General features: G+C 27.0%; 56 protein-coding genes, 1 other RNA gene and 1 pseudogene. 38 read left to right on the top strand and 20 right to left on the bottom strand.

Annotation, left to right across the window (positions count from 1 at the left end):
* The coding region (locus GBG18_RS06825) for an MFS transporter (RefSeq protein ID WP_152189621.1) at positions 1-893 on the top strand (893 nt) is incomplete at its 5' end.
* On the opposite strand, the gene GBG18_RS06830 is transcribed toward GBG18_RS06825, so the two are convergent.
* The 4 genes from GBG18_RS06830 to GBG18_RS15650 all read right to left on the bottom strand — a co-directional run bounded on the left by GBG18_RS06830 (position 890) and on the right by GBG18_RS15650 (position 3,915).
* On the bottom strand, positions 890-2,152 hold the full coding sequence (locus tag GBG18_RS06830) for a response regulator (protein ID WP_152189623.1): 1,263 nt from the start codon (positions 2,150-2,152) through the stop codon (positions 890-892). The two genes, GBG18_RS06825 and GBG18_RS06830, sit on opposite strands and share 4 nt — an antisense overlap.
* A 26-nt stretch (positions 2,153-2,178) precedes the next feature.
* Positions 2,179-2,919, bottom strand: coding sequence for a YaaA family protein (locus GBG18_RS06835; RefSeq protein WP_152189625.1), 741 nt, complete (start codon positions 2,917-2,919; stop codon positions 2,179-2,181).
* 8 nt (positions 2,920-2,927) lie between these two features.
* Positions 2,928-3,341, bottom strand: coding sequence for a YchJ family protein (locus GBG18_RS06840; protein ID WP_152189627.1), 414 nt, complete (start codon positions 3,339-3,341; stop codon positions 2,928-2,930).
* A gap of 79 nt (positions 3,342-3,420) precedes the next feature.
* On the bottom strand, positions 3,421-3,915 hold the full coding sequence (locus tag GBG18_RS15650) for a ComEA family DNA-binding protein (RefSeq protein ID WP_152189629.1): 495 nt from the start codon (positions 3,913-3,915) through the stop codon (positions 3,421-3,423).
* Between the two features lie 541 nt (positions 3,916-4,456).
* Here GBG18_RS15650 and GBG18_RS06850 point away from each other — a divergent pair.
* Positions 4,457-4,855 carry a hypothetical protein gene (locus GBG18_RS06850; protein WP_152189631.1) on the top strand — a complete coding sequence of 133 codons (399 nt, stop codon included), beginning with the start codon at positions 4,457-4,459 and terminating at the stop codon, positions 4,853-4,855.
* Between the two features lie 9 nt (positions 4,856-4,864).
* Here the strand turns inward: GBG18_RS06850 and GBG18_RS06855 are convergent, their stop codons facing one another.
* Entirely contained in the window at positions 4,865-5,512 is a 648-nt protein-coding gene (locus GBG18_RS06855) for a Crp/Fnr family transcriptional regulator (protein WP_152189633.1), read from the bottom strand.
* 124 nt (positions 5,513-5,636) lie between these two features.
* On the opposite strand from GBG18_RS06855, the gene GBG18_RS06860 reads away from it, so the two are divergent.
* Positions 5,637-5,984, top strand: coding sequence for a nitrous oxide-stimulated promoter family protein (locus GBG18_RS06860; RefSeq protein ID WP_152189635.1), 348 nt, complete (start codon positions 5,637-5,639; stop codon positions 5,982-5,984).
* Between the two features lie 12 nt (positions 5,985-5,996).
* On the opposite strand, the gene ung is transcribed toward GBG18_RS06860, so the two are convergent.
* The gene (gene ung / locus GBG18_RS06865; protein WP_193311089.1) at positions 5,997-6,644 is read right to left on the bottom strand and encodes a uracil-DNA glycosylase; all 648 of its coding nucleotides are present in this window, start codon (positions 6,642-6,644) and stop codon (positions 5,997-5,999) included.
* Between the two features lie 14 nt (positions 6,645-6,658).
* Entirely contained in the window at positions 6,659-8,044 is a 1,386-nt protein-coding gene (locus GBG18_RS06870; protein ID WP_152189638.1) for an aldehyde dehydrogenase family protein, read from the bottom strand.
* Between the two features lie 142 nt (positions 8,045-8,186).
* Here GBG18_RS06870 and GBG18_RS06875 point away from each other — a divergent pair.
* The 3 genes and pseudogenes from GBG18_RS06875 (at position 8,187) to GBG18_RS06885 (ending at position 10,316) form a co-directional block, all read left to right on the top strand.
* A pseudogene (locus tag GBG18_RS06875) lies at positions 8,187-8,779 on the top strand (LemA family protein).
* Between the two features lies 1 nt (position 8,780).
* Positions 8,781-9,398, top strand: a complete 618-nt coding sequence (locus GBG18_RS06880) for a TPM domain-containing protein (protein WP_152189640.1) — start codon at positions 8,781-8,783, stop codon at positions 9,396-9,398.
* A 3-nt stretch (positions 9,399-9,401) separates the two neighbouring features.
* Positions 9,402-10,316 carry a TPM domain-containing protein gene (locus tag GBG18_RS06885; protein ID WP_152189642.1) on the top strand — a complete coding sequence of 305 codons (915 nt, stop codon included), beginning with the start codon at positions 9,402-9,404 and terminating at the stop codon, positions 10,314-10,316.
* A 2-nt stretch (positions 10,317-10,318) separates the two neighbouring features.
* Here GBG18_RS06885 and GBG18_RS06890 read toward each other — a convergent pair whose 3' ends face one another.
* Complete coding sequence (locus GBG18_RS06890) at positions 10,319-10,756, bottom strand: hypothetical protein (RefSeq protein WP_152189644.1); 438 nt, start codon at positions 10,754-10,756, stop codon at positions 10,319-10,321.
* A 101-nt stretch (positions 10,757-10,857) separates the two neighbouring features.
* Here GBG18_RS06890 and GBG18_RS06895 point away from each other — a divergent pair, with 101 nt between their 5' ends.
* Both GBG18_RS06895 and GBG18_RS06900 read left to right on the top strand, forming a co-directional pair.
* Positions 10,858-11,508 carry an HAD family hydrolase gene (locus GBG18_RS06895; protein WP_226896384.1) on the top strand — a complete coding sequence of 217 codons (651 nt, stop codon included), beginning with the start codon at positions 10,858-10,860 and terminating at the stop codon, positions 11,506-11,508.
* 4 nt (positions 11,509-11,512) lie between these two features.
* Complete coding sequence (locus tag GBG18_RS06900; RefSeq protein WP_152189645.1) at positions 11,513-12,667, top strand: multidrug effflux MFS transporter; 1,155 nt, start codon at positions 11,513-11,515, stop codon at positions 12,665-12,667.
* 14 nt (positions 12,668-12,681) lie between these two features.
* On the opposite strand, the gene GBG18_RS06905 is transcribed toward GBG18_RS06900, so the two are convergent.
* Both GBG18_RS06905 and GBG18_RS06910 read right to left on the bottom strand, forming a co-directional pair.
* Complete coding sequence (locus GBG18_RS06905) at positions 12,682-13,488, bottom strand: DUF4405 domain-containing protein (protein WP_152189647.1); 807 nt, start codon at positions 13,486-13,488, stop codon at positions 12,682-12,684.
* Positions 13,489-13,548: 60 nt separating this feature from the next.
* Positions 13,549-13,929: a hypothetical protein gene (locus GBG18_RS06910; protein WP_152189648.1), complete on the bottom strand. Its 381-nt coding sequence runs from the start codon at positions 13,927-13,929 to the stop codon at positions 13,549-13,551.
* A 138-nt stretch (positions 13,930-14,067) separates the two neighbouring features.
* On the opposite strand from GBG18_RS06910, the gene GBG18_RS06915 reads away from it, so the two are divergent.
* Positions 14,068-14,433, top strand: coding sequence for a S24 family peptidase (locus GBG18_RS06915; protein WP_152189650.1), 366 nt, complete (start codon positions 14,068-14,070; stop codon positions 14,431-14,433).
* Here the strand turns inward: GBG18_RS06915 and GBG18_RS06920 are convergent.
* The gene (locus GBG18_RS06920) at positions 14,428-15,108 is read right to left on the bottom strand and encodes a lysophospholipid acyltransferase family protein (RefSeq protein ID WP_152189652.1); all 681 of its coding nucleotides are present in this window, start codon (positions 15,106-15,108) and stop codon (positions 14,428-14,430) included. The genes GBG18_RS06915 and GBG18_RS06920 overlap by 6 nt on opposite strands.
* 134 nt (positions 15,109-15,242) lie before the next feature.
* On the opposite strand from GBG18_RS06920, the gene GBG18_RS06925 reads away from it, so the two are divergent.
* The 5 genes from GBG18_RS06925 (at position 15,243) to GBG18_RS06945 (ending at position 19,753) form a co-directional block, all read left to right on the top strand.
* Positions 15,243-15,446 (top strand): WYL domain-containing protein, encoded by a 204-nt coding sequence (locus tag GBG18_RS06925; protein WP_152189653.1) that lies wholly within the window; start codon positions 15,243-15,245, stop codon positions 15,444-15,446.
* Positions 15,447-15,503: 57 nt separating this feature from the next.
* Positions 15,504-15,893, top strand: coding sequence for a hypothetical protein (locus tag GBG18_RS06930; RefSeq protein ID WP_152189655.1), 390 nt, complete (start codon positions 15,504-15,506; stop codon positions 15,891-15,893).
* Between the two features lie 165 nt (positions 15,894-16,058).
* Positions 16,059-16,925 (top strand): sulfurtransferase, encoded by an 867-nt coding sequence (locus GBG18_RS06935; RefSeq protein WP_152189657.1) that lies wholly within the window; start codon positions 16,059-16,061, stop codon positions 16,923-16,925.
* Positions 16,926-18,917, top strand: a complete 1,992-nt coding sequence (locus GBG18_RS06940; RefSeq protein ID WP_152189659.1) for a bifunctional diguanylate cyclase/phosphodiesterase — start codon at positions 16,926-16,928, stop codon at positions 18,915-18,917. It abuts the gene before it with no gap.
* Between the two features lie 14 nt (positions 18,918-18,931).
* A complete protein-coding gene (locus GBG18_RS06945; RefSeq protein ID WP_152189661.1) occupies positions 18,932-19,753 on the top strand; it encodes a hypothetical protein in 822 nt (273 codons plus the stop codon).
* A gap of 21 nt (positions 19,754-19,774) precedes the next feature.
* Here GBG18_RS06945 and GBG18_RS06950 read toward each other — a convergent pair whose 3' ends face one another.
* The gene (locus tag GBG18_RS06950) at positions 19,775-20,179 is read right to left on the bottom strand and encodes a DUF350 domain-containing protein (RefSeq protein ID WP_152189663.1); all 405 of its coding nucleotides are present in this window, start codon (positions 20,177-20,179) and stop codon (positions 19,775-19,777) included.
* A 165-nt stretch (positions 20,180-20,344) separates the two neighbouring features.
* Here GBG18_RS06950 and GBG18_RS06955 point away from each other — a divergent pair, with 165 nt between their 5' ends.
* The 5 genes from GBG18_RS06955 to GBG18_RS06975 all read left to right on the top strand — a co-directional run bounded on the left by GBG18_RS06955 (position 20,345) and on the right by GBG18_RS06975 (position 25,144).
* A complete protein-coding gene (locus tag GBG18_RS06955) occupies positions 20,345-20,821 on the top strand; it encodes an ArsI/CadI family heavy metal resistance metalloenzyme (RefSeq protein WP_152189664.1) in 477 nt (158 codons plus the stop codon).
* A gap of 64 nt (positions 20,822-20,885) precedes the next feature.
* Positions 20,886-21,254, top strand: a complete 369-nt coding sequence (locus tag GBG18_RS06960; protein ID WP_152189666.1) for a DUF2237 family protein — start codon at positions 20,886-20,888, stop codon at positions 21,252-21,254.
* A 309-nt stretch (positions 21,255-21,563) separates the two neighbouring features.
* On the top strand, positions 21,564-22,688 hold the full coding sequence (locus GBG18_RS06965) for an McrC family protein (protein ID WP_152189668.1): 1,125 nt from the start codon (positions 21,564-21,566) through the stop codon (positions 22,686-22,688).
* Positions 22,685-23,677, top strand: coding sequence for a PDDEXK nuclease domain-containing protein (locus GBG18_RS06970; RefSeq protein ID WP_152189670.1), 993 nt, complete (start codon positions 22,685-22,687; stop codon positions 23,675-23,677). Before GBG18_RS06965 ends, GBG18_RS06970 begins: the two co-directional genes overlap by 4 nt.
* On the top strand, positions 23,678-25,144 hold the full coding sequence (locus GBG18_RS06975; protein ID WP_152189671.1) for an McrB family protein: 1,467 nt from the start codon (positions 23,678-23,680) through the stop codon (positions 25,142-25,144). It begins immediately after the preceding gene.
* 149 nt (positions 25,145-25,293) lie between these two features.
* Here GBG18_RS06975 and GBG18_RS06980 read toward each other — a convergent pair whose 3' ends face one another.
* Together GBG18_RS06980 and GBG18_RS06985 are read right to left on the bottom strand one after the other, a co-directional pair.
* Complete coding sequence (locus GBG18_RS06980; RefSeq protein WP_152189673.1) at positions 25,294-26,526, bottom strand: BaiN/RdsA family NAD(P)/FAD-dependent oxidoreductase; 1,233 nt, start codon at positions 26,524-26,526, stop codon at positions 25,294-25,296.
* A gap of 8 nt (positions 26,527-26,534) precedes the next feature.
* Positions 26,535-26,846 (bottom strand): cupin domain-containing protein, encoded by a 312-nt coding sequence (locus GBG18_RS06985; protein WP_152189675.1) that lies wholly within the window; start codon positions 26,844-26,846, stop codon positions 26,535-26,537.
* A 351-nt stretch (positions 26,847-27,197) separates the two neighbouring features.
* Between GBG18_RS06985 and GBG18_RS06990 the strand changes: the two genes are divergently transcribed.
* From GBG18_RS06990 to GBG18_RS07030, 9 genes are all read left to right on the top strand, one after another.
* The gene (locus tag GBG18_RS06990; RefSeq protein ID WP_152189677.1) at positions 27,198-28,466 is read left to right on the top strand and encodes an O-acetylhomoserine aminocarboxypropyltransferase/cysteine synthase family protein; all 1,269 of its coding nucleotides are present in this window, start codon (positions 27,198-27,200) and stop codon (positions 28,464-28,466) included.
* A 13-nt stretch (positions 28,467-28,479) separates the two neighbouring features.
* Positions 28,480-28,893, top strand: coding sequence for an Rrf2 family transcriptional regulator (locus GBG18_RS06995; RefSeq protein WP_152189679.1), 414 nt, complete (start codon positions 28,480-28,482; stop codon positions 28,891-28,893).
* Positions 28,894-29,019: 126 nt separating this feature from the next.
* Entirely contained in the window at positions 29,020-29,952 is a 933-nt protein-coding gene (gene cysK, locus GBG18_RS07000) for a cysteine synthase A (protein WP_152189681.1), read from the top strand.
* A 46-nt stretch (positions 29,953-29,998) separates the two neighbouring features.
* On the top strand, positions 29,999-30,229 hold the full coding sequence (locus GBG18_RS07005) for a DUF2061 domain-containing protein (protein WP_152189683.1): 231 nt from the start codon (positions 29,999-30,001) through the stop codon (positions 30,227-30,229).
* A 5-nt stretch (positions 30,230-30,234) separates the two neighbouring features.
* Positions 30,235-30,942: a phosphoadenylyl-sulfate reductase gene (locus GBG18_RS07010; protein ID WP_152189684.1), complete on the top strand. Its 708-nt coding sequence runs from the start codon at positions 30,235-30,237 to the stop codon at positions 30,940-30,942.
* A gap of 70 nt (positions 30,943-31,012) precedes the next feature.
* Positions 31,013-31,927, top strand: a complete 915-nt coding sequence (gene cysD / locus GBG18_RS07015; RefSeq protein ID WP_152189686.1) for a sulfate adenylyltransferase subunit CysD — start codon at positions 31,013-31,015, stop codon at positions 31,925-31,927.
* A 1-nt stretch (position 31,928) separates the two neighbouring features.
* Entirely contained in the window at positions 31,929-33,386 is a 1,458-nt protein-coding gene (cysN, locus tag GBG18_RS07020) for a sulfate adenylyltransferase subunit CysN (RefSeq protein WP_152189688.1), read from the top strand.
* A complete protein-coding gene (locus tag GBG18_RS07025; protein WP_152189690.1) occupies positions 33,386-34,480 on the top strand; it encodes a ferredoxin-like domain-containing protein in 1,095 nt (364 codons plus the stop codon). Before cysN ends, GBG18_RS07025 begins: the two co-directional genes overlap by 1 nt.
* Before the next feature lie 9 nt (positions 34,481-34,489).
* Positions 34,490-35,791: an aminotransferase class V-fold PLP-dependent enzyme gene (locus GBG18_RS07030; RefSeq protein WP_152189692.1), complete on the top strand. Its 1,302-nt coding sequence runs from the start codon at positions 34,490-34,492 to the stop codon at positions 35,789-35,791.
* A gap of 317 nt (positions 35,792-36,108) precedes the next feature.
* Here the strand turns inward: GBG18_RS07030 and GBG18_RS07035 are convergent, their stop codons facing one another.
* Together GBG18_RS07035 and typA are read right to left on the bottom strand one after the other, a co-directional pair.
* On the bottom strand, positions 36,109-36,519 hold the full coding sequence (locus GBG18_RS07035; RefSeq protein WP_152189693.1) for a hypothetical protein: 411 nt from the start codon (positions 36,517-36,519) through the stop codon (positions 36,109-36,111).
* A gap of 322 nt (positions 36,520-36,841) precedes the next feature.
* The gene (typA, locus tag GBG18_RS07040; RefSeq protein ID WP_152189695.1) at positions 36,842-38,659 is read right to left on the bottom strand and encodes a translational GTPase TypA; all 1,818 of its coding nucleotides are present in this window, start codon (positions 38,657-38,659) and stop codon (positions 36,842-36,844) included.
* Positions 38,660-38,827: 168 nt separating this feature from the next.
* Between typA and GBG18_RS07045 the strand changes: the two genes are divergently transcribed.
* From GBG18_RS07045 to GBG18_RS07055, 3 genes are all read left to right on the top strand, one after another.
* The gene (locus GBG18_RS07045) at positions 38,828-39,745 is read left to right on the top strand and encodes a glutaminase (protein WP_152189697.1); all 918 of its coding nucleotides are present in this window, start codon (positions 38,828-38,830) and stop codon (positions 39,743-39,745) included.
* A 66-nt stretch (positions 39,746-39,811) separates the two neighbouring features.
* Positions 39,812-40,423 carry a trimeric intracellular cation channel family protein gene (locus GBG18_RS07050; RefSeq protein ID WP_152189699.1) on the top strand — a complete coding sequence of 204 codons (612 nt, stop codon included), beginning with the start codon at positions 39,812-39,814 and terminating at the stop codon, positions 40,421-40,423.
* Positions 40,424-40,501: 78 nt separating this feature from the next.
* A complete protein-coding gene (locus GBG18_RS07055; RefSeq protein ID WP_152189700.1) occupies positions 40,502-40,954 on the top strand; it encodes a hypothetical protein in 453 nt (150 codons plus the stop codon).
* 11 nt (positions 40,955-40,965) lie between these two features.
* On the opposite strand, the gene purN is transcribed toward GBG18_RS07055, so the two are convergent.
* Both purN and ruvC read right to left on the bottom strand, forming a co-directional pair.
* Positions 40,966-41,574, bottom strand: coding sequence for a phosphoribosylglycinamide formyltransferase (gene purN, locus GBG18_RS07060; RefSeq protein WP_226896386.1), 609 nt, complete (start codon positions 41,572-41,574; stop codon positions 40,966-40,968).
* Positions 41,575-41,629: 55 nt separating this feature from the next.
* On the bottom strand, positions 41,630-42,097 hold the full coding sequence (gene ruvC / locus GBG18_RS07065; protein ID WP_152189702.1) for a crossover junction endodeoxyribonuclease RuvC: 468 nt from the start codon (positions 42,095-42,097) through the stop codon (positions 41,630-41,632).
* A gap of 282 nt (positions 42,098-42,379) precedes the next feature.
* On the opposite strand from ruvC, the gene dnaA reads away from it, so the two are divergent.
* From dnaA to GBG18_RS07090, 5 genes are all read left to right on the top strand, one after another.
* On the top strand, positions 42,380-43,696 hold the full coding sequence (gene dnaA, locus GBG18_RS07070; protein ID WP_152189704.1) for a chromosomal replication initiator protein DnaA: 1,317 nt from the start codon (positions 42,380-42,382) through the stop codon (positions 43,694-43,696).
* Between the two features lie 167 nt (positions 43,697-43,863).
* Positions 43,864-44,934, top strand: a complete 1,071-nt coding sequence (gene dnaN, locus GBG18_RS07075) for a DNA polymerase III subunit beta (RefSeq protein ID WP_152189706.1) — start codon at positions 43,864-43,866, stop codon at positions 44,932-44,934.
* A 16-nt stretch (positions 44,935-44,950) separates the two neighbouring features.
* Entirely contained in the window at positions 44,951-47,266 is a 2,316-nt protein-coding gene (gene gyrB, locus GBG18_RS07080) for a DNA topoisomerase (ATP-hydrolyzing) subunit B (RefSeq protein WP_152189708.1), read from the top strand.
* Positions 47,267-47,338: 72 nt separating this feature from the next.
* The gene (locus tag GBG18_RS07085) at positions 47,339-48,217 is read left to right on the top strand and encodes a PhnD/SsuA/transferrin family substrate-binding protein (RefSeq protein ID WP_152189710.1); all 879 of its coding nucleotides are present in this window, start codon (positions 47,339-47,341) and stop codon (positions 48,215-48,217) included.
* Between the two features lie 2 nt (positions 48,218-48,219).
* The gene (locus GBG18_RS07090) at positions 48,220-49,782 is read left to right on the top strand and encodes a HAMP domain-containing sensor histidine kinase (RefSeq protein ID WP_152189712.1); all 1,563 of its coding nucleotides are present in this window, start codon (positions 48,220-48,222) and stop codon (positions 49,780-49,782) included.
* 21 nt (positions 49,783-49,803) lie between these two features.
* Here the strand turns inward: GBG18_RS07090 and GBG18_RS07095 are convergent, their stop codons facing one another.
* The gene (locus tag GBG18_RS07095; RefSeq protein WP_152189714.1) at positions 49,804-50,814 is read right to left on the bottom strand and encodes an NAD(P)-binding domain-containing protein; all 1,011 of its coding nucleotides are present in this window, start codon (positions 50,812-50,814) and stop codon (positions 49,804-49,806) included.
* A gap of 141 nt (positions 50,815-50,955) precedes the next feature.
* Between GBG18_RS07095 and queF the strand changes: the two genes are divergently transcribed.
* Entirely contained in the window at positions 50,956-51,333 is a 378-nt protein-coding gene (gene queF, locus GBG18_RS07100; protein WP_193311090.1) for a preQ(1) synthase, read from the top strand.
* Between the two features lie 9 nt (positions 51,334-51,342).
* Entirely contained in the window at positions 51,343-51,945 is a 603-nt protein-coding gene (locus GBG18_RS07105) for a DNA-binding protein (protein ID WP_152189718.1), read from the top strand.
* Between the two features lie 55 nt (positions 51,946-52,000).
* Here GBG18_RS07105 and ffs read toward each other — a convergent pair.
* An RNA gene (gene ffs, locus GBG18_RS07110) (signal recognition particle sRNA small type) lies at positions 52,001-52,097 on the bottom strand.
* Between the last annotated feature and the right edge of the window lie 91 nt (positions 52,098-52,188).

A 52,188-nucleotide genomic window follows, 5' to 3' on the forward strand; every position in this document is an offset into this window, starting at 1 on the left:
AATTAAATCAAAATGTATTTAAAAATGCCTTGTTTTTATCAGTTTTAACTTCTTCAATGTTTTATATCACTATTGACAATTTTTATGCTTTTATGATTAATAATGCAATACTAGGAGCTTGTTTATCACTAATACTACCTTATTTAGAAGTTACAGCACTTAAAAATCTAGGTAAAGATAAATATGGAAAATCACGTCTTTATGGTTCTATTGGTTTTATGTTAATCTCTTTAATATTAGCAAAGTTTTTAAGTGAGCCAAAAATTGCACTTCATTATTATTTAGCAACAAATGTTTTAACAGTTATTTTTGCATTATTATTACTAAAATATGATGTTCCAAGTAAAAAGAAAGAGGAGCAAAGTGAAACTTTCTCCTTTTTTAAATATTGGCCATTTTGGGTAAGTTTGTTTTTCATGCAAATGAGTTTTGGAGGTTTCTATAACTTTTTTACGATTTATGAAACACAAAATGGTATAAGTTTAGAAATGACATCTTATCTTTGGTCTTTTGGTGTAGTATGTGAAATTTTAATGCTTTATTACCAAGCTCCACTTTTTAAAAACAACCTTTTAAGTATTCTAAAAATATGTGTTAGCATAACTATTTTTAGATGGTTATTATTATATTTATATCCTGATTCATTAAGTATGACTTTCTTTTCTCAAAGTTTACATGCTTTCTCTTTTGGTTTATATCATAGTGCCGTTATTATGTTTTTATATACACTTTATGAAAATAAAAAATTAGCTCAGCAATTTATGTATGGTGTAGCATATGGATTAGGTGGTTTTATAGGTGCTTTAGTTGCAGGTTATGTATATGGAGAATATTTATTTATTTTTAGTGCAATCTTTGCGCTTATTTCTCTTATCTCTTTATTTTTAATTTAATCATCAACTGCTCTTAATTTCTTTTCTAAATCATTAACTATATCAGATAAATCTCTAATTCTTTTTCTTTGACTCTCATCTTTTTCTTTAGAATTTAAAATACTTGATTTTAGTTCATTCATTTCTATATCAAGCTCTTTATTTTTTTGTAATAATTGCTCTTTTTCTTTTTTTAAATCTTGCATATTATCAAGTCTATCTTTTACTTCATTTCTTTTCATTTTCATTTTTTCAAAGTAACTTTCATCAACATTATTCATTTGCATTTCATAATGATTTAATTGTCTTTCTTTAATAATATTCTTATCTTCACACTCTTTTAATGATGTTTGTAGATTTATAATATATTTTTCATACTCTTTTATCTGTTCACTTACTTGTGTCAATTCAGATTCAAGAGTATTATTTTGAGTTCTTAATTCTAATTGTTTTTTCCTACTATCCTGTAAGTTTACAATAACTTTTTTTTTGAATTCCCTTTTTTCATTTTCATCATCAGTAGTTAAAAATCTTATGGCAATATATCCTACTATATCTTTTCCTCTTATATCATATTGAGGGAATATTGTTGCATTTACAAAATAAGGGCTTCCATCTTTTGCTTTATTTTTAACTTTTCCTTGCCATTTATTACCAGATTGAATTGTTTTCCACATATCTTCAAAAGAAGCTTTTGGCATGTCAGGATGCCTAATCACATTATGAGGTTTTCCTAATAGTTCTGACTCTTCATATTGTGCAACTTCACAAAATATTTCATTTACGTAAGTTATATAACCTCTTAAATCTGTCTTAGAAACTATAGCAACTTTATTTAAAGCCTCAAGGTATCTTGTCATTTCTAGTTCTTGCATAGCAACTTTTATATAACTAAACCTATCATGACATCTATTTGCTATTTTTAAAAGTAATTCTTTAGTGGAAATAGATTTAGGTATATATTCTGTAACATCATACTCAATGGCTTCAAGTAAAAGCTCTGTTTGAGTATGAATAGTATTTATCATAAAGGGTAAGTCTTTATCAATGGCTCTAATTTTTTTTAGTAAATCAACACCATTTATCCCCGGTATATTTACATTAGCCAGAACTAAATCAATTGATTCTTTTTTCTTTTCATATAAATAAAAAGCCTCAATACCATCTGTGCATATATAAACTTTTTTTAATACCGACTGTAAAATAGTTATTAATTCTTTTCTTAATTCTTCGTTTGCTTCTACATATAAAACTGTTACTTTTGCTAAAATATTTGCCATAAATATTTCCTTTTAACACTTATGTTTTAAATAATATTATAAACGATTTCTGTTTTTAACTTCTGTTTTTTAATTTCACTTATACTTAAATTATTAACTTCTAGATTCATTAAATCTTCAATTGTTTTAATATTATTTTTTGATGCACTATTTAATATTATACCTCTATATGCCTTAGCCCAATGACTCACAACCTTTCCGTCTTTAATAAACTTCATAGTTGTATATGGTTTACTCAATTTATAAAACTTCTCATAAAAACCTGCACGTAAATCTAAAATGTCATCATCTTTTAAATACTCATCTAAAGCTTTTGTAAAATGTTCTTTATAAAAAACTTCCACAGCAAGCTTATCAAGTTTTTCTCCTTGCTTTAATTTATAATCAGGAAGCCCTATATCTCCAGCTAGTAAAGGACCAAAAAGATTTGAAAAAATTATGACGTTTTTATCTATGTATTCCTTTTCTGACTTTAATAATTCTTCATATTTTACATAATCATATGCAACACCATCATATCTTTGGATGACTTTTTTAGTATTTCTTTTAAAAATATCACTTGAATAATAATCAATAATATCTTGTTTTTTTGTACCTAGTAACTTTGCTATTTCATCATTACTTGCATTATTTATAAAAGATTGATATTTATTAATCATCTCTTCTCTATATTTAAATAGTTCTGGAAAAATAAAACTTTTTTCAGTAAATTTTTCATCATTACCATCTTTATATTTTGCCTCACTTGGTGAAAATAGTATCTTCATTCTTTTCCTTATTCTGTAAAAGTTCCATCAACATAGAACCATTTATTATTAACTTTTAAAAATCTACTATTTTCTGTGAAAGAAGCATCTAAATTACCTTGTTTTAAAGTTGCCCTAAACTTCACAAAACTCTCATCTTTTCCTTCAATTGTCTCAAATATTTCTAGTTTTATAAAATCTGTATAATCACTAAAGTTAGTAATATCTTTCTTCCAGCTTTCAGTACTTAAAGTATAATCTTGATTTTCTTTATGTGTGGTTTTTATTATATAGTTTGCATCATTTAAAATATATGCTGTGAATCTAGACCGCATTAACTGCTCAGCTGTTTTAGGGTTTACTCCATCATGAAATACTTTACAACATTTTTTATATTTTTTTAATGATCCGCAGGGACACTCATTATTTGGAGGGATTTTCAAAGTAAGACTCCTAAAATAGTTTAGGAAATGTTAGCATAAATTGAGTAAAAAACCTAAGTAGACTTATGTCTACAAAGATTTATTTTTTTGCTTTTTCTAATTCTTTTAATTCAGCTTTTTTTGCTTTCTTAGATTTTTTTGCTTTTTTATCAGTTTTCTTTTTTGCTTTAGCTTTTGTTTTTACATCTGTTTTTTTAGCTTTTGCTTTTTTGTTAATCTCTTTCTTTTTAGTTTTTAATTCTTCTTTTGTAATTCCAGATTTTTTAGCTTTAGAAATTTTAGATTTTCTTTTATCTTCTACTTTTGAAATCTTCTTTTTTTCAGCCATTTTTGCTTTTGAAACTGTTTTATTTCCTTTAACATTTGAAATAATACCAGGTCCAAAACCTTTAATATTTTTTAAATCATCAGCACTTTTAATCTTATTTGATTTTCTATACTTGATTATTTGGTCAGCTTTAACTGGTCCAATACCCTTAATACTCATTAGTTCATCTTTAGATGCTGTTTGTAAGTTTACAGCTGCAAACATAAATGAAACACTTAACATTAGCAATACAATAATTTTCTTCATTTTCTTTCCTTGTAAATAATTTAATTTATTATATCTAATTTGTATTAAAATATAATATTTTATCTTATTTTGTAATCATGTAGAAATTGTGAATTATTTAATTTCTTTGTATTTTCCTACTTTTGCTTTTCTTTTAATTTCACGTTCTATTAAATATTGTGAGTAAGCATAATCTTTTGCTTTTATTGACATCTCTTGACTTTGACAACTTGGACAATAAAAAAATACTCTTGAATTATATTTATTTTCATCATATACTAATAAATCTTCGCATTTTGAGCATTTACTATGAAGTGTTTGAACATTTTCTTTATCCCATTGCCAATACCATGAGTTTTGAGTGTTTAATAGGTTATCTTTTGTATAATTATGATAATCTTTTTCTCTAAAAAATATATAACATATATAAAGTGTTAGAAATAGAGAAATTAATAGAGAAATTAATAGAGTATAAATAATAAATGAATCAGAGATTTTAAATCCTAAAGTAATTTCTGAAATTATACTATAGAGTTATAAATATACAATTTAAAGGAAGTAAATGTTAAACCAAATACCACTACAACTAATTTCAAATTTTGCATCTATTATTATAATTGCTGTCTTATTTTACAGATATATGCAATATAAAAAGAATATGGATGTAATCAAAGGTTTAGAAAAACTAAAGATTAGCGATGAATTAAGCCAAGAAGATATACTATTTATCAAAAATAATGAAGATGAGTATAAATTAAAATTAATAAAAACAGAAAGCCTTATTAAATTTGCTAAACCTTTGTTTATTTTAATAGTTGGTCTAATTTTTATTGCATTTCCATTTGCAGAAGCATTAATACATTTAAATGTTGTAGTTGTTGCATTTATATTTATGCAAATAGATAAAATTCATAAAACAAATATTTATGGATTATTATATAAATTAAAGAAAGAAAGCTAAGCTTTCTTCTTAATCATGTATTAGATATTTTAAATTCTCATGATCTAATATTTTTATATAACCCTTTTCATTTTGTATTATTCCATCTTTTTTTAATTTAGAAATTTTTCTTGAAAAAGTCTCAGGAGTGATATTTAAGATTTGAGCAATTTTTACTTGCTTTAAATTTATTAAGATTGATTCATTATCTAATAAGAACTTAGCAATTTTCTCACTACTATTTGAGCTAATATTATATGAAATAAAACTCTCTAATGCTTTGATTTTTTTTGTTAAAGATTTTATAAAGAACATCGCAATTTCTGGTTTCAATAAAAATTCTGACTTAAACTTTTCATAATCAATCAATAAAACTTCTGCATCAGTTTCAAAAGCACAATTTGCTGGAAATTTTGCTTCATCATAGTTAGCAATCTCTGCTATTAATGAGGGTGCCATTAAATTATGAATAATAACTTCATTATCTTTATGATCATGTGTATAAAGTTTTACAACACCTTTAATTAATAAGTGTAAAAACTTTGGATGATCGCCTTTATAAAACAGTATCTCATTTTTGTTATAACGTTTTTTTATTGATATTTCTTTTAATCTTAATAAATCCTCTTTTTTTAAAAAACTAAAAAAATAATAATCTTCTAATCCATTTATTTCCATATTTACTCTCTTTTATTATTGACTAAAATCAATGTTTATATACGTATTTTATGTAAAAATATTAAAAACTAATTTAAATAAGACAATATTTGCCTTAAATATCAAAATAAAGGTATTATTCACTATGACAACAGAAAAATTTGAAATAGAAATCAATACTTTAAAAAGATTTTTTGAAGTATACTGTAATGACAAACATGAAAACCAAATTCAAAAAACTGTAAACCTTGAGTACAAAAATGAAAAGTTTAGTATTGACTTATCACTTTGTCAAGAGTGCCATGAAGCTATAAATTACTCTTTTGAACGTTTAGATCAATGTCCACATGATATAAAACCTAGATGTAGAACTTGTCCATCTCCTTGTTATGAAAAATCAAGATGGAAAAATATTGCAAAAGTAATGAAATATGCTGCAATTAAACTAAGTCTTACAAAAATGAAAAATAAAATTAAGAATATATTTTCTTAATTCTTTATTTTTTCACCATTTAACCTCAGCTTTTCCTAATTGCTTTAGAATATCATTTGTTTTTGAAAAATGCTTACAGCCAAAAAAGCCTCGATAAGAAGATAAGGGACTTGGATGAACACCTTTAATTATGTGATGCTTACTAATATCAATCATCTTCTCTTTTTTTATAGCGCTTGCTCCCCATAATATAAAAACTATATCTTTAGTATTAGAAGAAATAAACTTTATTAAATTATCTGTAAATTTTTCCCATCCTAATTTATGGTGAGATTTTGCCTTTGCTTCTTCTACTGTTAAAATTGCATTTATTAATAATACTCCATCTTTTGCCCATGAGTTTAAATCTCCATCTTCACATATAGACTTTCTATTTAAGTCTGATTCAATCTCTTTTAATATATTTCTCATTGATGGTGGATTTTTTACAGAACTTGGAGTTGAAAAAGCTAAACCTTGAGCTTGTCCTTTTGCATGATATGGGTCTTGTCCTAAAAGTATAACTTTCAAGTTTGATATTGGTGTTAAATCAAAGGCATTGAAAATCTTCTCTTTAGGAGGAAAAACTGTAGTTGTATTATATGCATTATCAATACTTATCATTAAGTTTTTATAATACTCTTTTGATTCTTCTTCTTTAAAAAAGTCTTGCCATGTAATTTCTTCTTTACTCATTATAATACCTTTGATTTTATAACCATTAGTTTTTCTTTACTCATTTCATCCATAGAGTTAATAATTCCTCCTAATCCTAAACCAGACTCTTTAGCTCCACCAAAAGGCATCCAATCAACTCTAAATGCTGTATGGTCATTTATCATAACTGCAGTTGCATTTAAGTTCTTTACAGCCATTAATGCAGTATCCAAATCTTTTGTAAATACAGCAGCTTGAAATGATACATCTAAAGAGTTTGCTCTTTTAATTGCTTCATCTATATGTGAATATGAATAGATACAAACAACAGGAGCAAAGACTTCTAGTTTAGAAACTTTTGATTTATCACTAGGATTTAAAAGAACTGTTGGTTCATAACAAGTATTAGATATTCTTTTCCCACCAGTACATACTTTTGCACCCTCTTTTATAGCTTCATTTACCCACTGTTCAACTCTATTAACTTCATTTTTATTAATTAAAGGTCCTACTTGGGTTTTCTTATCTAATTGATTTCCTACTATTAACTTTGAAGCAGAATCACTAAGTTTATTTGTTACCTCTTCGATTATAGATTCATGAACATATACTCTTTGAACTGAGACACAAACTTGACCTGCATGATAAAAACCACCTTTTGATAACTCAGGAATTAACTCATCAATATTTGCATCAGCTTCTACAATAACAGGTGCAACTCCTCCATGCTCTAAAGCAACTCTTGTACCATTTGCAACTTTAGAGTTTAAATACCAACCAACTTTTCCAGAGCCTATAAATGTTAAAAAATCTATTTTAGAACTTGAAGCTAAAAGTTCCGCATCTTCTTTACTACAAACTACAGTCTGAGCCCAGCCTTTTGGCAAACCAGCTTCTTCTAAAATCTCTATTAGTTTAATTGCTGACATTGGTGTTGCACTCGCTGGTTTTATAATCACGGAGCATCCAACAGCAATTGCAGGTATAACTTGATGAACTGCTAAATTAAAAGGATGATTAAAAGCAGAAATAGCAGCAACTACACCAATTGGTTCTTTAAAGGTATATGCCATTCTATTTGCAGAGCTTAAAGTATGTCCCATAGCTACTTCTTTACCTTCATAAGAACCTAAGTGTTCAATTGCTAACTTAACGCCATTAATAGCTCTTTGAATTTCAACTTTAGAATCTATATATGGTTTTCCACCTTCACTTGCACAAAGAAGCGTAAGTTCTTCTATTTGAGAACTCATAATTTTTACTACATTTTCTAAAATTTCCACTCTTTTGTATTTTGCTATTTGATTATTTTCAAATGTTTCATGAGCTAAATCTATTGCAGTTTTTACTTCTTGTGTTGAATTAAAAGTTACCTTTCCTACAATTTCTTCATTATATGGTGAAGTTACATCAAGTGTACTCATATATTTTCCTTTTATTATAAAACTCATTTTAAATAATATTATATTTCAACACTACTTAATCTACTAAACTTTCCAAATAACTATTTATATTATGTTAAACAAAATTTAACTAATATGGGGACAATTAAACAAAAGGTTAAGCATGAAAAAAATCGCTATTTTACTTATCATTGTAATTGTATTACCACTTGCATATTTGATAATTACAAACTACAACAATGTTCCAAAATTAGATGAAGATGTAAAAGAAAAATGGTCACAAGTACAAAACCAATATAAAAGAAGAGCTGACTTAATTCCTAACTTAGTTTCAACTGTAAAAGCTTATGCAGAACATGAAAAAAGTACTTTTGTAGAAGTTACAGAAGCTAGAAGTAAAGTTTCACAGATTAATGTAAATGCAGATACTTTAAATAATCCTACAATGATGGCACAATTTTCTCAAGCACAAGCAGGACTATCTAGTGCTTTATCAAAACTTATGTTAGTTGTTGAAAAATACCCTGATTTAAAAGCAAATAAAACTTTATGGCTTTACAATCACAACTTGAGGGTACTGAAAATAGAATCACAGTTGCTAGAAAAGATTTTATTACTTCTGTTAAAAACTATAACATTGAGTTAAGAACAATGCCAGGTAAACTTGTGGCTGCTATTGTACATCCAAGTGCAAAAGTAAAAGAAACATTTAAAGCAAGTGCGGCTGAACAAGAAGCTCCAAAAGTATCATTTTAATATGTATTTAAACGATAAGCAAAAGCAAGAGATATCAAAAGAGATAGAAAAACTAGAACTACAAAGCTCAGCTGAACTAGTAGCAGTAGTTACAAAAAGAAGTGCAAGTTATAAGTATATATCTTCACTTCTTTCTATCTCTTTTCTTGCTTTGTTATCTATAATATTTGTATTTTTTACAGAAATTTCTTCTTTTATACTTCTTCAAATACAACTATTTGTTTTTATTTTGTTATATCTACTATTTGAAAAGTTTGATAATATCATTATGCTAATACTTCCAAAAGCTTATAAATACAGTATTGCAAAAGAGTATGCAAATAAGCAGTTTTCAAACCTTGGATTAAATAGAACTAAAACAAATCAAGCTTTAATGTTTTTTGTAAGTTTAGATGAAAAATATGTTGAAATAATTGCTGATGAAACAATTAGTAGTAAAATTTCAAATGAGTATTTTCAAGAGATTGTTGATGCATTTATCCTTGATGTAAAAAACAATCAACTCTCAAAAGGTTACTTAAAAGCTATTCAAGCTTGTAGTGAAAAGTTAATTAAAGAATTTCCTATACAAGTAAATGATGAAAATGAATTAGCTAATGATGTAATTGAGTTAGGCTAAATTATGAAAAAGATACTATTAACTTTTCTTTTATTTTCTAGCTTTTGCTTTGCTGATATTACAGCTTCTTTTCCAAAGCTTACAGGTCAAGTTGTAGATAGAGCAAACCTTTTAACACAAAGTCAAAAAGAGACACTACAATCAACGCTAAAAGCTCATGAAGAAGAAACATCAAATCAAATAGTTCTCGTTACTCTAAACTCTCTTGAAGGTTATGAAATAGCTGAGTATTCATATCAACTAGGAAGATATTGGCAAATAGGTCAAAAAGATAAAAATAATGGCGTTTTATTAGTAATATCTTTAAATGATAAAAAACTACGTATTGAAGTTGGATATGGATTAGAGGGTGCATTAACTGATAAAATATCCCATGAGATTATTGAATATACACTAAAACCTAAATTTAGGCAAAATCAATATTATCAAGGTATTCAAGAAGCTACAAATAACATAATATCAGCCATTAAAGGTGAGTATATTCAAAATAAAAAAGTAGAAAATAATAGTTCTACAAGTGAACTTTTTCCTATTTTTTTCTTTATGATTATATTTGTTTCTATGGTATTTACAAATATTTCAAAAAAGTTACGTCATAAAATACTTTATAAGACAAGTCAATCCTCACTATTTAGTTCATTCTTTAGTTTTTTTATTTATGCATTTAGTACTGAGTTTACATCATCTAATATAGCTATTTCTCTTATAGCTTTTATTACTATTTTTATAATCTCATTTTTGAGTATGAAAAAAGTTGATTTTGATAAAATTAAAAGAGCTTCTAAAAATACATCTTCAACTTATGGTTCAGGATATAGTGGTGGTTTTGGAGGCGGTGGTTTTAGCTCTTCAGGCGGTGGAGGCTTTTCAGGTGGCGGTGGTAGTTTTGGAGGAGGAGGTGCAAGTGGAGGTTGGTAGCATTACTTGCAATCTTTTTTATTAAGTAAAATAAATAAAATATTTTCCTCTTCTTGATTATAATAATCTACTTTTACTTGTCCTTTATTATTTAAAAACATTCTTATTAAGTTTGATTTACACATATTTGAAACTTCACTTCTTTTCATAAACTCATAAAAACTCTGTTTTTCATATAATTTTGAAACTAAATAAGGTTTAAAATCCTTTGCAACTTGTTTATTTTCAGGAATTAAATACTTTTTCATACCATAAATTTTTCCATCAAAAAAAGTCTCTTTTGCAACTGTAATTTCATCTAATCTTCTTGGTAACTGCTTCCCTATCATTTGTGCAAGTACTTCAGCCATTTGTTCTGTACTCAATTTACTAAAGCCCTTTTCAAAATCATTTGCACTTAAAAAACTTGTAACTAGTAATATTGAAAGTAAAATTTTCATATCTTATTCCTTTATCTTTTCTATTATAAAATAAATAATATTAATTATTACCCATTTGACAAGCATTTATGAATATATTAAAATGCGCTCAAAGGATTATTATGAAACAAAAAGCAGTAATATTTGACCTTGATGGAACACTAATAGATTCACTAGAAGATATTGCTGTGTGTATGAATCAAGTTTTAAAAGAGTTAAATCTTCCCTATCATAAAATAGAAGATTACAAATATTTTGTAGGTGGAGGAATTAGCGTTCTTGTTGATAATGCTCTTAATAAAGAAACTTCTCAAGAGATAAAAGATGAAGTAACTGCAAGATTTAAAGTAGTTTATGACCAAAAGCTTCATAAAAAAACCTTGCCTTATGAGGGAATTTATGAACTTTTAGATGAGTTAAAAAAGTTAGATTTTAAAATAGGTATTTTATCAAATAAACCACATGAGTTTACACTAGCTTATACAAAAAATCTATTTTCAAAATATGATATAAAAGAAGTCCATGGACAAAAAGAAGAAGTACCTAAGAAGCCAGACCCAATAGCTGCAATAAATATTGCAAAAAGATTTAAAGTAGCTTGTGAAGATGTTTACTTTGTTGGTGATACGATGGTAGATATGCAAACAGCAAAAAATGCAAAGATGAATGCAATTGGGGTATTATGGGGCTTTAGAGATGAAGAAGAATTATTAAGTAATGGAGCAGATTTTTTAGTAAAACATCCTTTGGATATTTTAAAAATTGTAAATTAAATAGATGAAAAAACCAATAAATCATATTTATCTTATTATTCTATTATCAGTTCTATCTTCGGTTGCACCTATGGGAGTAGATACTTATTTACCTTCAATTCCTGATATTGCAAAATCTTTTGATGTAAGTATTCATAAGATTGAACTTTCTTTATCTATTTTTCTAATTGGTTTTTCAATTGGTCAAGTATTTGGAGGACCACTTTCAGATAAATATGGAAGAAAAATGAGTTCTGTATTTGGTCTTTTAGGTTATGCCTTATTTAGTTTTGCAATTATTTTTAGTTCAAGTATTTATGAATTATGGATATATAGATTTATTGAAGCTTTCTTTGGGGGTATTGTTGTTGTAAATGCAGCAGCTGCAGTAAGAGATAGATTTCATGGAGCAGAAGCTGCTAAAGTTTTCTCTCTTATTGGAATGGTACGAAGTTTAGCGCCTCTTTTAGCACCTGCTATTGGTGCATTTATAATTCATTATTTTACTTGGGAAGCTGTTTTTGTGTTTTTAACAATATATGCTTTAATTGTAGCTTTCTTTGTCTATAAAGATTTAGATGAGAGTTATACATATAATAAGCAAAATATATTAGAATCTTTCAAATTAGTTCTAAGCCATAAAAATGCACTAAAAGCGATGTTAACTTTAGGTTTTAGTTTTGGTGGATTTTTTATAATTATTGCAAAGTCATCTTTTATTTATATAGAACACTTTAAAATTTCTACAGATTATTTTCCATTCTTTTTTGGAATAAATTTTCTTATATTAATCATTATGATTAAAGTAAATGTATATTTACTTAAAAGTTCAAAACCTGAAGACCTTGTAAAAGTTGCTCTTTTAGTACAAGTTTTTGCAGGAGTTTTATTTTTTCTAAATTATGAGAATATTAGTATAGTTTTAATCGTAATATTAATAGCTTCGTATATGAGCATGATGGCTTTTATTTTTGGGAATTGTATGGCTTTAACTTTAGAACATTTTCCAAATAATGCAGGTGTTGCTTCAGGAGTAGTTGGAGTTTTACAATTTGGACTAGGAGCAATTATCTCATCAATAGCACTATCCTTTGATAGTCAAACATTTTTTCCAATTGCTCTTAGTATTTCAATTATCTCTTTTTTAGCATTTCTAATCATGCGTATGTATAGAGAATAAAAGATATAACTTTACTATTTAAAACCCAGTTTTTTTAGTACATCTATAGGACTTAAGTCATTCTCTTCTGATATTTCTTTAAATTTATCATCAGCTTTTGCATCTAAACCTATGGTTTTTAATTTTACGATAAACTCTTCACTCGTCATATTTAATGTACTTGCAATATCTTTAATAGTTTTTTTACCAAGTCCTGTTAGAGGAATAGATTTATCTCCTTCTTTTTGAAGATTTTTTTGTAGTAATTTATATATAAAGTTTGGGCTTAAGGCATTTACTTTTCCAATTGAAGATAAACTTTGTTCCTCTTTGAACTTTATATTATTACTATTTAATATCTCTTTTACTTTTTCTAAATCATAAGATAGTTTTTTTGCAAAACTTTTTAATGAGGACAATTCAGCATGTGAATATGGGGCAGTTCCATAATCTTTTTCCCATGAAGATTTAAAGTCATCTCCAAAATTAAGAAAATTAGAAAAAGGTGTTATTTCAAAAAGTGTTCCTACTATAAAAAGAATAAATAAAATACTTGCAACTAACATATCTTTTGTAAAAAATACAAACTCTTTTGATTTGTTTTTGAGATAACTAATCATTGGTTTAAAATTATAATATACATGTAAAATACCACCAATTATAAAAATAACCATAAAAGTAGAATGTAGTTGTGCATATTGGTCTTTTGATAATCCTAATAATTCCCAGTTTGCCCAATTTGCAATACGTCCATGAGGACTTAGGAAAAGAATTATACCAGTGTAAGTCATAGCTAGCATCGATAAAAGCATCGATAATGAAGTGATTTTTTTGAGACTCATAATAGACTCCTTGTATGTCAAAATTTTAACATACAAGTATTAACGTAATATTAATATTTTTTAAAATTCTAATTCAAAAAATGTCTCACTAATCTTCTCATATTTTGAAACAGAACAAGTGATTTTTGATACATTTTCATAATCTTTAAATTCTGATAAAAATAGCTTTTTTAATTTCTCTACATTTGAAGTTTTAAAAACAAAATATCCTAAAATATCTGTACCTCTTGAACCTGGTTTTTCAATCCCAAAACTATCAAACTTCCAATGTACACCTTTTGAAAAGAAAAACACTTCCTTAATTCTTTGTTTTAATTCTTTTCTAGTATTATCATCAAATGACTTTAAGTGAATGTAAAATGCAACATTTACATTAGCTTCACTTTGAACTAATTTCTTTTGACTAGGTGTTTGTGCTTTTTCTATATTTTCTTGACTCATTATTATCCTTTTTGACTTCGCTTAAATAAATTATTAATATTTTTTAAAAATGAATTTTATCTAAATAATATATAGATATACTTATGTTTACTTTTTAGTAAAAAAATTATCGAAAAACTTAAAAAACAAAGGCAAACTATGTCAACGATAAACTTAGAATATACAGATGTATTTGATGAAAAAAAAGTGAAAAGTTTAGTTTTCTCTAAACATCTAATTAACAGTAGTTTTAAAGAAGAATCTTTATTCGCTTTATTAGTTGATGGGAAATCCATGCAACCTGTTATAAATCATAAAGCAGTAATAGTTGCAGATTTGTCAAATAAAGAGTTAGAAGATGAAAAAATTTATTTACTTTATTATGGAAATAAAATGTGGGTAAAAAAATATAGTTTAAAGAATAAAAACTTTTATTCTATTAATCCTGATTTTTCACATTTAGTATATAAAGAAGATGAAGTTCATATAGTTGCAAAAGTTTTAATTACTTTTACAAACTTATAAATCAAATATTTTTCTATAATTTTCTTCTAATGAAGTTTTATCTTTATAGTCTATTAACTCGCCTATTTCTATATCTATAGTAAGTTCTTTTGTTCTACTATTTATAGCTTCTTTTAAAACTTCATTTGCATTTGTCTTTATATAAACAGGTAAAATAGGAAGTCTATTTTTTAAAGCAATAATTCTAGCTCCCTCTTTAAAACTTGATAATGGAGTATTCTGTTTATTTCTAGTACCTTCAGGGAAAATATAAATAGAGTTTTCATCTTTTACCACTTCTTTAATATCTTTAAAAAATGGCGCCATGTTCTTAGCTTCTCTATCTAGAAGAATTGAGCCTGCGTTTCTTGTAAACATTCCAAAAAAGAAAGAGTTATATAACTCTTTTTTAGCAATCCAAAAACCTCTAATTTTTGTGTCTTTTAATGCAGTTTCTATTATCAAAGGATCAATAATACTTCTATGGTTTGAAATTAATAGATATTTCCCATCTATTGGAAGTTTTTCTTTATTTATTACATTTACATTTAATTTTAATTTTTTTAATAAAGTCTTAGCATACTCTTCTCTAAGAAGCATTTTTTTATTTTTATTTTTCTCATTTTTTAGTAAAAAGCCAAATTTATTTGTAAGATAAGTAGCATAAAAAGCCATTGATATTAGTTTTAAGTTCAAAAAGTTTCCTAATAGTTGTTAAATTGTTTTGAAAACGAATTCTAGCTAAATAATTTACTATTATGTTGAAAGTAGTATTAATCTAAATAGGATATCGCTATAATCAAGAAAATTATTAAGAAGTGATAGATAAAATGAATATTGAATTAAGATTTTTACAAAAAGCAATTGAAGATAAAAACTATATAAACTTTACATATAAACAGAAAAAATATCAAAAAATAGAGCCTTTAAAACTTGAAAAAGTAGATACTTCATATTTTCTTGTCACAAAAGAAGTAAATTTTGAGTTTAATTTAATAAAAAACTTAATTATTTTAAAAAATAAGTTTAATTGATACATTCTATTAATATAAAAAGAATATAATACATTATTATTTTAAAAGGAAATATATATGAAAAAAATCATTTTAGCTTCGGCTTTAGTAATCTCTACAACTTTTGCATTTGATATAAAATCAGCAGTTAGTACAGTTGGTGGTGCAATGGGTATAACAGCTGAGAGCATTGGAAAACAATTAACAGACATTGTAAAAGCAAAAAGCCCAGCAACAGCTGAACAAGCTAAAAGTTTATGTACACAAGCATCTACATACAAATCATTTGTAGGTATTGCAGATGATGGAATGATGGCAAAAGCTATTGATATTTGTGCAGAAAAATCTAGTGAAGGTTTAGAGGGAAAAGTTAACGAAGTAAAAGACCAAGCTACTTCAGAAGCTGCAAAAGCTACTACTTCTAACTCATCTTTAATGGATACTGCTACAAAATTATTAGGTAACTAATCACTTTTTGTCAAACTCTTTTTAGAGTTTGACAAATAAAACTATTCACTTTACAAGATAACAAAATGCAAGTCTAAATCTTACAAAATATACTAATATTCTATTTACAAATTTACTTAATCATGCTAAAGTATCCTTATTACAAAGCAAAAAAAAGGTTTTATCATGAAAAATAATTTTTATTTTATTTTTATTTTTTTAGTAACACAAATTACACTAAATGCACAAGATTTAAGAATAAGTGTTGATGAATTATCAAAAAATATTACAGCTTACAAAATTATTGATGTAAGAAATTATGAAGATTTTTCGATTACTCATATAAAAAACTCTATAAATTTTCCTGTTTCAAAAAGTTATGAAAATAAAAAAGTTGATGGTAAAATTGTTAAACCAAATAAAATGCAAGCACTAGTGCGAGAATTAGGTTTAAATATTGAGGATAATATTGTTATCTATGATGATGGTGTTTTTTATGATGCTTCTAGAATATTTTGGACTTTAGAAGTCTATGGATTTAAAAATGTGAAGTTACTTAATGGAGGTTTTGATACATGGGAAAAGAAAAATTTTCTTGTTTCTTCTGAAACACTTAAAGTTAAACCTAGTAAGTACATAGCTTCAATTAATAACAATAGATTATCTACAAAATTTACAACTCAAATTGCGACAAAGAATCCAAACCAAACTGTTATTGATGCAAGAGGTTATGAATCTTATATAGGAAAAGAATCTGTAGCAAAAAGATTTGGTCACATACCAAATGCTATTCATATTCCAGCTTATTACAATTTAAAAAAAGAAAATAAATTATCAAAATTAAAAGAAGCTACTACATTAAAAGAGTTATACAAAGATGTAAATAAAGATAAGAAAGTTATAATATACTGTAAGATAGGAAGAGTTGCATCTACTAACTATTTTGCATTAAGAGAACTAGGATACAACGTTTCTAATTATGATGCTTCATGGAGAGAATGGGGTAATGATATAAGTTTACCAATTATAAATAGATCTAAAGCACAAAAATAAATGTGGAATGGATTTAGAATAAAAACACAATTAATAGTCTTTATGACTATAATTGTAATTGTTGTGGAAGCTAGTACCTTATTTTTTATATTAAACGTTCAAAAAAAAGAGAATCAACAAAACGCAATTACCCAAACTAACGCAATTACTCAATCTTTAAATAATGACCTTCTAAATTTTATATTAAACCCAAATGCTGATGTTTTATCTGATATAACATTTAGATTATCTGCATTTAAAGAAATAAGAGGAGTTATTCTTTATGATGGAAATAAAAAAGCAATTTTTCAATATGGAGATACAAAAGAATTAACAAAAAAACAATTATCTATTTTTGAAGAAGAGACAATATTTATAGATGAACACCTTTTTGTGAAAAAAGATATAACTGCTGATAATTATACTTTAGGTTTTGAATTGATTGATGTAGACTTATCATCTTTTAAACAAAAAGAAGAACAAATTACATATACAATACTTATAATATTTCCTTTTGCCCTACTTTTTGGATTTTTAATTAGTCTATTTTTAAGTAAAAACTATACAAGACCTTTTATAGAACTATTAGATGCAATGAGAAAAAGTGACCCTACTAACAATAAAATTACTGCAGTTAGTACTAATGCAAATAATGAAATTAAAGAGCTATATGATGGCTTTAATTTGCAAATGAAACAAATAGAAAAGTCATCTAAAGAACTAAAGTTTCAAGCTAATCATGACCAATTAACAAATATTTATAATCGTTTTTTTATGAAAGAAGAACTTCTAAATGCTTTAAAAAATGATAGTCCAAATATTAAAGGATACAACTACTTACTTATAAATCTAGATCAATTTAAACTAGTAAATGATTCAGCAGGATATCAAGCTGGAGATGAACTACTAAAAATGATAGTGACTCATTATCAAGCAATCTTACCAAAAGGTACTCCTTTTGGTAGGATTGATGGAGATACTTTTTCTGTACTTTTAAAAGATTCAAATGAAAAGTTTGGAAAAAAATTTTTAGAAGAAAGTCTAAAAAGACTCCATGATTTTAGATTTTCATATAAAGGTGAAACATTTAGTGTATCGGCTTGTATCTCACTTGTATTTTTTAAACCTTTTGAATTTACTCTAAAAGAGCTTTTAAAAGCAAGTACAACTTCTCTTTATACAGCTAAACAAAAAGGACGAGGTAAATCACAAATCTTTGACCCAAGTGATGAAATTGCAAAAAGAGTGTCCATGGAAATTGATACTGCAAAACTTATAAAAGAAGCGTTAGCAGATGGTCCAGCTAGATTTGAACTTTTTGCACAAGATATAGTTCCACTACAATATGATACAGATAAGATAAGTTATGAAATACTTATACGTATGTGGGATAAAGATAATAACTTCATACCACCTGATAGTTTTCTGCCAACAGCTGAAAGATATCAACTTATGGCAGATATTGATATGCATGTTCTATGGACATATCTTGAGACTGTATCAAAAAATAAAAACCATATAGAAAAGCTACACTCTGCACATATAAATTTAGCAGGTTCAAGTCTAAATAACCCAGACTTTCAAGCAAAAGTAAAAAAAGCTATTGAACATTTTGATTTTCCTTGGGATAAATTAGAATTAGAGATTACGGAGAGTTCAGCAATTGGTAATTTTAATATGGCAAATGAGTTTATAACATGGCTTAAAGAACAAAATATAGGACTTGCATTAGATGATTTTGGAACAGGTATGGCTTCTTTTGAATATCTTAAAAGTTTACCATTTGATGTAGTAAAAATTGATGGAAGTTTTGTAAAAGATATGCATACAGATCCTATAGATAAAGCAGTAATAAAATACATTCAAGAAATTGCACAACTTAAGGGACAAGAAACTGTAGCTGAATATGTTGAGACAAAAGAAGATGTTGAAGAACTAAAAGCTATAGGAGTAACTTATGGACAAGGTTACTTCTTAGGAAAACCACGAGCTTTAAGATCATGGCTTAATTAGAATAGGAAATATATATGACAACAACAAACTTAATGAATACAGCACTAAAACTTGCAAAACTAGAGGCTATGCCTTATGATACAAATATTATAGTTGAAGGTAAAGATATAAAAAAAGTACTTATTGGTATTGATATGGAGACACCTGAATTACTTTTAGCACAACAAATGGGATATGATTGTGTAGTATCACATCATCCAAAAGCAGACTCTTGTATAGTTGATTTTGCAAAAGTAATGGATGTGCAAATAGATAGAATGGTGAAATCAGGTGTTCCTATAAACAAAGCTCAAAAAGCACTAAAAAAGAAACAACAAAGCGTTGATTTAGGAAGTCATGCTTCTAATTATGACCGAGTTAGTTCTGCTGCAAGACTTATGAAAATGCCATATTTAAATATCCATATTCCAGCTGATTTTATAACTGAAGAAATTGTTCAAACAAGACTTGATAAAGCTTTTGAAACTAAACCAAAAACAAAACTAAAAGATATTATTGAAGAGTTAAACTCTTGGGAATATTACAAAGGAAAAGTTGCACAACCTGTTATTAGAGTTGGAAGTCCTAGTGATTATGCAGGAAAAATAGAACTATTAATGGCAGGTGGAACAAATGGTGGCGTTGATGTTTATAAATCATATTTTGAAGCAGGAGTTGGAACAATAATAGCAATGCACGTTCCAGAAGATGTAAAAAAAGCAGTTCAAGAACAAAATATAGGAAATATCATAATTGCACCTCATATGCCAAGTGATAGTATAGGCTTACTTGAAATTACAAATGCTTGGAGAAAAGAAGGTGTTGAAGTTACTTGTATGAGTGGAATAGTTGAGTAATTAATACATAATCAATGAGTTTTAATAACTCATTGATCCTGCGTTTAAAAGTCCAATTGAAATTGATAAAAATGCCATTAATATACCAACAGAAATAACACCATTAGAAACTTTGTCTTTAAAAGAATATTTTCCACCAAGTCTTGTCACAATAAATGCAAAAATTAATTGAATTAAAATAGCAATTAATCCCCAAATAGCAAAATCTAAATAAGATGTAGAGTGTACTAAAGCACTATATAAAGGTATAGATACCCCAATAATAGCTCCACCAAAACCAAGTGATGCTGCTAGATTGTTCTCTTCAAAAATAAGCTTGTAATCATCATAAGGTGTAACAATTGCATATAAATAAAGAAATACAATTACTAATAATAATGCTGTAACAAAAAAGCCAAGAAAACCTGTAAATAATCCTAATTCCATTTTAAAATCCTTTTTTTGAGATTTTAACCAAAAGTTGTTTCAAAGTATATTTTTAATGCAGTAAAAAGAAACTATTAATTTATTTGTTTATTCATAATAAAGATTTTGAAGTTACATATATAAATGGTATTGTAAGATAAATCAAATGATTATAAAGGATAATAAATGACTAATAAAAAAAGATTACATATGCATATAACAGTTGATAATTTAGAAGAAAGTATACATTTTTATAATACACAGTTTGATGCAAAACCAACAAAAATAAAAAAAGATTATGCCCAATGGTTATTAGAAGATATGGCAGTAAACTTTGCAATCTCTACAAAAGGTGAAGAAAAAGGTCTTAATCACTTAGGAGTTCAATATGAAAGCGATGAAGCACTTGCTAGTGCTCAAAAGAGTTTTGAAGATGCTGAAATAAAAGGTAAAGAAGAAGCTGGAGCAATATGCTGTTATAAAGAATCAAATAAATACTGGGTAAATGACCCAAGTGGACTAATCTGGGAAAACTACCACTCAATGAGTGATGTAGAAGTTTATGGAGATAATGAACATAGTGAATGTTGTACTCCAACATTTAATGATGATAAAAAGAAAGCAGCATTTTCTATTGCAAAACCTAGTGAGGGTTGTTGTTAATAAGGTATTACAAAATTTTGATACAATGATTTTTAGATTTTTATCATCACAAATCAAGGAAAAAATGAAAAAGAAGTTAAATGTACTAGGTGGTACGCTAGAACCTTGTAGTGTAAATCCACTAACTGGATTCTATCGAGATGGCTGTTGTTTTTCTGGAAAAGATAATGACGGTGTTCATGCTGTTTGTATTTACGCAACTAAAGAGTTTTTAGAATATTCTAAAAAAGCGGGTAATGATCTTTCAACTCCAGTACCTGAATATAATTTCCCAGGTGTTAAACCAGGAGAAAGTTGGTGTTTAGGTGGATATAGTTTTGTAAAAGCACATCATGAGGGTAAAGCACCTAAGATATTTATACATTCTACACATGAACGTATTTTAGAACTCATTGATTTAGAAACATTAAAATCTTACGCTGTTGATTTATAAGATAAGAAGTAAGAAATTAGTTAATATAATCTTTTACTTCTAGTGTTTTTCTTTCTAATTCATCTAATTCATTAATTCTAAAGTAATTGATTTATCCATAAATCACTGTTTTCTGTTTGAGTATCTTTTGAATAACTTCCCAAAAGCCCTAAATATATAGAGATTATTGCAGTTTGTAGCAGATGGTATTTAACTGTTATCTTTTAGATGAAATAATTAGGTATACTGTCCTCACAATTTTAAATAACCTACTTATATGCTAACTTCTACTATCATTAATAATCACAGAATATTTAAAGAAGTATATAAATGAATTATCTTTATGAAAATCAAAATATCCCAGAGAATTTAGAAATCCATATTAAGGACAATAAATCTTTATACCCTTACTTTGAAATGAATTTTGATGGAATCAAGCCTAAAAATAGATGTGGGTTTTTATCAATTGAAAATAAGAACTATTTTATTATTCCAAAAATATCAAATGAAAATGAAGATAATCTAAATATATTTATCTATATGATTCTAAAAGCTTATGATATAAAAATATCAAATAAAGATCTTGCTAATTTTGACCAAACAAAATTTAAATATATGGAGTTTTTCATTAGGTATTTTTCAGATATTTTATTTAATGAACTTAAAAGAGGTATTCATAAAACCTATATAACAAAACAAGAAAACCTAAAAGTTCTAAAAGGTAAATATTTACTAGAAAAGAACTTCCAAAACTTCTATCATATGAATATCTACTGTGAATTTGATGAGTTTTCAATTGACAATGAATTAAATAGATTTTTTCTTTATGCAATAAAAATATTTAAAAGATATAGTACTTATTCAAACTTACATAAATGTGAAGCTGTATTTGATGAAGTTGAATACTCTCACATAGATATTAATAGATTAAGAATCAAATTTGATAGATTAAATCATAGATTTGAAAAACCTTTTGAAATAGCATTAAAGATACTTAAAAAACTTTCACCACTTGTTAATAATTCTGATACAAAAAGTTTTGCTTTTCTTTTTGATATGAGTGAAGTTTTTGAGAAATTTATAGGAAATATTTATAAAGAAATAGATTCAAATACATCCTTACAATGCGAAAAGAATTATGGAAATTTAAAACTAAAACCAGATATTAAAACTTCAAATCAAATTATTGATACAAAATATAAACTTGTAAAAAACAAAAAAGATTTAAAAACTCATGATAAATATCAAATGTTTACTTATGGAATAAACTTTGGGATTAGAAATACAATGCTTTTATATCCTAAACATTTATTATATGTTAATGAGGATTTAAAACTGGGAATTGATGAAAATTTAGTTAGGTTGAAAATGAAAAGCATTGACTTAAAATGTGATGATATTGGATATGAAAACTATATAAAAGAGGTAAATACTAGGATTAGGGAAATTAAATGAAATTAACAGATAATCAATTTTATAAAGATATAAAAGACTTACTAAACAATGCCAGAAGCAAGGTATATCAAACTATAAATATAACTATGACAAAGACTTATTTTGAAGTAGGTAAAAGAATTGTAGAAGAAGAACAAGGCGGAGAAAAAAGAGCACAATATGGAAAAGCTTTAATACAAAACTTATCTAAAGAGCTTATAAAAGATTTTGGAAAAGGTTTCTCCGAGCAAAATTTAAAAAATATGAGACAATTTTATTTAGTCTATGAAAAAAGACAGACAGCGTCTAGCGAATTTAAATTAAGCTGGTCACACTATATATTTTTAACAAGAATTGAAAATATTGATGAAAGAAACTTTTATGAAATTGAAGCACTTGAAGATGCATGGAGTTTAAGAGAATTAAAAAGACAATTTAATAGTGGACTTTTTGAAAGATTAGCTTTAAGTAAAGACAAGTCAAAAGTAAAAGAGTTATCTTCAAAAGGTCAAGCTATTGAAAAAATTGATGATATGATAAAAGATCCATATATTTTAGAGTTTGTTGGGCTTCCTGAAGTTTCAAGTTATACTGAAAGTGAACTAGAGCAAAAATTAATCGATAAGTTAGAGAATTTTTTATTAGAACTAGGAAAAGGTTTTACTTTTGTATCAAGGCAAAAAAGATTAACAATTGATGAAAAACACTTTAGAGTTGATTTAGTTTTTTACAATAGATTTTTAAAATCTTTTGTAATAATTGATTTAAAAATTGGTGAACTAAAACATCAAGATATAGGTCAAATGATGATGTATGTAAATTATTTTGATAGATATGAAAAAACTGAAGATGAAAATCCAACAGTTGGAATTATTCTTTGCAAAGATAAAAGCAAAACTTTGGTTGAATTAACTTTACCAAAAGACAATAATCAAATCTACGCAAGTAAATATTTAACAGTATTACCAGATAAAGAAGAGTTTAAAAAGTTATTGGAAGAAAGGGAATAGATGGAATATCAATCTAAAACTGAACAATATAAAAAATTCTTAGAAAGTTCAAAAACTCAAAAAGGAAATAACTTTAAAGATAAAACAATTAAAGATCAAATTAAATTTTTATCTGAAGACATACCTAAAAAATTGAACTCCTTTTATAATATAGATACATATCAAAATTTATTTTTAGAAAAGAATCTACTTGTTATAAAAAATTTAAAAAGTCTTTTTTCTAAAAAAGAAGGAATGGATGAACTCTATAAATGGGATCAAGAAGATTTAGGTAAAGGAGGTGCAAGTTCTTCATTATTTCAATATATGAAGTTCTTAGAAGACATTGAAACTAAAAAAAATATTTATAAAGAAAGTGAAAAAATGAATATAAAAAACATAATACTTTACGGAGCACCAGGAGTTGGGAAAACTCATAATTATAAAAAGCTAATTTCTCTAATTGAACAAGGTCAATCACAAAAAGATATTTTTGATTCGATTAAAAAAAATGAATTGTTTAGTAATGAAAATGAAACTTTTAAACAAGTAGAAGAAGAAAAAAGAGTAGAGTTTATTACTTTTCATCAGAGCTTTGGATATGAAGATTTTATTGAAGGCTTCAGACCACAAAAAAATGGAAATATTGAAATAGAAGATGGTATTTTCAAGAATATTGCTTATAAAGCATCTTCAAAAATTATATTAAAAGACAATATTTTAATAAATAGGGTTATTTCAACAGATAGAACAACTTATACGATAAGTGAAATTAGCAATGAGATGATTTATATTAAAAAAGAAAATGATACCAGAATAGTCCCAATTCCTAAAAAACTTATAATTGAATTACTTGAAAATATCAAGAATCAATCTATTTCTGTTGATGACATTAAAAATAGAAATTTAGGAAATTTATCTCTTTCTTTTGATAAATATATGTATGGTTACAACTCAATACTTTATAACATTTGTAAATCAATTATTGATGAAATTCAATATATTGAACAAAAAAACTTCTATCTTGTTATCGATGAAATAAACAGAGGAAATATCTCAAAAATCTTTGGTGAACTAATCACACTTATTGAAGAATCAAAAAGAGATGATTATGAAGTAACTCTTCCTTATTCCAAACAGAAGTTTTCAGTTCCATCAAACCTTTATATAATTGGGACAATGAATACAACAGATAAATCTATTGCTTTAATAGATGTTGCACTTAGAAGAAGATTTACATTTATTAAAATGCAGCCAAATTCAAATTTAGTATTGCCAAGTTTTAAAACTACATTTGAAAAACTAAATAAAAAAATAAAAAATGATTTAGGAGAAGAGTATCAAATAGGTCATAGCTACTTTATGAATATAGATGCATCTGAGCTAGAATTTGTATTAGAATATAAAATTAAACCTCTTTTAGAAGAGTATTATTATGGAGATGAGGAATTAATTGAAGCTCTAAAAATAATAAATTTAGAAAGTTAATTAAGAAACTAGTATTAACTCAGAATAGTAAATTTTTTCAAAGAGATTGCAAGAACAAGTTAAAGGCCAGAGGAAAACTTGTGCCACTGGCACAAGGCAAACTGTGCGCGTATTTCAATTCCGACGATAACGCCGAAATTTAGCAAAAGTTACGATTTTCTCACTAATGATTTTCCAGCTAGATAACCGCTCGCCCAAGCAAACTGCAGATTAAATCCACCCCTATTTCCTACAATATCTAAAACCTCTCCTGCAAAGTATAAGCCTTTGCATTTCTTACTTTCATAAGTTCTATTATCAACCTCATCTGTACGAACTCCACCACCACTTGCTTCCGCATGTCCGAAGCCTTGTGTATCTGTGATTTTTAGCTTCCATTGGTTTAATTGATATGAGATTGCTTTGATTTGTTTTGCATTTACTTGTTCTGCTTTTGTATCTTCTTGTATTTTACATATTTCTAGTAAAACTGGAGCTATTTTATTTGATATCATTCCAGTTAGAATATCTAGTGCTTTTTGTTTTGGTGCTGTTTTAAACAAACTTTGTATTTGGTCGCTCAAATCATTTCTATGTAATTTTGGAAAAAAATTAATAGCTATTTTTACATCTTGATAAAGACTTAGATTATATGCTGCTACTTGTGAGATATCTAGTATTGCAAAACCTGATACTCCATACTTAGTAAACAATACATCTCCAAATATCTCTTGTTCTAATTGTCCATTTATAAAAAGACTTACATTGCACTCTTTTTTAACACCTTGCATTCTACTATGATATGTTACATCTGTATGAAGTCCTACAAGTGATGGATATGTTGGATTGAAGCTGTGTTCAAATTTTGAAGCAAAATCTAATCCTGATTCATTTGCATTTAGTTGTGGTGCTGCTCCTAAACCATTTGAAATAAGTACTTTATCATACTGAGTGTATTCTTTATCTGCAGTTTTAATTGAAAACTTTTCATTCTCTTTATTGATGTCTTTTATCAAAGAGTCTAAATAGACTTTAACGCCTAAAGAATCAAGTGTAAGCTCAAGTAGTCTTGTAACTGATTTAGCTTCATTTGATAATGGATATACTTTATTTGTCTCTTTTATATCAAGTAATAAACCAATTGATTTACAGAACTTCTCAAAAGCTTTAAAATCAAACTCTTTTAAAGCATAAGTTGTAAAATCTGGGTTTTCACCTAAATAGTTTTTGGGAGTTACATGTGAATTAGAGATATTACATCTTCCATTTCCACTAGCTAGTATCTTTTTTCCAATACCTTTGTTTGCATCAAATAAATCAACTTGAATATTTTTGTTTAATCTCTTAGCAGTTATTGCGGCTATTATACCAGCAGCCCCTGCTCCTATTATTGCTATTTTCAATTTATACCTTAGTAGAATACTGCAAGCCATATAGTTGGCTCATCTTTATTTGTGTATTTTACCCTATGTTTTGTAAAAGCTTTTATATTTATATAATCACCCTCTTTAAGTTCTAGGTCTTTATCTTCATACTCTAAAATTGCATTTCCTTTTAAGATAAGTACAAATTCATTCTTTTCTTGTTCATACCAAAAGTTTATGGGTGAGCTTTGTCCATTTGATACTATTTTTTCTATTTTAATCTTGTCATTTTTTAGTAAATCAAAGAATTGTTCTTTATTCTTATCTATTATAATATTTTCAAATACGTTTTTTTTCATCTTTTTTGCCTTTTTAATAGTAAAATTATAGCTATTTTTTTTAATATTTCCTAAATTAATACCATACTAGTTTAATATACTTTAAAAATTTACCTACTTTTTGAAGAAATTTTAAAATTTTTTCTTTTTTAATCATGATTAATTAATTTAATCTTAAATAGCTCAACAACTCCTATTTTATAGAGGATTATGAATAAAAATAAATTTTATTTATTTTAAAATATAATCTTTTTTTATTAAATACAAGTAATTTTATATAGAATATTTTATTAATTGCAATTAAATCACTTGACATTAAAAACAAAACATTCTATACTTTCACCATAAATTAAATAAAAAAAGGAAAATAAAATGCAAAACGAAACAATTGCAGTTCACGGAGGCTATAATAAGAAAGAGGGTTATGGTTCAATGTCTGTGCCAATTGCTCAAACTACTGCATATGCCTTTAGAGATTCAGAACACGCAGCGAATTTATTTGCTTTAAAAGAATTAGGACCAATTTACACAAGATTAAATAATCCTACAACAGATGTATTAGAGCAAAGATTTGCACAACTTGAAGGTGGAGCTGCTGCTTTATGTGTTTCAAGTGGTCAATCTGCAATCTTTTATGCAATCGCAAATGTTGCAAAAGCTGGAGATAACATTTTAATCTCTGATAAATTATATGGTGGAGCGGTTACATTATTAACTCATACTATTAAAAGATTTGGAATTGAAGCTAAGATTTTTAGAAGTGAAGATGCTTCAAACTTAGAAGAACAAATTGATGAAGGCACAAGAGCTATTTTCTTTGAATCATTATCAAACCCACAAATTGCAATTGCAGATGTAGAAAAAATAGTTGAAGTTGGAAAAAGAAATGGTGTTTTAACAATTTGTGATAATACAGTTGCAACAGCAGCTTTATTTAACCCAATTAAATGGGGTGTAGATGTTGTTGTTCACTCAACTTCAAAATATACAAATGGTCAAGGTACTGTTATTGGTGGAATTATTGTTGAAAGAGATGGATTATCTGAATTTTTCAAAGCAAATGAAAATAGATATTCTGATTTTACAACTCCTGATGCTTCATATCATGGTTTAGTTTATACAGATGTTCCACTTCCAAACTTTTGTTTAAGAGCTAGATTATCATTAGCAAGAGATATCGGAGCAGTTCAAACTCCACTTAATTCTTGGTTATTAATTCAAACATTAGAGACTTTAGCATTAAGAGTTGATAAGCATTCTGATAATGCTTTAGAAATTGCAGAATTTTTAGAAGCACATCCAAAAGTAAAAGCTGTAAATTATCCAGGATTAAAAAGTGATAAATACTATGACAAAGCTCAAAAGTACTTCAAAGGTGGAAAAGCATCTGGATTAATTTCTTTTGATGTTGAATCTTTCGAAGAAGCAAAAAAAGTTATTGATAGTGCAAAACTATTCTCAGTAGTTGTAAATATTGGAGATAGTAAATCACTAATTACTCATCCAGCATCTACTACTCACTCACAAATGAGTCCTGAAGAATTAGAAGCATCTGGAATTAACCCTGTAACAGTAAGACTTTCTATTGGTTTAGAAAATACTGAAGATTTAAAAGCTGATTTAAGTCAAGCTTTAAATTAGAGGATATGATAAAATGCCACTAATTTCGACAAAAGGTGTATATGGCTTAACTGCCATGTACGAACTTAGCAAACATGAAGAAGATACTCCTATGCAAATAAAAGAGATCTCTTCAAATGCAAGTATTCCTCAAAACTATCTAGAACAGTTATTGAGTAAACTTAGACGTGCTGAGCTTGTAAAAAGTATTAGAGGTGCAAAAGGTGGATATATTTTGGCAAAAGAGCCAAAAGATATCAAAGTTCTAGATATTCTAATAGCACTTGAGGGTGATATTAGAGTTGTTGATGTTAAAGCAGAGAATCCTATTTTAAATATATTCTTTGATGAGTCAAAAGAGCAAACAAAAAAGATTTTTGATTTGAATCTATCAAATTTAGATGATTATCAAGACAAATACAATGAATTTTTACATTACAGTATATAAGCAAGGCTTTATTCTTAAAGCCCTTTAGTTTTTGCTACTTTTAAGGATTTTTTACAAATCCTGCTAAAAAGTAGATAAATATGAAAAGGTTCCCTTTTAAATGGGAACCATTGGAAAGGAAATAATATGAAATATGCAGAAAATATAACAGAATTAATAGGTAATACACCACTAGTAAAATTACAAGGTGCAAGTAAAGAAAGTGAAGCAACAGTTTTAGGAAAATGTGAATTTATGAATCCATCACATTCAGTAAAAGATAGAATTGGTACAAACATGATTAACTCAGCTTTACAGAAAGGTTTAATTAATACAGAAACAACTGTAATTGAACCAACATCTGGAAATACAGGTATTGCATTAGCTGGTGTTTGTGCAGCTTTAGGAATTAAATTAGTTCTTACTATGCCTTCATCAATGAGTATTGAAAGAAGAAGATTATTAAAAGCATTAGGTGCTGATTTAGTTTTAACTGAACCAGAAAAAGGAATGAAAGGTGCTATTGATAAAGCCGTTGAATTAAGTGAAAAAACAGAAAATTCATTTATTCCTCAACAATTTGGAAATGCAGCTAACCCTGAAATTCACAGACTTACAACTGCTAAAGAAATTTTAGCTGATACAGATGGAAAAGTTGATATTTTTATTGCTGCAATTGGAACAGGTGGAACAATTACAGGAGTTGGTGAAGTATTAAAACAAAACAATCCAAATATTCAAATTATTGCGGTTGAACCTGAAGCAAGTCCAGTATTAAGTGGTGGTAAACCAGGTCCTCATAAAATTCAAGGTATTGGTGCAGGATTTGTTCCAGATATTTTAAATACTGAAGTTTATGATGAAGTTATTCAAGTATCAAATGAAGAGGCAATAGCAAGTTCTAGAGCATTAGCAAAAGAAGAAGGTTTATTAATTGGTATTTCTGCTGGTGCAAATGCACATATTGCAAGACAAGTAGCAGCAAGACCTGAAAACAAAGGTAAAACAATTGTAACTATCCTTTGTGATACAGGTGAAAGATACTTAAGTTCAGGGCTATATGACTATGACGAAGAGTAAAAACTCTTCGTTCTCATATGCCAAATAACATATGAGGAAAGAATAGATGCAAGAAAAAGCTTACAGATCAGTTGTAAAAACCATATCTTGGCGAACGATTGGTACTCTTGATACGATAATAATCTCATACTTTATTACAGGTAATTTAGAAATGGCAGCCGCAATTGGCTCAATTGAATTATTTACGAAGATGGCATTATACTATTTTCATGAAAGAGCATGGAATAAAATTGACCTAGGTAGAGTTAAACCTACGGCAAATGATTATCAAATATAGGTTGTATTATGAGTAAAGAATTAGTAGATAGATTAAATGAAGAATTAGCAGGAAAAACTACAGAAGAAGTTGTAGCATTTTTTTTAAAGAACTATAAATACTCTTCAGCATTAAGTTCAAGTTTAGCAGCAGAAGACCAAGTATTGACAGATATCATTTTAAAAAAAAATAAAGACGCTAAAATTTTCACCTTAGATACAGGAAGACTACATCCTGAAACTTATGACGTAATGGATGCAACAAATTTAAAATATAACATCAAGTTAGATGTATATTTTCCTAATGAAAATGATGTTCAAGAGTTATATAAATCTCAAGGTGTAAATGGACAATATGAAAGTATTGAAAATAGAAAAACTTGTTGTGGTATTAGAAAAATTGAACCTCTTAAACGTGCGTTAAAAGGTCTTGATATTTGGTTTACAGGATTAAGAGCAGCACAAAGTGTAACAAGAACTGATATGAAACTTGTAGAATGGGATGAGGGATTTAAGCTAATAAAAGTTAATCCTTTAATTTTATGGAGTGAAGATGATGTTTGGGATTATATAAAAGAGCATAAAGTTCCATATAACAAACTTCATGATAAAGGCTTTCCAAGTATTGGATGTGCTCCATGTACAAGAGCTGTTAAAGATGGAGAAGATATTAGAGCAGGACGATGGTGGTGGGAAAACCCAGAACATAAAGAGTGTGGTTTACACAAAAAATAAATATAGAATATATAAACGATGAAATCAAACTTTTAATTTGAATTAGTCAAAATTAATGGAGAATAATAATATGGAAATAAGCCCTGAGAGATTAACACATTTAAAACAGCTTGAAGCTGAATCTATGCACATTATGAAAGAAGTAGTAGCAGAGTTCCAAAACCCAGGGATGCTTTACTCAGTAGGAAAAGATTCCTCTGTAATGCTTCATATTTTACAAAAAGCATTTTATCCAGCACCTCCGCCGTTGCCTTTAATGCATGTGGATACAACATGGAAATTCAAAGAGATGATTGAATTTAGAGATAGACGTGCTAAAGAAGTAGGAATGGAACTTATTGTTTACTCAAATCCTAAAGGGCTTGAAATGGATATCTCTCCATTTACTCATGGATCTGCATTACATACAGATGTAATGAAAACTGAAGGTTTAAAGAATGCTTTAAATATTCAAAAGTTTGATGCAGTATTTGGAGGAGCAAGAAGAGATGAAGAAAAATCTCGTGCTAAAGAGAGAATTTACTCTTTTAGAGATAAAAACCATAGATGGGATCCAAAATCTCAAAGACCAGAGCTTTGGAATATATATAATGGAAGACATACTAAAGGTGAATCAATTAGAGTATTCCCTATTTCAAACTGGACAGAGCTAGATATCTGGCAATATATCTATTTAGAAAATATTGATATTCCAGATTTATACTTCTCAAAAGAGAGAGAAGTAGTTGAATATATGGGTACAAAAATCATGGTAGATGATGATAGAGTTCCTGAAGAATTGCGAGCTACTTCTAAAAAAGAGATGGTAAGATTTAGAACACTTGGATGTTATCCTTTAACTGGTGCAGTAGAATCAGAAGCTACAACACTACCAGAAATTATTCAAGAGATGCTTGTTTGTACAACAAGTGAGAGACAAGGTAGATTAATCGATAGTGATGGTGACGCATCAATGGAAAAAAAGAAACAAGAAGGGTATTTTTAAGATGGCACATCAATCAGATTTAATTAAAGATAATATAGAAGCATATTTAAAAGAGCATGAGAATAAAGAAATATTAAGATTTATTACTTGTGGTAGTGTAGATGATGGTAAGTCAACTTTAATTGGAAGACTATTATATGATTCAAAAATGATCTTTGAAGATCAATTAGCAGCAATTGAAAAAGATTCTAAAAAAAGTGGAACTACTGGTGAAAAAATTGATTTAGCACTTTTAGTTGATGGTTTAGCATCTGAGAGAGAACAAGGTATTACAATTGATGTTGCTTATAGATTTTTCTCAACTGATAAAAGAAAGTTCATCATAGCAGATACTCCAGGTCATGAACAATATACAAGAAATATGGCAACAGGTGCAAGTACAGCAGATGTAGCTATTATTTTAATAGATGCAAGACAAGGTATTTTAACTCAAACTAAAAGACACTCTTATATTGCATCTTTATTAGGTATTAAAAACCTAATTGTTGCTATTAATAAAATGGACTTAGTTGATTTTAGCCAAGAAGTTTTTGAAGATATTAAAAAAGATTACAAACAAATTGTTCCTAATCTTCCTCATAATGAAGATTTAAATATTGACTTTATTCCTCTTTCTGCATTAGATGGAGATAATATTTTAACTATTTCACCTAAATGTTCATGGTATAAGGGACTTCCTTTAATGGAACTACTAGATACTATTGATATTCATAAAAAAGAGTCTAAATCATTTAGATTACCTGTTCAATATGTTGTACGTCCTCACTTAAACTTTAGAGGTTTTTCAGGAACAATTGCAAGTGGTTCAGTTGAAGTTGGTGATGAAATCACAGTATTACCATCAAGAAAAACATCAAAAGTTAAATCAATAGTATCAAATGAAATTAAAGATTTAAGACCAATTGGAAAAGATGAAGAAGTAGAAACTATTCCTAAAGCATTTGCTCCAATGGCAACAACTATTACACTTGAAGATGAAATTGATATATCACGTGGGGATATGATTGTAAAATCTACAGATATTCCTAAAGTATCAAATCATTTATCATGTTATGTAGTATGGATGGATGAAACACCATTAACTTTAAACCAAAACTATATAATTAAAAGAGCAACATCTGTTTTAAATGGAGCATTTAATAATATTGAGTTTAAAAAGAACATTAATACATTTGAAGAAATTGATTCAAGTGAATTAGCTTTAAATGATATAGCAAAATGTACTTTATCTTTAGATAGAGAAATTGCAGTTGATCCTTATCATGAGAACAGATATACAGGAAGTTTTATTATCATTGATAAGTATACTAACTCTACAGTTGGTGCTGGGATGATTGTAAATTCAATTGAAGGTTTTGCACACTTAGAAGAAGAAAAGAAAGTTTATACTCAAGCAGAAATTGAGTTAAATGCTTATATTAGAAGTAACTATCCAGAATGGAATTGTAAGGCTATATAATGTCAAATAATTTAACTTTAAATATAGAACAAATAAAAAAAGAAAAAGATGGATTAGATGTCTTAAGTGACATCTACATCTATGCAGTTTTAGGTGAGAAAGTCTCAGCTAAAGATTTAATTAGATTTCAATGGTATGGAATTTACCAACAAGAAGATAATGAAAACTATTTTAAAATTGTAATACCTTTACAACTTGGGGAATTAAACGTTGAGCAACTTAAAACTTTAGCTTTAATATCAAAAGAGTATGCAAAAAATTCTCTAGATATTAATCATGGGCAAAAGATTGAATTTAAATGGCTTAAGATGCATAATTTACCACATATCTTTAACCTTTTACATAATGTAAATTTAAGTACTATTTTTGAATCTGGACATACTGTAAGAAGTATTATTACATGTCCTATTAATACTGTTGATTGTAAACAATTAATAGATGTAAGTTCAATTGCTAGTAAAATAAATGATACATTTATTGGAAATAAAAAATTCTCTAATTTACCAAATAAACTACAAATGGCAATTAGTGGATGTAAAGAGGGATGTAATCTTGATGAAACTCCTGATATTACTTTCAATGCTAATTCATATAAAAATAATAAAGTTTTATTCTCTGTAAAAGTTATTGATGAGCATATAGGATATATTACATCATCTCAAATTCTTCAAACAACAAGAGCAATAGCAAATATTTATAAAGATTATGGAAATAGAACAGACCTTAGTAAAAGTACTTTTTCATCTTTAATTAAAACTTGGGGTGTTACAGAATTTACTAATATTTTAGAATCATCAATTAATTTTAATCTAAAAGCAATTGTTTTAGAAGAAGATGATATCACTACAAAAGGTGAGCATTTTGGAATAAACAAAAGTGTTGTTGAGGGTGAAAGCTATGTAGGTTGTAAGGTACCATCACTAAATCTTAAAGCTTCAGATTTTAAAGATTTAGCAAAGATTTTAGAAAAACATGAAGCTTCAAAAATAAAATTGACAAATAAAGGTCATATCATTGTTTTAGATACGCCAACAACTAATGCCGAAAGATTAGCAAATGATTTAAAAAAAGTAAATTTTAATCCTTTTATATAAAGAAAGATAATGAATAACAAAGTTTTCAAACCATTTTTAAACAGTAATACAAATACTCTTGATTTCATAAGATACAATACTATTGGAAAAAATAAAAAAGAGTATTTTGATTACACTGCAACTGGACTTGCTTTTAGGCAAATAGAGAATAGAATACATGATGTATTAGAAACTTATGCAAATACTCATTCAAAAGAGTCATCAAATGCAGATACTACAAGTAGCTATTATGAAATGGCTAGAACAAATCTTGCAAAAAGTTTAGAATTAGATGATGAGTTTGCAATACTTCCAAATGGTTGTGGAACAACAGCAGCTATTAAACACTTTCAAGAATTACTTGGTCTTTATATTCCACCAGCAACTAAAAAAAGATATGATATTCAAGTTGATAAATCAAAACTTCCCTTAGTTATAGTTGGACCTTATGAGCATCACTCAAATGAAGTATCTTTTAGAGAAGCATTATGTGAAATCCAAAGAATAAACCTTTGTAAAACTGGCTTAATTGATTTAGACCATTTAAAAGAGGTTTTAGAAAAAAATAAACATAGAGAAATTATCGCATCTTTTTGTGTAGCGTCAAATGTAACAGGAATTATTACTAAATATAAAGAGATATCAAAAATATTAAGATCTTATAATGCTATAATTTGTTTTGATGCTGCAGCTTCATCTCCATATATGAATATTCCATGTGAACTTTATGATGCAATGTTTATGTCTCCTCATAAGTTATTAGGAGGTCCTGGTTCTTGTGGACTTTTAGTAATTAGAAAATCCTTAATAGATGTTAATATCTCTCCAACATTTGCAGGTGGTGGGACAGTTGAATATGTAAATAAAAATAGACAAGTATATCAAAGTGATATTCAAGTAAGAGAAGACGCTGGAACTCCAGGTATTTTACAACTAATTCGTGCAAGTTTAGCATATCAACTAAGAAATGAAATAGGCTTTGATTTTATAAAGACAAGAAAAGAGAAATTAAAGAAAATATTTTTAGATGAACTTTCGAAAATTCCATCATGTGAAATTTATGGAAATCAAGAAGAGGACAATATAGGAATTGTATCTTTTAATATTCTAAATTTAGACCCTTATGAACTATGTTCAAAGCTATCAGAACAAAAAGGCTTTCAAACTAGAGCAGGATGCTCATGTGCAGGACCTTATGGTCATGATTTATTAGGTATGGAAGATTTAGATATTGATGAAAATCCAGGTTGGATAAGAGTTTCTATACATTTTTCTCAAACTACTGAAGAGATTTTAGACTTAGTTAATTCAATTAAGAAAATTGTTAACTAATCTTAACTTTTTGTTTAAGATTCATTAATCATCTAAGTATATAATTTCTTTATGAATTTCATAACAATTTATCAGTTTTTTATTCATATTTCAAATAATTTTTTTTAAAAAGACTGATAATAAATTTGATTTCAAACTAGAGAGTAAAAAATATCTTAGCATTATTATATACAAGTTTTGTGGTCTCCTCCTATACCCCTTAGCTAGATATAAGCCCAATCTTCCCAAATTGAGCTTACTTTCTCCTTTCCTTACTATTTGAGATAATTTTTCATATATTTATAATTACTATTTTTTATAAATTATCTCTTTTGGTTTTAATTAAATACATCTTTACAAGCAGAATATTGATTAAATTTATCATCCCAACGTCTTACATCATTAGCTCTTCTCCACCTATCATGATAAAACTCCATTAAACAAATACCAGAATCAACTTCAACCATAAATAAATCATACTCTTTTACATCATTATAAGGCGGATAAGTTTTGCTTTGTCCCCAAGTTAAACCACCATTTCTTTTTGCATAAGTTCTCCAAAACTCCTCTAAAGATAAAAGTTTTTTATCTTGATTATCCCAAGCTCTTTGAATATTTTCTTTTACAACAACTTCACCATGATAATAACCTGTTGTAATATCCTTTAAATTTGATACATTTTTTGTAGCACATGCTGTGAAAAAAATAGCTCCAATTACAATAAATATCCCTATTAAAAATGATTTCATTATTCACTCCATTTAAAAATTTCATTATTGTATTTTATTTTCGTAAAGTCTTTGTTAACTAATAATTGCAAAGCTTCCAAAAATAGTAATAATATAAAAACCTATTAATATTAAGTAATCTTTTTTATTTTTATTATTCATTATTCTCTCCTTTTAATAGGAGAAAATAAATTCTCCTATTAATTTTTTATTTTTAATATATTTTTAATAATCCTAGATACCTTCATATCGGACATATAAACCCTTTTGTCTAAAAATTTTGTAAAAAAAAAGGGAAGAGCTAAAAAGCCCTTCCCTTTAAAGAAATAGATAAATCTAATTTCTAATCAGCAAATTTCACTTTTTTAGCAGTTCTTTTTCTAACATTTGGATCAAGATCTCTTTTTCTAACTCTAACCGAAATTGGAGTTACTTCAACAAGCTCATCTTCTTCAATCCACTCTAGTGCATTTTCTAAAGACATAACTCTTGGTGGAACTAATTTAATAGCTTCATCAGCTCCAGAAGATCTAACGTTTGATTGTTGTTTAGCTTTAATTGGATTGATATCTAAATCATTCCCTTTAGCATGTTGACCAACTACCATTCCATTATAAACCTTATCTTGAGGCTTAATGTACATAATTCCTCTATCTTGTAAGTTAAAGATAGAATACCCAACAGCTTCACCATTTTCCATAGAAACTAATGCTCCATATTTTCTAGATTCAACTGTTCCAGAATGTGGTCTGAATTCTAAGAATGAGTGGTTCATAACACCCTCACCTTTAGTTTCAGTTAAGAACTCAGTTCTAATACCGATTAATCCACGTGCTGGAATTTCAAACTCTAATCTTGTATAACCAGAACCCATTGGAACCATGTTAGTCATATTAGCTTTTCTTTTTCCTAATTTTTCAATAATTGCACCTGAGAACTCATCTGGTGTATCAATTACTAAATGCTCAAATGGCTCCATTTTAACACCGTCAATTTCTCTAACGATTACTTCAGGTCTTCCAATTGAAAATTCAAAACCTTCTCTTCTCATGTTTTCAGCAAGGATACAAATTTGTAACTCACCTCTTCCATTAACTTTAAATTTACCCTCACCAATTTGCTCATAGTTCATAGCAATATTAGTATTCATTTCAGCATTTAATCTTTCATCAATTTTATTTGATGTTACATATTTACCTTCAGTTCCAGCTAATGGAGAATCATTTACTGCAAATGTTACAGATAATGTAGGCTCTTCAATATGCATAGGATCTAATGGCATTGGATTTGCAGGGTCACATAATGAATCCCCAACATCAATTGTTTCAAAACCAGCAACAGCAACAATATCACCAGTACCAGCAGTTTTGATATCAAATCTATCAACACCTTTGAATCCAATAAGTTTAGTAACTCTACCTTTGATTTTTTCACCATCAGCTTTAACTAAAGTTACAGTTTCACCCATAGAAATAGTACCGTTGAAAATTCTAGCAATACCAATTTTTCCAATGAAGTTATCATAATCAAGTGTAAATACTTGTAATTGAAGACCATTTTCATCGCTACCTTTTGGTTTTGGAACTTCATTTAAAATAGTAGTGAATAATGGAATTAAATTCTCATTTGGCTCAGCTAAATCAAGTTTTGCGTAACCATCTCTTGCAGCTGCATAAACAACTGGGAATTCTAATTGTTCTTCACTTGCACCCATTTGGTCAAATAGGTCAAATACTTCATCAACAACTCTATCTGGATCTCCACCTGGCTTATCAATCTTGTTAATAACAACAATTGGTCTATGACCTAATTGTAAAGCTTTCTTAACAACAAACTTAGTTTGAGGCATAACACCTTCTTGAGCATCTACTAATAAAAGTACACAGTCAACCATTTTAAGAACACGTTCAACTTCTCCACCAAAATCAGCATGGCCTGGAGTGTCAATAATGTTAATTCTTACACCTTCATAATCAATAGCAGTATTCTTAGAAAGAATTGTAATTCCTCTCTCTTTTTCAATATCATTACTATCCATAACTCTATCTTCTACTTCTTGGTGAGCAGTAAAAGTCCCTGATTGTTTTAATAATTCATCTACTAATGTAGTTTTACCGTGGTCAACGTGTGCGATAACCGCAATATTTCTAATATCTCTCATTGGATCTCTTTTTATTAGTTTACGAAAAAATTCATACAAGAAAAATTTTTTCTATTAATTTCGCGGATTATACTAAAAGTTTGCTTAATTTAAGCTACGTTTTTAATTGTAATTTATATTAATATCAATATTAAGTATTTATTAGGTTAAAAAGTATTAAGCTTTCGCATGAATTATCAAAATATTATTAATGAAATAGAAGATGAAATACAAGTATATTTTAAAGAAGGTAAGGTAGCTGATTATATACCAGCACTTGCACATATTAACCCAAATCAATTTGCTATGAGTATAAAACTGCTTGATGGTACAACATATAATGTAGGGAATACTCAAACAAAATTTTCAATTCAAAGTATTTCAAAAGTTTTTACTTTTACTCTAGCTTTACAACTTTATGGAAAAAGCTTATATAAAAGAGTTGGGCATGAACCCTCTGGTGATCCTTTTAACTCTCTTGTACAACTTGAATATGAAAATGGAATTCCTAGAAACCCATTTATAAATGCTGGTGCCATTGTTACAACCGATACATTATTATCAAAATATCAAGATAAAAGTTTTGATTACATATTAGATTTTATAAGAACAACTGCAAATGACTTTACAATAAATTATAATAAAGAAGTTTATAGTTCAGAATTAGAACATGGTTTTTTAAATATGGCTTTAATAAATATGATGAAAAGCTATAAAAATATAAACAACGATTTAGAAAAAGTAATTCAAACATATTTTAAACAATGTTCAATTGAAATGAATACAGAACAACTTTGTCATTCTATGCTTTTTTTAGCTAATCATGGTGTAAATCCTATTAATAACAAAATTTTAATAAATGAAGCAAAAGCAAAAAGAATTAACTCTTTAATGCTTACATGTGGACATTATGATGCTTCGGGAGATTTTGCATATAAAGTAGGACTACCTGGAAAAAGTGGAGTTGGTGGTGGAATTGTTGCCATTGTTCCTGGAAAAATGTCAATTTGCGTTTATTCTCCAAAATTAAATAAACAAGGTAACTCTTTAATAGGAACAAAAGCCCTAGAGTTATTTACAACTAAAACTGGCTTATCAATTTTTTAACAAATTTTGATAGCTTTTTTAGTATACTTTACACACTAATAACTAAAATTAAAAACAAGGTAAAGAATGACTGCATTAGAAATTGCTGACTTTATAGGAATAATCTGTTTTGCTCTAAGTGGATTTTTAATTGCTGTTCATTATAAACTTGATATTTTAGGAGTTTTTATCTCTGCATTTTTAACAGCTCTTGGTGGTGGAATGACTAGAGATGTATTAGCTTCTAAAACACCTTATGTTTTTACAGATACAATGCCTGTAATTCTTGTAATTGCTACAGTTCTTATATCACTTATATTTAAACTTCATAAAATTGATGATATTGAGGGTAAAACTGCTTTTATAATATCTGATGCAGTTGGACTTGTATCTTTTGCAATTACAGGTGCTCTTGTAGCCATTGAAAATGAGTTTAACTTTTTAGGTGTATTAATTTTAGCCTTTATAACAGCTGTTGGTGGTGGTACAATTAGAGATATACTTATAAATAGAGTTCCATCTATTTTAGTTTCAGAGTTTTATGCAACAGTTGCAATTATAGTTGGACTTGTAACTTATGCTTTACATATTTTTGATTTACAAAGTCTTCCAGCTTTAATTGGTGTCTTTGTCTTTGGTGTAAGTTTACGTTTACTAGCATATTATGAAGGCTGGCATCTTCCTACTTTATCTAAGTAATAAATTTTATTCTTGGATTAACTTTTCATTTATCTTTTATGGGTACAATTCTGCAATTTTAAAAAATCAGGAGAAAAAATGAAAAAAATATTATTTTCAGTTTTATTATTTGTTGCAACATTCGCAAACGCTTTAAGTATTGGTGATACTACACCAACATTTGAAATCAAAGATCAATTTGAGAAAATGCATAAGATTTCTGCAGACACTAAAACTATTTTAGTTGCAGAAAGTAGAAGTACTAGTGTTATTGTAAGAGAGTACCTTTTAACTAAAGATACTAACTTTTTAGAAACTAACAAAACTCAATATATAGCAGACATTTCTGGTATGCCAAGTTTAATTTCAAAATTCATTGCTTTACCAAAAATGAAAAAATACCCATTTCCAATTCTTTTAGTAAATGAAGAACAAGCTAAATCATTTTCTACAAAAGATGATGAAATTACTGTTTATACAATTGTTGAAGGTAAAGTTTCAGATGTTAAATACATCAAAACTACTGAAGAATTAGACGCAGTATTTAAATAAAACTTACTAGCTTAGGCTAGTAGTTTTTTAAACGCTTCTATAATTGCAACAGATTCTAAATCTTTAATTCTATTCTCTAAAGTATCCACAGTTTCATCACTTGAAAGTTCAAGCTCTTTTTTCAAAATAATTTTTCCATCATCATATTTTTCATTTACAAAATGAATAGTAACACCTGATTTCTTTTCTTTATTTTTAATAATTGCTTCATGTACAAATCTTCCATACATTCCTTTTCCACCATACTTAGATGGTAATAATGCAGGATGAGTATTTATAATCTTTTCTTCAAAAGAAGATATAAGTTTCGAGCCTATTATTTTCATATAGCCTGAACAAAATATATAGTCACAATTAAACTCTTTAAAAAGTTTAGCTATTTTTTCATCAATATTTTCATCTGGATATCTTTTACTATTTATTATAAAGTTTGGTATTTGCATTTGTTCAGCAGTTTCCAAAGCCTTTGCATTTGAATTGTTTGATACTAAAACAACTACTTGTGCATCAAGTATAAGCTCATCACAAGCTTTTTTTATAATTTGAAAGCCACTTCCATTATATGAAGCTAAAATACCTATTCTTTTAACTCTATCCAAGATTCCACTTTGCTTCATCATCTATTTTCCTATTCTTATATAAATCGAATTATAACTAAATTACCTATAATAAAAGTTATTTAATTCTTTGACAATGTGTAATTGCAATCGCAATTGCATCTGTAATATCTAAGGGTTTAATCTCTTTTTTAATCCCTAGTAATTTTTTTACCATAAAAGCTACTTGTGTTTTATCTGCTTTTCCATTTCCTGTAACTGCTCTTTTTACTTGTAGGGGAGTATATTCTGCAAAATTTCCAAACTCTTGCAGAATTTTAAGAGATATTGCACCTCTAAATTGTGCTAATTTTATAACTGTTTTTGGATTAAATGCATAAAACATATCTTCAATTGAAACTTCATCAATAACATGATTTTTAAAAATCATATCAAAACCCTCAGTCATTTCCATAATCTGCTCTTGCAAGATTTTTGTTTTTATTTTAATTAAACCAGCTTCTAAAAGCTTGATATTACTACCATTTTTCTCAATTATTGCGTACCCACAGTTTCTTGTACCTGGGTCAATTCCTAATATTTTCACCTATATGCTCTTTTTGTTTATTTTTTTATTCACATAATTTTAAGCCCTTATAATGGTATTATTTACATAAATTTTCACTTAATGAACACAAGTTATTCACGAGTTATTCACTATGTGTAGAACATTTATATAAGAGATAAAAAGCTAAAGTTTGTAAAATTTACAATCAAGATAAAATTTGTCTTTTTTAAACAATAAAAATCACTTTTTTCCTAATTTAATAAATTTTATTAAAAATTGGATATAATAATTACTATTTATAAATTAAAGAGTTAATACTAAATGACAAACAAAGAGTTTTTATCAATCATTCAAAAAGAAGCTAGTTCTGCAGATTACAACAGATACTTAAAGCAACTTGTATATAAAAAAATATCATCTGACGATAATATTGCAATTTTTGAAGTTACTAATAAATATATTGCTTCATGGATTAAAAGTAAATATACAAATGTAATTCAACATTGTTTTGAAATATATGATGGAACAAAACCTACAATTGAGATAAAAATTGCAGGTGAAAAAAAGTCAAAAAAAGAGATTATAAAAGAACGAATTGAGAATAAAACAGCTGAAAGTACGATATTAAATCCATCTTATACTTTTGATTCATTTATTGTAGGTTCTTCAAACCAAATGGCCTATAATGCCTCATTAGCAGTATCAAATAAACCTGGTATTCAATACAATCCATTATTTATTTATGGTGGTACAGGTTTAGGAAAAACTCACTTACTACAAGCAGTTGGAAATGCTGCAATTGAAAAAGGTCAAACTGTAATTTATGTAACAATTGAGCAGTTTATGAATGATTTTACTTTCTCAATTAAAAATAAAAATATGGAACATTTTAGGTCTAAATACCGTCAGTGTGATGTTTTACTAATAGATGATATTCAATTTTTATCTGGAAAAGAACAAACTCAAGAAGAGTTTTTTCACACCTTTAATGAATTACATAATGCAAAAAAACAAATAGTTATGACAAGTGATAGATTACCATCACAAATAGCTGGGCTTGTTGATAGATTAAAATCAAGGTTTGAATGGGGTTTAACAGCTGATATTCAACTTCCTGGACTTGAAACTAAAATTGCAATTATAGAAAAAAAATCTGATTTAAATGGTATTTCTTTAAGCAGAGAAATTATTAATTTTATTGCAACAAATTTAGATAACTCTATTAGAGAAATTGAGGGTGTATTAATTAGAATTAATGCATCAGCATCGCTTCTAAATCAAGAAATAAACCTTGATATGGTTCAAGGCTTATTAAAAGATCAGATAAAAGAGACAAAAGAAAATATTAAACTTCCAGATGTAATAAATATAGTTGCATCAGAGCTTAATATAAAACCAAGTGATATAAAATCTAAGAAAAGAACAGCAACTGTAGCAAATGCTAGAAGAGTTGTTATATATCTTGCACGAGAGCTTACACATAACTCAATGCCAGATATTGCAAAATTTGTAGGAATGAAAGATCACTCTTCAATTTCACATAATATTAAAAAAGCAAATGAATTAATTGAAAAAGACGAAAACTTTAAATTAATTATAGAAAATTTAAAAAATAAAATCATAAATAAGGAGTGGTAAAAGTAATAAACTTAAAAAGTTTAAAGAGATTATGTGAAAAGGTGTGAATATTTCATTTCGTTTAATCACATGAAAGAGTTTCGACTCATTCGTTTACGAAGATGTGTTTTCATCTTTTCACATGCTCTACTACTACCACTACTTAAAATAAAAAAATAGGAGATAAAATGAGGTTTGTAATTACAAAAAATATCATTGAAAATGTAATATCATCAATGCAACCTTTTTTAGAAAAAAAAGATGCTAGTTCTATTACATCACATATATATCTAGAAACTACAAATGGTAAACTAATATTAAAAGCAACAGATTATGAAATTGGTTTAGAATCACATATAGAAAATATAAATGATAGCGTAGATGGTAAAGCTACTACTAATGGTTCTAATTTATTAGGTATTATTAAAAGATTAAAAAATGAAGAAATTATATTTGAAGTTGTAGCTAATAACATAATTATAAAACAGAATAAATCAACTTTTAAATTACCAATGTATGATGCTAATGAATATCCATCATTAACAAAAGCAGAAAATTTAAAAAACTTAGATATTTCAACTTTAAATTTTATTAATTCTGTAAGAAAGATTACACCTGCAATTGATAATAACAATCCTAAATTTGAATTAAATGGTGCATTAATAGATATTAAAAATTCTAAAATTAATTTTGTATCAACAGATACTAGAAGATTAGCAATTTCACATTTACAAAACATTAACAATAAAGAGTCACAATTTATAATTCCAAAAAAAGCAATTGTTGAAATTCAAAAACTATTTTTAGATGAAGCAATTATAAAATATGATGATACAAATTTAGTAATATCAAATGATAAAATGACTTTCTTTACAAAACTAATAAATGGAAAATATCCAGATTATGAAAGAATTATTCCTCAAAATCTAAAATATAATTTAACATTACCTAAAAATTTATTAGTAGAATCAATCAAACTTGTAACTTCTTTATTCTCAAATATTAAAATTACTTTTAATTCTACTTCAATAATTTTTGAATCTTTAGATGAAGATACAGAATCAAAAACACAAATTGATATGAATTTAAATATAGATAAAGAGTTTTATTTAGCAGTAAATGCAAAATATTTATTAGATTTTTTAAGTATGACAAATAATGAAAATATAACAGTAGGTTTTAACGAATCAAACTTACCATTTTATCTAGAAGATGAAAAATTTTATACAATTGTAATGCCAATTGTTTTAGAAAAATAGAAAAAGGAAACCACCAATGAGTAATGAATATAGCGCTGGCAATATAAAAGTTTTAAAAGGTCTTGAAGCAGTTAGAAAAAGACCAGGTATGTATATTGGAGATACTAGTGTAAACGGTCTACATCACTGTGTTTATGAAGTAGTAGATAACTCTATTGATGAAGCAATGGCAGGATTTTGTGATACGATTAAAGTTACTATTACAAAAAAAGGTTCTTGTTTAATTTCAGATAATGCAAGAGGTATTCCTACAGGAATGCATCCTACTGAAAAAAAATCAGCAGCAACTGTTGCTTTAACAGTACTTCATGCTGGTGGAAAATTTGATAAAGATACTTATAAAGTTTCAGGTGGACTTCACGGTGTTGGTGTTTCTGTTGTAAATGCACTTTCTTCTGAATTAAAAATGACAATTTATCAAAACAATCAAGTTCATTACCAAGAGTTTAAAACAGGTATTCCTGTTCAAGACTTAGAAGTAATTGATTCTTGTAAAAAAACTGGTACTACAATTGAATTTTGGCCAGATGAAACAATTTTTGAAACTGTAGATTTCCAATTTGATATTTTATCAAAGAGATTTAAAGAAATTGCATATTTAAATCCAAGTATTACTATTGAATTAAAAGATGAAAGAGTAAATAAAAAAGAGGTTTATCATTTTGAAGGTGGGCTTGCACAATTTGCTAATGATATTAACAAAGATACAGCTGTAACTGAAGCAGTTTCTTTTAATGTAAGTGAAGATGATATTGAAGCAGATTTCGCTGTTTTATATAACACTACATATACAGAAAAAACACTTTCTTTTGTAAATAATATTAGAACTATTGATGGTGGTACTCATGAAGCTGGTTTTAAAGCAGGACTTACACGTGCAATTGTTAAGTATGTAAATGAAAATGCATCAGCTAGAGACAAAGACGCAAAAATTACAGGTGATGATGTAAGAGAAGGTCTAATTGCTATTATTTCAGTTAAAGTTCCAGAACCACAATTTGAGGGACAAACTAAAGGTAAATTAGGGTCTTCTTATGTAAAACCTATTTGTCAAAAAGTTACTTTTGAATCATTAGTTAAGCATTTTGAAGAGAATCCAAATCAAGCAAAAGCGATTATGGAAAAAGCTTTAATGGCTGCACGAGGACGTGAAGCTGCAAAAAAAGCAAGAGATTTAACTAGAAAAAAAGATGCTATGACAGTTGGAACACTTCCAGGTAAATTAGCTGAATGTCAATCAAAAGATCCAGCAGTTAGAGAATTATATCTAGTAGAAGGGGATTCTGCAGGTGGTTCAGCTAAGCAAGGTAGAGATAGAGTTTATCAAGCAATTTTACCACTAAAAGGTAAGATTTTAAATGTTGAAAAATCAAGACTTGATAAAATTTTAAAATCTGATGAAATTAGAAATATGATTACTGCAATTGGTTGTGGTATTGGTGAAGATTTCAATGAAGAAAAAGTAAGATATCATAAAATTATTATTATGACAGATGCTGATGTTGATGGATCTCACATTCAAACATTACTTTTAACATTCTTCTTTAGATTTTTAAGACCAATTGTTGATAGTGGATACCTTTACATTGCACAGCCACCTTTATATAGATATAAAAAAGGTAAAAATGAGACTTATTTAAAAGATGATACTGCTCTTTCTAATTTCTTAATTGAAAATGGTTTAGAATCATTTGAATTTGAAGGTTTAGGTTATAACGATTTAGTTGATTTATTTAAAACTGTTTCAAGATATAGAGGAATGCTAGCTCAATTAGAAAAAAGATATTCATTACCTGAAGTATTAAAACATTTAATTGAAAATTCTGATTTAGTTAATTTAGAGTTTGATAAATTATTTGATGAAGTTAAATCTTTCCTTGATTCTAAAGGTTATAACATTTTATCAAAAACTATTACAGATACAAAAATTCAGCTATTTGTACAAACAGGAGCTGGTTTAGAAGAGCTTATTATTGATGATGAGTTATTTGCATCACCATATTTTTCTGAAGCTACTTATATATTTAGTAAGTTAATTGAAAGAGATATTTCTATGTTCGATGGAAGAGATTTAATTGAAATTCTTGATGAAATAGAAGGATTAGCTAAAAAAGGTGCTTATATCCAAAGATATAAAGGACTTGGAGAGATGAATCCTGAGCAATTATGGGAAACTACAATGACACCAGAAGCAAGAAGACTTTTAAGAGTTACAGTTGAAGATGCTGAAGTTGCATCTGATACATTTACTCTATTTATGGGTGATGAAGTAGAACCTAGAAGAAACTATATTGAAGAACATGCAAAAGACGTTGAACACTTAGACGTTTAAAAACTTTTTAGAGACTTTTTAAAGTCTCTAAACTCTACATTTTATAAAAGATTATTTAGATATAATATCTTTATGTATTTTAAAATTATAATATTTATTATTTTACCATTATTTTTATACTCAAATGAAAAATTAGAAAATATTAATATTGGATATCATAATAACATTAGCGTTGTATCTAATTATAAAAATTCTAGAAGTGCTTTAAATATTTGGGTTAAAGATTTTGCTTTAAATATTTATGAAAACATTAATATAGAGCTCTATAGAGATAAAGAAACTGTTATTAATGATTATATTAATAATAAGCTTGATATTATTCCAATCACTCCTTATGGTTATCTAAAATACAAAGAAAAACTTGATAATAATACTATGGATTATTGGCATTTAAAAAAAAGTAAAAAAAATGCTTATCAAAAGATGTATTTAATTACTAATATAAAAAGTAATATAAATTCAATTTCAGATTTAAAAGATAAAAAAATTGGAATTGATACTTTAAATAACTTTGGAAAAGTATTTTTAGAAAAAACTTATATAGACAGTACTAAAAAAAGTGCAGATAATTTAATCTCAAAAATAAGTTATAATAAATCTAATTCTTTAGTATTGCAAACATATTTTTCTAAATATGATGCAGCAGTTGTTACTTCTTTTGAATATGACATAATGCTTGAATTAAATCCTGCTATTAAGAAAAAAATAAAAATTTTAAAATCAAGTCCTGAAATTTTCCCTTATTTATTAATACTTTTTAATAAAAATAATACATCAGAAAACATAAAAATATTTAAAGAAATATTAAATAAATTTTTTGCAAGTGAAAGAAAACATGAACTTTTTGATATGTTAAAAATCAAAGATCTTAGTATTATTGAAAAACGAGATTTGGATAAACTTGATGAATATTATAAAGAGTATTTAAAATCAAAAAGTAAGTATAAATAGAAATGAAAATAAATCTTTTTATAAAATTTTATGTATCAATATTATTTGTAATTACTTCTATACTTCTTCTTTATGGATTAATTAATATTGAAGATCAAAAAAAATCAAATCTAAGAATTATGCAAAATCAAGCAAATATTATTGCAAAAACTATTATTATAAATAATACTGAAGCTATTTTATCTGATCAACATGGTGCAATAATTGAAAATTCTTTATCAATATTAAAAGAGAATAGTTTAATAAAATATTTTATATTTAATAAAATTGATGAAGATCCAATTTTTATAAAAAATAATAAATGGTCTTTACTTACAAAAATTGATGAGAATATTAAGGTCTTAGAAAAAAGTAAAAAAGAACATGGTATTTTAAAATGTAATTTATGTAAAGAAGATGTTTTTCATTATGTTTATCCTATTCAGATTACTTCTTATAAATGGGGCTGGGTTCATATAGCTTTTTCACTTGATGAGTATAATAAAAATCTAAATATAATTTATAAAAATTTTATGCTAATTACATTGATATCTTTTTTATTTTTAGCATTTTTCACTTTTATTTTAACAAAATGGCTTATAAAACCTATTTTAGAACTTAATAAAAGTACTAAAGCTATTGTTGCTGGTAGTTATAAAGAGATACAAAACAAAGCTTCAAGTGATGAAATTTATGAATTAACAGATAATTTTAATATTATGCTTAAGTATCTAAAGAAAAAAGATGATGAAGTATTTAAATCATATAGTATATTAGAAGAGCAAGTAAAAATCAGAACTAAAGAATTAAATGAGCTAAACGAAAGTTTAGATTTAAGAGTTCAAGAAGAAGTTGAGAGAAGACAAAGTCAAGAAAAATATATTTATGAACAGTCAAAAATGGCACAAATGGGTGAAATGCTTAATAATATTGCACATCAATGGAGACAGCCTTTATCAGTGATTGCTACTGCAATTTCAGGAATAAAACTAAAAAAAGAGTTAGATATATTAGAAAATGAAGAGTTTGATAATAGTTATAAAATAGTTATGGAAAATGTAAGATTTCTTACAAAAACAATTGATACTTTTAGTAAATATACTGAAGATAACTATAATATAGAACTTGTAAATATCAAAAATGTTATTTCAGATTTGATTATAATGCATTCTGATATTTTGAAAAAGAATTTTATAAAAATAAATTTTGATATTAGAGATAATGATATTAATATTAAAACTATTCCAAATCTTTTATCTCATGTTTCATATAATATTTTAATTAATGCAAATAATGCTTTAATTAAAAATGAAAATTTAAAAGAAAAAATTATTAACATTAGAGTATTAAAAACAAAAGAAAATGTAATAATTGAAATAGAAGATAATGCAGGTGGAATAGATGAGGATATTATCAATAATATTTTTGAACCTTACTTTACTACTAAATTTAACTCAAAAGGCGTGGGAGTTGGTTTATATTTATCTTATGATATTGTAGTTAATCAGTTAAATGGAAAAATTAGTGTTGATAATGGTAGTTTAGGAGCTATATTTAAAATAGAACTACCATATTCTATAGAATAAAACAAAGCTTGTAGCTTTGTTTTATTTAGGGTCTTCTAGTTTAGCAACAATATCAGTATGAGAAAAAATTTGCCCTCTTTTTCTAATAATATTATTTACTATGTGATATCCATGATTTAAAGCAATTGCTATTGAACCACCAGATTTAAGTGCAATATCACCTGCAACATAAACACATTTAGCTGTTGTTTCATGATGTTCATCAAAAATTGGTTTAGAATTTTCATCAACTTCTACACCACAAGATTTTAAGAAATCAACAGGTGTAGTACCACCAATTGCATAAATTACTCTATCATAAAGTACGCTAAAACCGTCATTATAATTAACTTTTACTTTTCCTGCATCATTTTCTAAAGACTCAACATCAGTACTCATTCTAAGTCTAAGTTTTTCTTCTCCATGATATTTTGTTAATATTTCTTCATTTATTTCATTTAATCTTGAAAACTCAGCTTTTCTATAAACCATAGTTACATTGTTATTTTGATCAGCTAAATCATAAGCATATTCAGCAGCAGAATTTCCACCACCAACTACTAATACTTTTTCATTTGATGAACACTTATCAAGGTTAAAATTAACTTGTGCTTTTATTGATGGAGGGATTTTATAAGATGGTTTATTAGGTTTTCCCATTTTTCCAATAGTAATAGCAGCATTTTTTGTTCTTACAATACCATTTGATGTATGTACTTCTAAAAGTTCTTCAACTCTTACTATTTTTTCTACTTCTGTATTAAAAGAAGAATCAATTTTTTCACTATCAAGTAAATCATCAAAATAATCAAGTGTTGTCTCTTTTGTTCCATCAAAAAATTCTACATTTCCTTGTAAAGTTGCAACTTGACCTTTATAATCTTTGTCAACTCTTTTATTATCTTTATAAAATTTTCTAATAGTATTTGAGTGATTATCTGTTTTTTCAATTAGTAAAATTTCACCTATTTTATGTGAAGATGCTTCAATTGCACAGCCTATTCCACCAGGTCCACCACCAATTATTACAATGTCATATATTTTGTCAGTCATAATTCTCTCTTATTTTAAATATCTATTAATTTTAGCGATTATACTTAAATTTAAGTTTTTTTTCACTTAGTAATATTTGTAAGTAAGATTTAGATAAAATTGCCTAAATTAATACTAATAAAGGTTATAAAAAATATGGAAATGAAATATGGTGAAGTAGAAATAAGAGAATTTGATATTAATAAAGATGAAAACTTTTGGCCAAATACAAATAAAAAAAATTATATTATAGATATTGAGTTACCTGAGTTTATGGCTAAATGCCCAAGAAGTGGGTATCCAGATTTTGCAACAATTAAAATACAATATACTCCAGATGAAAAAGTTATAGAATTAAAAGCATTAAAAATTTATATTAATACTTTTATGTTTAGAGAAGTTTCACATGAAAATTCTGCTAATGAAATATTTGATACATTATATGAAAAATTAAGTCCTAGATGGTTAAAAGTTATTGCAGATTTTAAACCAAGAGGTAATGTTCATACTGTAATTGAAATAGACTCTGCAAAGATGTAGGTTTTAGCCTTGGAAAGATTAGTTACTACAACTCAAGCAGCCCAAATCCTTGGGCTTTCTTTACAAGGTATACATTACAGAATAAAAAAAAATCAATTAAAATCAATAAAACAATCAGGTAAAATATTTGTTTATATAACTGATAAAATGGAAAATGAGTCTGCTACAACTACTTCAAGTAACAAGGCAAAGCAAAATAATGAAATTAGCTTAGTTATTGAAGTTAAAGATGAACAAATAGCTTTATTAAAAAAATCACATAAATGGATGAAAAAACAGTATATATCTGAAATAAATAGATTAGAGAGAAATCAAAAAGATATGATGAATGTTTTAAATTCTGAAATAAAACTTTTACAAAGTGCATTTAATGAAATGCGTTCTATTTATAAGCCACAAATTGAAGAACTTAAAAAAAATAGTGATACAAACACATCTAAATTTATTACATTAAAAGATTTTTCACTTTTTATGAAGAGAAATAATAAATCTCAAAATGATATAAAACTAATTATATTAAAAGCAATAAAAGAAAAAGATAAAAGATTTATTTATAATAAAAGTGATAGAAAACTATTGATATTAAATTCAAATTTTGAAGATTTATTGTAGTAATTTTAGTTTATTAGAAAAATTAGTGCAAAAAAAAAGAGTACTTAAAAAGTACTCTTCTCCAGATACCCAAACACACCACTAAAAAAGGTGCCTTGCTATGTTCCCATCCTGGGGCGTTGTCTTTGATAATAATTGTAAGGGTCTAAAGAAGAGCACTCAAAATACCATTGTATTTTCAGTGCTTCTCTTTAAGAGGACGTATTATATCTTAAAATACTTAAAATATTTATAAATTAATAT

Source organism: Poseidonibacter ostreae, from assembly GCF_009208075.1.
In the GTDB taxonomy this organism is placed as follows: domain Bacteria; phylum Campylobacterota; class Campylobacteria; order Campylobacterales; family Arcobacteraceae; genus Poseidonibacter; species Poseidonibacter ostreae.

What these genes read in the sequence shown, in the direction of transcription:
- GBG18_RS06830 (WP_152189623.1), bottom strand. Translation starts at nt 2,152, where the DNA reads ATGGCAAATATTTTAGCAAAAGTAACAGTTTTATATGTAGAAGCAAAC.
- GBG18_RS06835 (WP_152189625.1), bottom strand. Translation starts at nt 2,919, where the DNA reads ATGAAGATACTATTTTCACCAAGTGAGGCAAAATATAAAGATGGTAAT.
- GBG18_RS15650 (WP_152189629.1), bottom strand. Translation starts at nt 3,915, where the DNA reads ATGAAGAAAATTATTGTATTGCTAATGTTAAGTGTTTCATTTATGTTT.
- GBG18_RS06850 (WP_152189631.1), top strand. Translation starts at nt 4,457, where the DNA reads ATGTTAAACCAAATACCACTACAACTAATTTCAAATTTTGCATCTATT.
- GBG18_RS06855 (WP_152189633.1), bottom strand. Translation starts at nt 5,512, where the DNA reads ATGGAAATAAATGGATTAGAAGATTATTATTTTTTTAGTTTTTTAAAA.
- GBG18_RS06860 (WP_152189635.1), top strand. Translation starts at nt 5,637, where the DNA reads ATGACAACAGAAAAATTTGAAATAGAAATCAATACTTTAAAAAGATTT.
- GBG18_RS06870 (WP_152189638.1), bottom strand. Translation starts at nt 8,044, where the DNA reads ATGAGTACACTTGATGTAACTTCACCATATAATGAAGAAATTGTAGGA.
- GBG18_RS06880 (WP_152189640.1), top strand. Translation starts at nt 8,781, where the DNA reads ATGTATTTAAACGATAAGCAAAAGCAAGAGATATCAAAAGAGATAGAA.
- GBG18_RS06885 (WP_152189642.1), top strand. Translation starts at nt 9,402, where the DNA reads ATGAAAAAGATACTATTAACTTTTCTTTTATTTTCTAGCTTTTGCTTT.
- GBG18_RS06890 (WP_152189644.1), bottom strand. Translation starts at nt 10,756, where the DNA reads ATGAAAATTTTACTTTCAATATTACTAGTTACAAGTTTTTTAAGTGCA.
- GBG18_RS06895 (WP_226896384.1), top strand. Translation starts at nt 10,858, where the DNA reads ATGAAACAAAAAGCAGTAATATTTGACCTTGATGGAACACTAATAGAT.
- GBG18_RS06900 (WP_152189645.1), top strand. Translation starts at nt 11,513, where the DNA reads ATGAAAAAACCAATAAATCATATTTATCTTATTATTCTATTATCAGTT.
- GBG18_RS06905 (WP_152189647.1), bottom strand. Translation starts at nt 13,488, where the DNA reads ATGAGTCTCAAAAAAATCACTTCATTATCGATGCTTTTATCGATGCTA.
- GBG18_RS06910 (WP_152189648.1), bottom strand. Translation starts at nt 13,929, where the DNA reads ATGAGTCAAGAAAATATAGAAAAAGCACAAACACCTAGTCAAAAGAAA.
- GBG18_RS06915 (WP_152189650.1), top strand. Translation starts at nt 14,068, where the DNA reads ATGTCAACGATAAACTTAGAATATACAGATGTATTTGATGAAAAAAAA.
- GBG18_RS06925 (WP_152189653.1), top strand. Translation starts at nt 15,243, where the DNA reads ATGAATATTGAATTAAGATTTTTACAAAAAGCAATTGAAGATAAAAAC.
- GBG18_RS06930 (WP_152189655.1), top strand. Translation starts at nt 15,504, where the DNA reads ATGAAAAAAATCATTTTAGCTTCGGCTTTAGTAATCTCTACAACTTTT.
- GBG18_RS06935 (WP_152189657.1), top strand. Translation starts at nt 16,059, where the DNA reads ATGAAAAATAATTTTTATTTTATTTTTATTTTTTTAGTAACACAAATT.
- GBG18_RS06940 (WP_152189659.1), top strand. Translation starts at nt 16,926, where the DNA reads ATGTGGAATGGATTTAGAATAAAAACACAATTAATAGTCTTTATGACT.
- GBG18_RS06945 (WP_152189661.1), top strand. Translation starts at nt 18,932, where the DNA reads ATGACAACAACAAACTTAATGAATACAGCACTAAAACTTGCAAAACTA.
- GBG18_RS06950 (WP_152189663.1), bottom strand. Translation starts at nt 20,179, where the DNA reads ATGGAATTAGGATTATTTACAGGTTTTCTTGGCTTTTTTGTTACAGCA.
- GBG18_RS06955 (WP_152189664.1), top strand. Translation starts at nt 20,345, where the DNA reads ATGACTAATAAAAAAAGATTACATATGCATATAACAGTTGATAATTTA.
- GBG18_RS06960 (WP_152189666.1), top strand. Translation starts at nt 20,886, where the DNA reads ATGAAAAAGAAGTTAAATGTACTAGGTGGTACGCTAGAACCTTGTAGT.
- GBG18_RS06965 (WP_152189668.1), top strand. Translation starts at nt 21,564, where the DNA reads ATGAATTATCTTTATGAAAATCAAAATATCCCAGAGAATTTAGAAATC.
- GBG18_RS06970 (WP_152189670.1), top strand. Translation starts at nt 22,685, where the DNA reads ATGAAATTAACAGATAATCAATTTTATAAAGATATAAAAGACTTACTA.
- GBG18_RS06975 (WP_152189671.1), top strand. Translation starts at nt 23,678, where the DNA reads ATGGAATATCAATCTAAAACTGAACAATATAAAAAATTCTTAGAAAGT.
- GBG18_RS06985 (WP_152189675.1), bottom strand. Translation starts at nt 26,846, where the DNA reads ATGAAAAAAAACGTATTTGAAAATATTATAATAGATAAGAATAAAGAA.
- GBG18_RS06990 (WP_152189677.1), top strand. Translation starts at nt 27,198, where the DNA reads ATGCAAAACGAAACAATTGCAGTTCACGGAGGCTATAATAAGAAAGAG.
- GBG18_RS06995 (WP_152189679.1), top strand. Translation starts at nt 28,480, where the DNA reads ATGCCACTAATTTCGACAAAAGGTGTATATGGCTTAACTGCCATGTAC.
- cysK (WP_152189681.1), top strand. Translation starts at nt 29,020, where the DNA reads ATGAAATATGCAGAAAATATAACAGAATTAATAGGTAATACACCACTA.
- GBG18_RS07005 (WP_152189683.1), top strand. Translation starts at nt 29,999, where the DNA reads ATGCAAGAAAAAGCTTACAGATCAGTTGTAAAAACCATATCTTGGCGA.
- cysD (WP_152189686.1), top strand. Translation starts at nt 31,013, where the DNA reads ATGGAAATAAGCCCTGAGAGATTAACACATTTAAAACAGCTTGAAGCT.
- cysN (WP_152189688.1), top strand. Translation starts at nt 31,929, where the DNA reads ATGGCACATCAATCAGATTTAATTAAAGATAATATAGAAGCATATTTA.
- GBG18_RS07025 (WP_152189690.1), top strand. Translation starts at nt 33,386, where the DNA reads ATGTCAAATAATTTAACTTTAAATATAGAACAAATAAAAAAAGAAAAA.
- GBG18_RS07030 (WP_152189692.1), top strand. Translation starts at nt 34,490, where the DNA reads ATGAATAACAAAGTTTTCAAACCATTTTTAAACAGTAATACAAATACT.
- GBG18_RS07035 (WP_152189693.1), bottom strand. Translation starts at nt 36,519, where the DNA reads ATGAAATCATTTTTAATAGGGATATTTATTGTAATTGGAGCTATTTTT.
- typA (WP_152189695.1), bottom strand. Translation starts at nt 38,659, where the DNA reads ATGAGAGATATTAGAAATATTGCGGTTATCGCACACGTTGACCACGGT.
- GBG18_RS07045 (WP_152189697.1), top strand. Translation starts at nt 38,828, where the DNA reads ATGAATTATCAAAATATTATTAATGAAATAGAAGATGAAATACAAGTA.
- GBG18_RS07050 (WP_152189699.1), top strand. Translation starts at nt 39,812, where the DNA reads ATGACTGCATTAGAAATTGCTGACTTTATAGGAATAATCTGTTTTGCT.
- GBG18_RS07055 (WP_152189700.1), top strand. Translation starts at nt 40,502, where the DNA reads ATGAAAAAAATATTATTTTCAGTTTTATTATTTGTTGCAACATTCGCA.
- purN (WP_226896386.1), bottom strand. Translation starts at nt 41,574, where the DNA reads ATGATGAAGCAAAGTGGAATCTTGGATAGAGTTAAAAGAATAGGTATT.
- dnaA (WP_152189704.1), top strand. Translation starts at nt 42,380, where the DNA reads ATGACAAACAAAGAGTTTTTATCAATCATTCAAAAAGAAGCTAGTTCT.
- dnaN (WP_152189706.1), top strand. Translation starts at nt 43,864, where the DNA reads ATGAGGTTTGTAATTACAAAAAATATCATTGAAAATGTAATATCATCA.
- gyrB (WP_152189708.1), top strand. Translation starts at nt 44,951, where the DNA reads ATGAGTAATGAATATAGCGCTGGCAATATAAAAGTTTTAAAAGGTCTT.
- GBG18_RS07085 (WP_152189710.1), top strand. Translation starts at nt 47,339, where the DNA reads ATGTATTTTAAAATTATAATATTTATTATTTTACCATTATTTTTATAC.
- GBG18_RS07090 (WP_152189712.1), top strand. Translation starts at nt 48,220, where the DNA reads ATGAAAATAAATCTTTTTATAAAATTTTATGTATCAATATTATTTGTA.
- GBG18_RS07095 (WP_152189714.1), bottom strand. Translation starts at nt 50,814, where the DNA reads ATGACTGACAAAATATATGACATTGTAATAATTGGTGGTGGACCTGGT.
- queF (WP_193311090.1), top strand. Translation starts at nt 50,956, where the DNA reads ATGAAATATGGTGAAGTAGAAATAAGAGAATTTGATATTAATAAAGAT.